Source organism: Sphingomonas antarctica (assembly GCF_965137005.1).
GTDB classification, from domain to species: Bacteria; Pseudomonadota; Alphaproteobacteria; order Sphingomonadales; family Sphingomonadaceae; genus Sphingomonas_O; species Sphingomonas_O antarctica.
Genome location: NZ_CBCRXM010000003.1, coordinates 1 through 57299, shown reverse-complemented (window position 1 = coordinate 57299; position 57299 = coordinate 1). Strand labels below are relative to the sequence as shown.

53 protein-coding genes, 1 tRNA gene and 1 pseudogene (1 of these 55 running past the window's edge) are annotated in these 57299 nt (G+C 64.2%); 30 read left to right on the top strand and 25 right to left on the bottom strand.

Annotated features, from left to right (window positions below; all coding sequences use genetic code 11):
• Nucleotides 1–168, top strand: the 3' end of a protein-coding gene (locus ACM9ME_RS04020; RefSeq protein WP_415642151.1) for an EF-hand domain-containing protein. Its footprint begins 474 nt before the window's first position; 168 of the gene's 642 nt are visible here — the last part of the coding sequence; its start codon lies off the left edge, out of view; the stop codon is at nt 166–168.
• Here the strand turns inward: ACM9ME_RS04020 and ACM9ME_RS04015 are convergent, their stop codons facing one another.
• The 6 genes from ACM9ME_RS04015 to ACM9ME_RS03990 all read right to left on the bottom strand — a co-directional run bounded on the left by ACM9ME_RS04015 (nt 169) and on the right by ACM9ME_RS03990 (nt 5532).
• Nucleotides 169–1221 carry a DUF3667 domain-containing protein gene (locus tag ACM9ME_RS04015; protein WP_415642150.1) on the bottom strand — a complete coding sequence of 351 codons (1053 nt, stop codon included), beginning with the start codon at nt 1219–1221 and terminating at the stop codon, nt 169–171.
• A 108-nt stretch (nt 1222–1329) separates the two neighbouring features.
• Nucleotides 1330–2550: a class I SAM-dependent methyltransferase gene (locus ACM9ME_RS04010; RefSeq protein ID WP_415642149.1), complete on the bottom strand. Its 1221-nt coding sequence runs from the start codon at nt 2548–2550 to the stop codon at nt 1330–1332.
• Nucleotides 2551–2566: 16 nt separating this feature from the next.
• The gene (locus tag ACM9ME_RS04005; RefSeq protein ID WP_415642148.1) at nt 2567–3331 is read right to left on the bottom strand and encodes a molybdopterin-dependent oxidoreductase; all 765 of its coding nucleotides are present in this window, start codon (nt 3329–3331) and stop codon (nt 2567–2569) included.
• Nucleotides 3328–4038, bottom strand: coding sequence for a cytochrome b/b6 domain-containing protein (locus tag ACM9ME_RS04000; protein WP_415642147.1), 711 nt, complete (start codon nt 4036–4038; stop codon nt 3328–3330). The genes ACM9ME_RS04005 and ACM9ME_RS04000 overlap by 4 nt, the downstream gene beginning before the upstream one ends.
• A gap of 11 nt (nt 4039–4049) precedes the next feature.
• Nucleotides 4050–4745 carry a DUF1223 domain-containing protein gene (locus ACM9ME_RS03995; protein WP_415642146.1) on the bottom strand — a complete coding sequence of 232 codons (696 nt, stop codon included), beginning with the start codon at nt 4743–4745 and terminating at the stop codon, nt 4050–4052.
• A gap of 31 nt (nt 4746–4776) precedes the next feature.
• Nucleotides 4777–5532 carry a sulfite exporter TauE/SafE family protein gene (locus ACM9ME_RS03990; RefSeq protein ID WP_415642145.1) on the bottom strand — a complete coding sequence of 252 codons (756 nt, stop codon included), beginning with the start codon at nt 5530–5532 and terminating at the stop codon, nt 4777–4779.
• Nucleotides 5533–5594: 62 nt separating this feature from the next.
• On the opposite strand from ACM9ME_RS03990, the gene zapE reads away from it, so the two are divergent.
• Genes zapE through maiA form a run of 3 tightly spaced genes read left to right on the top strand, consistent with a single transcriptional unit; the run spans nt 5595 to nt 8766 of the window.
• Nucleotides 5595–6701 (top strand): cell division protein ZapE, encoded by a 1107-nt coding sequence (zapE, locus tag ACM9ME_RS03985; RefSeq protein WP_415642144.1) that lies wholly within the window; start codon nt 5595–5597, stop codon nt 6699–6701.
• Nucleotides 6698–8137, top strand: coding sequence for an acetyl-CoA acetyltransferase (locus ACM9ME_RS03980; RefSeq protein WP_415642143.1), 1440 nt, complete (start codon nt 6698–6700; stop codon nt 8135–8137). Before zapE ends, ACM9ME_RS03980 begins: the two co-directional genes overlap by 4 nt.
• Complete coding sequence (gene maiA, locus ACM9ME_RS03975) at nt 8134–8766, top strand: maleylacetoacetate isomerase (protein WP_415642142.1); 633 nt, start codon at nt 8134–8136, stop codon at nt 8764–8766. The genes ACM9ME_RS03980 and maiA overlap by 4 nt, the downstream gene beginning before the upstream one ends.
• Here maiA and murA read toward each other — a convergent pair.
• Nucleotides 8763–10046, bottom strand: a complete 1284-nt coding sequence (gene murA, locus ACM9ME_RS03970; protein ID WP_415642141.1) for a UDP-N-acetylglucosamine 1-carboxyvinyltransferase — start codon at nt 10044–10046, stop codon at nt 8763–8765. The genes maiA and murA overlap by 4 nt on opposite strands.
• 153 nt (nt 10047–10199) lie before the next feature.
• Between murA and ACM9ME_RS03965 the strand changes: the two genes are divergently transcribed.
• Nucleotides 10200–10910 (top strand): Crp/Fnr family transcriptional regulator, encoded by a 711-nt coding sequence (locus ACM9ME_RS03965; RefSeq protein WP_415642140.1) that lies wholly within the window; start codon nt 10200–10202, stop codon nt 10908–10910.
• An 18-nt stretch (nt 10911–10928) separates the two neighbouring features.
• Nucleotides 10929–11114, top strand: coding sequence for a hypothetical protein (locus ACM9ME_RS03960; protein ID WP_415642139.1), 186 nt, complete (start codon nt 10929–10931; stop codon nt 11112–11114).
• 4 nt (nt 11115–11118) lie between these two features.
• Here ACM9ME_RS03960 and clpS read toward each other — a convergent pair whose 3' ends face one another.
• A complete protein-coding gene (gene clpS / locus ACM9ME_RS03955; RefSeq protein WP_415642138.1) occupies nt 11119–11448 on the bottom strand; it encodes an ATP-dependent Clp protease adapter ClpS in 330 nt (109 codons plus the stop codon).
• 155 nt (nt 11449–11603) lie between these two features.
• Between clpS and ACM9ME_RS03950 the strand changes: the two genes are divergently transcribed.
• Entirely contained in the window at nt 11604–13451 is a 1848-nt protein-coding gene (locus tag ACM9ME_RS03950) for a S8 family serine peptidase (protein WP_415642137.1), read from the top strand.
• Nucleotides 13452–13522: 71 nt separating this feature from the next.
• On the opposite strand, the gene ACM9ME_RS03945 is transcribed toward ACM9ME_RS03950, so the two are convergent.
• A complete protein-coding gene (locus tag ACM9ME_RS03945; RefSeq protein ID WP_415642136.1) occupies nt 13523–14236 on the bottom strand; it encodes a phasin family protein in 714 nt (237 codons plus the stop codon).
• 382 nt (nt 14237–14618) lie between these two features.
• Here ACM9ME_RS03945 and ACM9ME_RS03940 point away from each other — a divergent pair, with 382 nt between their 5' ends.
• The 18 genes from ACM9ME_RS03940 to ACM9ME_RS03855 all read left to right on the top strand — a co-directional run bounded on the left by ACM9ME_RS03940 (nt 14619) and on the right by ACM9ME_RS03855 (nt 35780).
• A complete protein-coding gene (locus ACM9ME_RS03940; RefSeq protein WP_415642135.1) occupies nt 14619–15014 on the top strand; it encodes an MraZ C-terminal domain-containing protein in 396 nt (131 codons plus the stop codon).
• On the top strand, nt 15011–15925 hold the full coding sequence (gene rsmH, locus ACM9ME_RS03935) for a 16S rRNA (cytosine(1402)-N(4))-methyltransferase RsmH (protein ID WP_415642134.1): 915 nt from the start codon (nt 15011–15013) through the stop codon (nt 15923–15925). The genes ACM9ME_RS03940 and rsmH overlap by 4 nt, the downstream gene beginning before the upstream one ends.
• Nucleotides 15922–16572: a hypothetical protein gene (locus ACM9ME_RS03930; protein WP_415642133.1), complete on the top strand. Its 651-nt coding sequence runs from the start codon at nt 15922–15924 to the stop codon at nt 16570–16572. Before rsmH ends, ACM9ME_RS03930 begins: the two co-directional genes overlap by 4 nt.
• Complete coding sequence (locus tag ACM9ME_RS03925; protein ID WP_415642132.1) at nt 16569–18272, top strand: peptidoglycan D,D-transpeptidase FtsI family protein; 1704 nt, start codon at nt 16569–16571, stop codon at nt 18270–18272. Before ACM9ME_RS03930 ends, ACM9ME_RS03925 begins: the two co-directional genes overlap by 4 nt.
• The gene (locus ACM9ME_RS03920; protein WP_415642131.1) at nt 18272–19687 is read left to right on the top strand and encodes a UDP-N-acetylmuramoyl-L-alanyl-D-glutamate--2,6-diaminopimelate ligase; all 1416 of its coding nucleotides are present in this window, start codon (nt 18272–18274) and stop codon (nt 19685–19687) included. Before ACM9ME_RS03925 ends, ACM9ME_RS03920 begins: the two co-directional genes overlap by 1 nt.
• On the top strand, nt 19684–21039 hold the full coding sequence (locus ACM9ME_RS03915) for a UDP-N-acetylmuramoyl-tripeptide--D-alanyl-D-alanine ligase (RefSeq protein WP_415642130.1): 1356 nt from the start codon (nt 19684–19686) through the stop codon (nt 21037–21039). The genes ACM9ME_RS03920 and ACM9ME_RS03915 overlap by 4 nt, the downstream gene beginning before the upstream one ends.
• Nucleotides 21027–22097, top strand: coding sequence for a phospho-N-acetylmuramoyl-pentapeptide-transferase (mraY, locus tag ACM9ME_RS03910; RefSeq protein WP_415642129.1), 1071 nt, complete (start codon nt 21027–21029; stop codon nt 22095–22097). The genes ACM9ME_RS03915 and mraY overlap by 13 nt, the downstream gene beginning before the upstream one ends.
• Nucleotides 22094–23536 (top strand): UDP-N-acetylmuramoyl-L-alanine--D-glutamate ligase, encoded by a 1443-nt coding sequence (gene murD, locus ACM9ME_RS03905; RefSeq protein WP_415642128.1) that lies wholly within the window; start codon nt 22094–22096, stop codon nt 23534–23536. The genes mraY and murD overlap by 4 nt, the downstream gene beginning before the upstream one ends.
• Entirely contained in the window at nt 23533–24744 is a 1212-nt protein-coding gene (locus ACM9ME_RS03900) for an FtsW/RodA/SpoVE family cell cycle protein (protein WP_415642127.1), read from the top strand. The genes murD and ACM9ME_RS03900 overlap by 4 nt, the downstream gene beginning before the upstream one ends.
• Nucleotides 24741–25868 (top strand): undecaprenyldiphospho-muramoylpentapeptide beta-N-acetylglucosaminyltransferase, encoded by a 1128-nt coding sequence (murG, locus tag ACM9ME_RS03895; protein WP_415642126.1) that lies wholly within the window; start codon nt 24741–24743, stop codon nt 25866–25868. The genes ACM9ME_RS03900 and murG overlap by 4 nt, the downstream gene beginning before the upstream one ends.
• Nucleotides 25865–27265, top strand: a complete 1401-nt coding sequence (gene murC / locus ACM9ME_RS03890) for a UDP-N-acetylmuramate--L-alanine ligase (protein WP_415642125.1) — start codon at nt 25865–25867, stop codon at nt 27263–27265. The genes murG and murC overlap by 4 nt, the downstream gene beginning before the upstream one ends.
• A complete protein-coding gene (gene murB / locus ACM9ME_RS03885; RefSeq protein ID WP_415642124.1) occupies nt 27262–28221 on the top strand; it encodes a UDP-N-acetylmuramate dehydrogenase in 960 nt (319 codons plus the stop codon). Before murC ends, murB begins: the two co-directional genes overlap by 4 nt.
• A complete protein-coding gene (locus ACM9ME_RS03880) occupies nt 28218–29129 on the top strand; it encodes a D-alanine--D-alanine ligase (RefSeq protein WP_415642123.1) in 912 nt (303 codons plus the stop codon). The genes murB and ACM9ME_RS03880 overlap by 4 nt, the downstream gene beginning before the upstream one ends.
• Nucleotides 29130–29215: 86 nt before the next feature.
• Nucleotides 29216–30091, top strand: coding sequence for a cell division protein FtsQ/DivIB (locus ACM9ME_RS03875; protein WP_415642122.1), 876 nt, complete (start codon nt 29216–29218; stop codon nt 30089–30091).
• Nucleotides 30092–30236: 145 nt separating this feature from the next.
• A complete protein-coding gene (gene ftsA, locus ACM9ME_RS03870) occupies nt 30237–31502 on the top strand; it encodes a cell division protein FtsA (protein ID WP_415642121.1) in 1266 nt (421 codons plus the stop codon).
• A gap of 127 nt (nt 31503–31629) precedes the next feature.
• Nucleotides 31630–33018: a cell division protein FtsZ gene (gene ftsZ, locus ACM9ME_RS03865; RefSeq protein ID WP_415642120.1), complete on the top strand. Its 1389-nt coding sequence runs from the start codon at nt 31630–31632 to the stop codon at nt 33016–33018.
• Between the two features lie 48 nt (nt 33019–33066).
• On the top strand, nt 33067–34623 hold the full coding sequence (locus tag ACM9ME_RS03860; protein ID WP_415642119.1) for a tetratricopeptide repeat protein: 1557 nt from the start codon (nt 33067–33069) through the stop codon (nt 34621–34623).
• On the top strand, nt 34620–35780 hold the full coding sequence (locus ACM9ME_RS03855; RefSeq protein WP_415642118.1) for a deoxyguanosinetriphosphate triphosphohydrolase: 1161 nt from the start codon (nt 34620–34622) through the stop codon (nt 35778–35780). The genes ACM9ME_RS03860 and ACM9ME_RS03855 overlap by 4 nt, the downstream gene beginning before the upstream one ends.
• On the opposite strand, the gene ACM9ME_RS03850 is transcribed toward ACM9ME_RS03855, so the two are convergent.
• The 4 genes from ACM9ME_RS03850 to rpoB all read right to left on the bottom strand — a co-directional run bounded on the left by ACM9ME_RS03850 (nt 35777) and on the right by rpoB (nt 45925).
• Complete coding sequence (locus ACM9ME_RS03850; RefSeq protein WP_415642408.1) at nt 35777–36568, bottom strand: sulfite exporter TauE/SafE family protein; 792 nt, start codon at nt 36566–36568, stop codon at nt 35777–35779. The two genes, ACM9ME_RS03855 and ACM9ME_RS03850, sit on opposite strands and share 4 nt — an antisense overlap.
• Before the next feature lie 128 nt (nt 36569–36696).
• Nucleotides 36697–37266, bottom strand: a complete 570-nt coding sequence (locus tag ACM9ME_RS03845; protein WP_415642117.1) for a PEPxxWA-CTERM sorting domain-containing protein — start codon at nt 37264–37266, stop codon at nt 36697–36699.
• A 148-nt stretch (nt 37267–37414) separates the two neighbouring features.
• Entirely contained in the window at nt 37415–41701 is a 4287-nt protein-coding gene (gene rpoC, locus ACM9ME_RS03840) for a DNA-directed RNA polymerase subunit beta' (protein WP_415642116.1), read from the bottom strand.
• Between the two features lie 69 nt (nt 41702–41770).
• Entirely contained in the window at nt 41771–45925 is a 4155-nt protein-coding gene (rpoB, locus tag ACM9ME_RS03835) for a DNA-directed RNA polymerase subunit beta (RefSeq protein ID WP_415642115.1), read from the bottom strand.
• Nucleotides 45926–46177: 252 nt separating this feature from the next.
• Between rpoB and ACM9ME_RS03830 the strand changes: the two genes are divergently transcribed.
• Nucleotides 46178–47314, top strand: a complete 1137-nt coding sequence (locus tag ACM9ME_RS03830) for a hypothetical protein (RefSeq protein ID WP_415642114.1) — start codon at nt 46178–46180, stop codon at nt 47312–47314.
• Between the two features lie 51 nt (nt 47315–47365).
• Nucleotides 47366–47509, top strand: a complete 144-nt coding sequence (locus tag ACM9ME_RS03825; protein ID WP_415642113.1) for a hypothetical protein — start codon at nt 47366–47368, stop codon at nt 47507–47509.
• 410 nt (nt 47510–47919) lie between these two features.
• Here ACM9ME_RS03825 and rplL read toward each other — a convergent pair whose 3' ends face one another.
• Together rplL and rplJ are read right to left on the bottom strand one after the other, a co-directional pair.
• Nucleotides 47920–48297 (bottom strand): 50S ribosomal protein L7/L12, encoded by a 378-nt coding sequence (gene rplL, locus ACM9ME_RS03820; RefSeq protein WP_415642112.1) that lies wholly within the window; start codon nt 48295–48297, stop codon nt 47920–47922.
• A 39-nt stretch (nt 48298–48336) separates the two neighbouring features.
• A complete protein-coding gene (rplJ, locus tag ACM9ME_RS03815) occupies nt 48337–48852 on the bottom strand; it encodes a 50S ribosomal protein L10 (protein ID WP_415642111.1) in 516 nt (171 codons plus the stop codon).
• A gap of 358 nt (nt 48853–49210) precedes the next feature.
• Between rplJ and ACM9ME_RS03810 the strand changes: the two genes are divergently transcribed.
• The 3 genes from ACM9ME_RS03810 to ACM9ME_RS03800 all read left to right on the top strand — a co-directional run bounded on the left by ACM9ME_RS03810 (nt 49211) and on the right by ACM9ME_RS03800 (nt 53805).
• The gene (locus ACM9ME_RS03810) at nt 49211–49849 is read left to right on the top strand and encodes a TonB-dependent receptor plug domain-containing protein (protein ID WP_415642110.1); all 639 of its coding nucleotides are present in this window, start codon (nt 49211–49213) and stop codon (nt 49847–49849) included.
• Nucleotides 49850–49876: 27 nt separating this feature from the next.
• Nucleotides 49877–52060 carry a TonB-dependent receptor domain-containing protein gene (locus ACM9ME_RS03805; protein WP_415642109.1) on the top strand — a complete coding sequence of 728 codons (2184 nt, stop codon included), beginning with the start codon at nt 49877–49879 and terminating at the stop codon, nt 52058–52060.
• 89 nt (nt 52061–52149) lie between these two features.
• Complete coding sequence (locus tag ACM9ME_RS03800; protein WP_415642108.1) at nt 52150–53805, top strand: thiamine pyrophosphate-binding protein; 1656 nt, start codon at nt 52150–52152, stop codon at nt 53803–53805.
• Here ACM9ME_RS03800 and ACM9ME_RS03795 read toward each other — a convergent pair.
• The 10 genes and pseudogenes from ACM9ME_RS03795 to ACM9ME_RS03750 form a co-directional block, all read right to left on the bottom strand.
• Nucleotides 53802–53996 (bottom strand): CsbD family protein, encoded by a 195-nt coding sequence (locus tag ACM9ME_RS03795; RefSeq protein WP_415642107.1) that lies wholly within the window; start codon nt 53994–53996, stop codon nt 53802–53804. The genes ACM9ME_RS03800 and ACM9ME_RS03795 overlap by 4 nt on opposite strands.
• 272 nt (nt 53997–54268) lie before the next feature.
• A complete protein-coding gene (nusG, locus tag ACM9ME_RS03790) occupies nt 54269–54805 on the bottom strand; it encodes a transcription termination/antitermination protein NusG (RefSeq protein ID WP_415642106.1) in 537 nt (178 codons plus the stop codon).
• A gap of 23 nt (nt 54806–54828) precedes the next feature.
• The gene (secE, locus tag ACM9ME_RS03785; RefSeq protein WP_415642105.1) at nt 54829–55026 is read right to left on the bottom strand and encodes a preprotein translocase subunit SecE; all 198 of its coding nucleotides are present in this window, start codon (nt 55024–55026) and stop codon (nt 54829–54831) included.
• Nucleotides 55027–55210: 184 nt separating this feature from the next.
• A tRNA-Trp gene (locus tag ACM9ME_RS03780) sits at nt 55211–55286 on the bottom strand.
• A gap of 122 nt (nt 55287–55408) precedes the next feature.
• Entirely contained in the window at nt 55409–55930 is a 522-nt protein-coding gene (locus ACM9ME_RS03775) for a hypothetical protein (RefSeq protein WP_415642104.1), read from the bottom strand.
• Complete coding sequence (locus tag ACM9ME_RS03770; protein WP_415642103.1) at nt 55927–56202, bottom strand: hypothetical protein; 276 nt, start codon at nt 56200–56202, stop codon at nt 55927–55929. Before ACM9ME_RS03770 ends, ACM9ME_RS03775 begins: the two co-directional genes overlap by 4 nt.
• A 172-nt stretch (nt 56203–56374) precedes the next feature.
• Entirely contained in the window at nt 56375–56746 is a 372-nt protein-coding gene (locus ACM9ME_RS03765) for a type II toxin-antitoxin system PemK/MazF family toxin (protein WP_415642407.1), read from the bottom strand.
• Nucleotides 56743–57000, bottom strand: a complete 258-nt coding sequence (locus ACM9ME_RS03760; RefSeq protein ID WP_415642102.1) for an AbrB/MazE/SpoVT family DNA-binding domain-containing protein — start codon at nt 56998–57000, stop codon at nt 56743–56745. The genes ACM9ME_RS03765 and ACM9ME_RS03760 overlap by 4 nt, the downstream gene beginning before the upstream one ends.
• A gap of 65 nt (nt 57001–57065) precedes the next feature.
• Nucleotides 57066–57164: an HNH endonuclease gene (locus tag ACM9ME_RS03755; RefSeq protein WP_415642406.1), complete on the bottom strand. Its 99-nt coding sequence runs from the start codon at nt 57162–57164 to the stop codon at nt 57066–57068.
• A 14-nt stretch (nt 57165–57178) separates the two neighbouring features.
• Nucleotides 57179–57299 (bottom strand): annotated as a pseudogene (locus ACM9ME_RS03750) (IS630 family transposase); the annotation flags it as partial.

Sequence of the window (57299 nt, the reverse complement as noted above, 5' to 3'; positions counted from 1 at the left end):
GCGCTGAAGCGGTTCGACCTGCTCGACGCCAACCATGACGGCACGGTCACACCCGAAGAGCGTCGCGCGGCGATGCAGGCATGGGCTGCGAAGATGCGTGAACATGGGGGTCGGATGCACGGCGCGCCGATGGGCGACATGCCGCCGCCGCCACCGCCGGCAGGTTGATCAGGCCATCAGGCCGAGGACCAGAAGCAAGGTAATAAATCCTGTGAGGACGATGAACGCTGCAATGAGCAACGCCATCGTCCGCCACAGCGCGGACCGCTTCCTGAGCTGATAGGCACCGCGCAGCTGGATGAACAAGTGCAGCGGGAACAGCGCCAACAGCCAGCCGGTCTGCACCCCGAGCGGCGCGACCAGTGCCATCAGGATCAGCAACAGCATCACCGACGACAACGAATAGGTGACGAACACCGCGTGATCGTAAAGGTGCACGTCGCGGCGGAACGGAAACATCAGCCACATGAACGGCAATGACAAAACGATCATCGCCCAGGCGTATTTATACGCGCTCGATTGCAGCTTGTAGAGCGTCAGCTTGGGGTTTTTGAGGGCTTCGGTGATGCGCTTGTCCGCCTCGGCCGAACCGGTATTGACGTTGAAATCCTTGGCGGCATCGCTCGCGCTGGCTTCGCCGTTAAGATAGTTCTGGCCCTTTTGCATGCCGTCGATGTCGGCTTTTAAAGCCTTGATATGCGCATCGCGCTTATGGGCAGCCTTGGCGTCGGCCGGGACCGGCGTGGCCAGCGCATTCGCCAGGTCGGTGCGTGCCTTGGCGATGTCCACGGCCATGTCGTAATGCATCAGGTCGGAACCATTGCCGACGCGTATCGGGCCGCCAACGCTTTCGAACACCGCGAACGTCAGGAACACGGCGAACAGGAACAGCGCCATCGGTGAGACGAAGCGCGCCCGCTCGCCATGAATATAGCGGCGCGTCAGCTCCCCCGGCTTCCACGCCAGCAATGGGATGGTGCGCCAGATCTTGCCTTCGAAATGGAACACGCCGTGGGCGATTTCGTGACCAATCCCGCCGATCGTGCGATGGACGTGCGCATTCTGGCCACACGCATGGCAATAGCCGCCGATCAGCGTCGTGCCGCAATTGGCACAATGGCCGTGCCCGTCGCCTGCTGCTTCGCCGTGCGACGGTTCGACCGCGCGGCCGAACACCGCGCCGCTTATCGCATCGCCCGCAGCTTCAAATGCCGATGTCATCGCGTCCCGCCAGCCCCTGCGCCGTGAATTGATCCATTGGGTAGGCCGGACAGGGCCATTCGCACAAGCTGGCGTGTGCTCGACGGCATTCCGTCAGACTGAAACGGATTATTTGAGGCGTACCTCGGCCTCACCCAGATAATCGCGCGTGATTGGCAAGGCGTGCCGGTCACGCGCGAATTGCAGCTGGTAATTGCACAACCCGCCATCCTCGAACGCGGTCGCCGCGCCGGCGAGATAGAAGGTCCACATGCGGTAGAAGCGCGCGTCGTACAGCGCCTCGATCTCCGTCTGATGCGCCAGCGTGCGCGCATACCAGGCGCGCAGCGTGAGCGCGTAATGCAGCCGCAGCGTTTCGATATCGGTAGCAATCAGGCGGAACGGCTCGCTCGCCTCGACGATTTCGGAGAGCGCTGGAATATAGCCGCCCGGGAAAATATACTTTTGCGTGAACGCGTCGGTGGTGCCGGGGCTGCCCATGCGGCCGATCGTGTGGATCAGGGCGACGCCGTCTTCGGTGAGCAGATCGTGCACCTTGCTGAAGAATTGGCGGTAATGCGGCGGGCCGACATGTTCGAACATGCCGACCGAAACGATGCGGTCGAAGCGTCCCTGGACACGGCGATAGTCGATCAGTTCGAATTTGACGTGGTCGGCGACGCCCGCTGCGGTGGCGCGTTCGCGGGCGACCCGAAGTTGTTCTTCGGACAGCGTGACGCCCAACACTTCTGCCCCGGTCTTCTGATGCAAATACAGCGCCATGCCGCCCCAGCCGCAACCGATGTCGAGCACGCGCTGACCGGGTTTGAGCGCCAGCTTGGCGGCGATATGCGCCTTTTTGTCGGCCTGCGCCTGTTCAAGGCTGTTGGCGGGGTCGGTGTAGTAAGCGCAGCTGTACTGCAGGTCGGCATCGAGGAAGAGGCGGTAGAGCCGCTCGTCGAGATCGTAATGATGCGCGACATTGGCCTTTGACTTGCGCTCCCAGTTGAGGCGCGAGAGCCGCCCCTTCAGCGCGCCGAACCCGCGGCTGAGCGCCGACGCGTCCTTGATATCGCCACCCTTGTCCCATCGATTGTTGCGGCGGAGCAGGCTGAGCAGATCCATGATGTCGCCGCGCTCGAGGACCAGTCGGCCGTCGATGAACGCCTCTGCTGCGCCGAGGCGGGGGTGCGTGGCGATGTAGCGGCCGACGCCCGCATCGGTGAAGCGCACCGCGACATCGGGCCAGCCGGGTTCGGCTGTGCCAAAGCTGCGCGTTCCGTTGGTATCGGTGAGGGTCAGGGTGCCGCGCTTAACTCCGCGCGAGAGGAACGTGTCGATCAGGGCCATGATATAGTTTTAGCAGCTAAACCCCGGCATACCATTCGTATCCGGAGTTATCCTCCCACGTCCCGCCCTTGCCGCCGCGGATGTTCTTGAGGCTCGCGACAGCTTCGATGCGCTGAACATATTTGGCGTGCTTATAGCCCAATTGACGCTCGATCCGCATCCGCACCGGCGCGCCATTTTGCACCGGGATCGGGCCATCGTTGATCGCATAGGCAAGGATCGTCTGCGGATGCGCCGCGTCGACGCGGTCGATCGATTCATAATAAGGCGCGCCATTGCCCATCATGTCGGCGCACCAGAACACGATGTAATTGGCTTGGGGCAGGATGCCCGCACGATCGAGCAGGAATTTCAGCGGCACACCTGTCCATTTGGCGATCGCCGACCAGCCCTCGACGCAGTCGTGACGGGTAATCTGGCTGCGGCTGGGCATTTGCCGCAACTGGCCGAGCGCGACCTGCATCGGTCGCGCCACCAGCCCGTCGATGACGACGTTCCAGTCGGCGAAATCGGCCGCGACATGGCTTGCATAGGCGGCCCCGACCGGCATGCGCGTCCCATTCGCGCGGAAAATCGGCGAGCGCTGGTTTGGCGCATATTCGCGGGCCAGCGCGGTGCGATCCTGCAACAGCCGCTGAAACCCGAAATTGGCTTTCTCGCCGGTCGACAGAAGATCGAGAAATTTGGGATTGTTGGACAGCTTGTCGCAGCCGCCGAGCAGGCTGGCACCGCCGGCCACGGCGCCGGTCACCAAGGCACGCCGTGTGATGATCCCGGTCATGCCAATGGCCTATCGTGTGATCGCGTATCGTACCAGCCGGTGACCATCGAGCGGATCTCGTTCCATGGCCCCGCCAGCACGACCAAGGCGAGATGGACGACAATGAACCCGGCAATCCCGGACATGGCCACAAAGTGCAGCGACCGCGCCGTCGACCGCCCGCCGAACAGCGCCGTCAAATGCGTGACGGCATCGAAGCCCGGCGACAGCGCGAGGCCGGTGAGGATGACCAGCGGGAACAATACGAACAACGTGCCGCCATAAGCGATCTTCTGCAGCGGGTTATACGCCACCGCGCCGTCGCCATGCGCGAAGCGTAAGCGGGCGTGATCCTTGATATCCTGCCACAAATGGCGCGGCGCGACGTCGGCGCGGGTCAGTGCCACGTCGCGCTGGATATGCCGGTTGATCAGCCCGACAACGATATAAGCGAGCAGCCCGAACGCAAAGACCCAGGCGAAGAACAAATGCCAGTGCCGCCCGATCGCCAAGCTGTAGCCGGACGGAATGGTGATCCACGCTGGAAATGTCGGCGGGTTGAACCACGGCTGGTCGAGGTTCGCGCCGAACTCACCCCAATATAAATGTGGATGTGCGTTGGAGATCATCAATCCCGACATGACCATGCAGATCACAGCGACGGCATTTACCCAATGCCATACGCGCGTGAACAGGCGGTGGCGGTAAACGAAGTTGCCGTCGCTCATTCGGTCATCCCCTAGATACGCCGCGCCGCGACGATCGGTCCGCCTTTGCCATTCTGTATCAGCACCACCCGCTCTAGGCCAGCGACGCGCGGCGGCAGCGGCGCCTTCAAAACCAGCCCGCGATATTCGCCGACAGGTGTTAGTGCGCGAACGACGTTGCGGTGGATCAAGGTACGGCCACCATTTTCGCCAGCCGCGATGGGGACTGGAATCCGGCGCGGGTCATAGTCCACGATCCATACGGTCCCCGAAAGGCTCGCTTGGGCCGCGATGGCCAATGTTGCGCCTTGGGCTGCGATGGCCGGCTGACTGGCCAGCCGGTTCTGGGCAATCGCCTGATTGACCTGCGCCTCGTTGCTGCCGACGATCGCCCGACCACCGTTGACGATGAGTTGCGGGGTGGAGACATTACCGCGCCGCGCGGCGTGCGAATAATCCCACTGGCGCTGAGTAAAAGCGGGTTTAGCGAAACGGTCTTTCCAGCCGAGCTGATCCCAATAGGTCACTGCGAAATTGAGCGCGATGACGTCCGCCCGGTTGGCCTCGACATCGAGCACCGCGAGAGCGGGCGGGCAGCTGGAGCAACCCTGGCTCTGATACAGTTCGATGACCGTCAGACCCGGCGGGTTGGCCGGGCGAGCCGGCTGGGATTGCGCCTGACAAGCGGCGAGTGTGCCCAGCAGGGCGATGAGAGAGGTGAGGCGCATATGCAGAGATACGCGCGATGACGCGATCCGGTTACGCATAGGCGCGCCAGAAAAACACGCCGGTCGTGACGCCGGTTACCAGCAACGTCCAAACCCGCACCGCGCCGTGCGGCAATCGCTTGCCCAGCCGCGCGCCAACCCAGCCGCCGATGACTGCGCCGAGCAGCATCGGCAGGCACGCCGCCCATCGCACCATGCCGAACGCGATGAACACCATCGCCGCGGCAAGGTTGGCGACGGCCAGCATCAATGTCCGCGGCGCGAATAGCTGTCGTGGATGTGCGCCGGAGAGCAGGCCGTAGACCGCCGTCGTGATCAGCCCGACGCCACCGCCGAAATAGCCGCCATAGATGCCGAGCAAAGCCTGCACGGACTTGAGCGTTCGGGCCCCAATGGTTACCCGCTGGTTGAGCCACGCCGATGCGCTGCGTCCGAACGCCATTACGAAAAACGCGAACAGCAACAGCCACGGAATGATCAGGTCGAATGCGCGGGTAGGCGTGAGGACAAGCAGCACGCTGCCGATGAGCCCGCCAGCAAACGTGATTGCGGCCAATGTGCGGATCGAAATGCCGCCAAGAGGTTCGAGTTCATCGCGATAGGCCCATGCACTGGTCCCCGCACCGGGCAGCAGCGCAACATTGCTCGTCGCATTGGCGATGTTCGCGGGCAGGCCGAGCGCGATCAATGCGGGCAACGTGGCGAACGTGCCGCCGCCTGCTAGTGCATTCATCGCGCCGCCAATGATACCGGCGGAGAAGGCCAAAGCGAGGTCGTCAACGTTCATCAATGCCGCCGATACACAAAATGCCGTTGCGATGCGCGCACGGGTTCGCGAGAGCGGCATTCGTGAATGTGCTCGACCGCTATCGCCAACTCGTCGCTTCGGGTGAATTGCGCCCCGACGTCGCACAGGAACAGGCCGCGGCGCGGCTGGCGAGCGTCCAGACGCAATTGGAGGCCGTGCCCAAGCGCGGCAGCGTGTTGTGGCGGTTGACCGGTCGTCGGGCAGAATCGGTTCGCGGTCTTTATCTCTGGGGCGGTGTTGGCCGGGGCAAGTCCATGCTGATGGATTTGTTCGTTCAATGCCTCGACATCGACCGCAAGCGCCGCGTGCATTTCCACGAATTCATGCTCGAGGTGCACCAGCGCCTGCGGGTCGAGCGCGCAAAGGAGATAGGCGATCCGATCGCGCCCGTCGTCGCGGCGCTGGCAGACGAGGCGCGCTGCCTCGCATTCGACGAAATGGTCGTCAACAACATGGCCGATGCCGCGATCATGTCCCGGCTGTTCACCGGGTTAATCGCAGCGGGTGTGACCATTGTGACAACGTCCAACCGCGCGCCGTCGGGGCTGTATAAAGACGGGCTCAACCGACAGTTGTTCCTGCCGTTCATCGCGCTGATCGAGGCATCTCTCGACGTGATGCCGCTCGACGGGCCGACCGATTACCGCATGGAACGGCTGGCGGGGGTCGAGAGCTGGCATGTCCCCAACGGCCCCGAGGCGACGGCCAAGGTCCGCGAGGCGTTTTTCCGGCTGACCGATTTCGAGCCCGAGGATGCGGCGCATGTTCCCTCCGCCGATCTTGACCTGGGCGGCGGGCGGATGCTGCACGTTCCCAAGAGTTTGAAGGGCGTGGCCGTGTTCAGCTTCAAAAAGCTATGCGGCGAGGCGCGCGGAGCGAGTGATTACCTCACCATCGCGCGGCGGTATCACAGCGTGATCCTGGTCGGCATTCCGCGCCTCGGCCCGGAAAGCCGCAACGAAGCGGCAAGGTTCGTCACGCTGATCGACACGTTGTACGAACATAACGTCAAGCTGATCGCGACGGCGGATGCCGTGCCCGAAGACCTGTATATCGCGGGCGACGGCAAATTCGAGTTCGAGCGGACGACCAGCCGCCTGCACGAGATGGCGTCGGACGAATACCTCGCGCGGGGGCATGGCGCGTGAGCCTCGATCCCGAACGCATCCCCGTCCTCGCGGGCGTCGGACAGATCAACGACCGCGAGGATCGGCTCGATCCCGGCGAAATGATGATCGAGGCGTTGCGGCGCGCGGAGTACGATGCGGGCGCGCGGGTGCTAGCCGATGCGGACAGCCTGTCGGTCGTGACGCAGATTGCCTGGCCCGATCTGGGCGATCTGTCGCCGCGCATTGCGGACGCCGTCGGTATGACCGGCAGTGCGCGGCAATCGAAATTGCCGCATGGCGATACCCCGATCCGCTACCTCAACGACGCCGCCGATGCGATCCAGCGCGGCGAAAGCCGTATCGCGCTGGTAACGGGCGGCGAGGCGCTGCGCACGGCGCGCAAGCGCGTCAATGTCGACCCGGTGCGGGCGCGGCGGCGCGAAGGGCATCCGACTTATGCCCAGCAATATGGCTTGGTCGCGCCGGTCGATGTTTATCCGCTTTACGAAAATGCCTGTCGCGCAGCATGGGGCCAGACGCTCGCCGAAGCGCAGGGGGAGTCTGGCGCGATCTGGGCGGGGATGTCCGAAGTCGCGGCGGCGAACGAGGCGGCTTGGCTGCGAACGGCGGTCAGCGCGGCTGAGGTCATCATGCCATCGCTCGCCAACCGACCGATCGCCTTTCCCTACACCAAGCTGCAGGTCGCCAATTCGAGCGTGAACCAAGGCGCGGGATTCATCGTCACGAGCCTCGCCGAAGCGCGGCGGCGCGGGGTCGCGGAGCAATTGCTGGTGTTCGTTGGCGACGGCGCAGCGGCGAAGGAGCCGTCGGACATTTTGGCACGCGATCGCTACGATTTCAGCGTCAGTATGGCGTCGTCGATCGGCGCAACGCTGGCGGCGAATACGCTCGATGCGTTCGACCATGTCGAGCTGTACAGCTGTTTTCCCTGCGTTCCAAAAATGGCGCGGCGGATCGTCCATTGGCCGCTCGAAAAGCCCGCCAGTGTCGTCGGTGGGCTGACCTTTGGCGGCGGGCCGATCGGCAACTATATGAGTCACGCGGTCGCCGCGATGACGCTCAAGCTGCGCGGCGGGGGCACGGGATTTCTGTTCGCCAATGGCGGCTTTGCGACCGAAAACCATTGTATCGCGCTCGCCGGCCGCCCGTTCGAGCGACGGCGCGGCGGCTATGATGTCCAGGCCGAAGCGGATGGCGCGCGCGGCGCGATACCCTTGCTTGACGAGGACTACCGTGGCCCGGCGAGTATCGAAACCTGCACCGTTTTCTACGATCGCGATGGCGAACCACGTGGCGGCGTCGTTGTGGCACGAACCGGTGCGGGTGCGCGGACCTTGGCGCGCATCGATCGCGCCGATGGCGATCTGATCGCCTGGTTGACCAGCGGTACGGGTGAGCCGGTCGGCCAATTCGGCACAATCACCGGCGAAGACCGCCATTGGAGAATGACATGACGCTCTACGGCTATTGGCGTTCGACCGCGTCGTGGCGCGTGCGGCTGGGTCTGACGATCAAAGGCGTGCCGTTCGATACGGTCCCGATTCATCTGGGTCAGGGCGCGCAGCTCGAAGGTGGGTTCCAGGCAGTCAATCCTCAGGGTTTTGTTCCGGCCCTCACACTCGATGACGGGACGACATTGACGCAAAGTCTGGCGATTCTCGAATGGTTGGAAGAAACACATCCCGAACCCGCCTTGCTTCCCGCCGATCCGATCGCCCGCGCGCAGGTCCGTGCCGTTGCCGAGGTGATCGCCTGCGACGTGCACCCGGTGCAGAACCTGAAAGTCCTCAAAATGCTTCGCGCACTGGGACAGGATCAGGACGGGATCGACGCCTGGGCGGCGCGGATCATCGAGGACGGGCTCGAAGCGTGTGACGCGCTGATCGCCGGGCAAGAGGGGCCGTTCTGCTTCGGCGACAAAGTAACGATGGCCGATGTGTTGCTGGTCCCGCAATTGTCGAATGCGCGGCGTTTCGGGGCGGAATTGCGCTGGCCGCGGATCCTGGAGATTGAGGCGGCGTGCGCCGAACTACCAGCGTTCAAAGCGGCGGCGCCAGAAGCCCAGCCGGATTTTGTACCCTAACCGTCGCTGACTCGCTCGATATCCGCGCCGACGGCGGACAGCTTCTCCTCAAGCCGTTCGTAACCCCGATCGAGGTGATAGACGCGGCTGACTTTCGTTTCTCCCTCTGCGGCGAGGCCAGCGATGATCAGGCTCATCGAGGCGCGCAGGTCGGTCGCCATGACTTGTGCACCGGTCAGACCATCGACGCCATGGACGGTCGCGCTGCGTCCGTTGACGGTGATGTCCGCGCCCATTCGCGCCAATTCGGGGACGTGCATGTAGCGATTTTCGAAGATGGTTTCGGTCAAATGACTTTCACCCGATGCCAGCGTCAGCATCGCCATAAATTGCGCCTGCATATCGGTGGCAAACCCCGGGTAGGGCAGGGTTTCGAGGTCGATCGGGCTTAGCTGGCCATCCGACGAGACATGGATTGAACTGCCTTCGACGCGGACGTCGGCACCGGCCAATTTGAGCGCGTCGAGCGTCGCGCCCATTTCGCTGGCGTCGGCGTTGGTCAGCTCGATCGCTCCGCCGGTCAGCGCGACGGCGCAGGCATAGCTGCCCGCCTCGATCCGGTCGGGCATGACGGCATAGGTCGCCCCATGCAGCCGGTCGACGCCTTCAATAGTCAGAGTCGATGTGCCGATCCCGTCGATTTTCGCGCCCATGCGGACGAGGCAGTTGCACAGATCGACAATCTCGGGCTCGCGCGCTGCGTTTTCGATGACGCAGGTGCCCTTGGCGCGGACGGCAACCATCAAAGCGTTCTCGGTTGCGCCAACGCTGACCACCGGGAACACCATCGTTCCGCCCGGCACGCGTCCACCGGGGGCCGAGACCTTCACATAGCCCGCGGCCATTTCGACATTCGCGCCGAACGCTTCGAGCGCCTTCAAATGCAGGTCGATCGGGCGGTTGCCGATCGCGCAGCCGCCGGGGAGTGACACGGTCGCTTCACCCATCCGCGCGACCAGCGGTCCAAGCACGAGGATCGACGCGCGCATCTTGCGAACGATGTCATAGGGCGCGGTCGTGGCGGTGACCCGCCCGGCGCGCGCGGTCATCACCCGCCCGAAATCCTCGGGCCGGGCACCCTCAATCATCGTCGAGACACCAAGCTGATTGAGCAAATGCCCAAAACTGTCGACATCGGCGAGGCGCGGCAGATTGCGCAGCGTCAGTGGTTCGTCGGTCAGCAGCGCGCAGGGCAGCAAGGTCAGCGCACTGTTCTTGGCCCCCGAAATCGGAATGCGGCCATTGAGGCGGTTGCCGCCGCGGATGTGGATACGGTCCATCGTCCAGCGTTGTAGCGGGCGCGAACGACTGGTCCAGTCTGCCCGTTACTCCTCAAATGATTTGCATCAATTTACGGATTATGGGCGTAGGGTATGGCGCTGCAAACTCAAACGTCGCCGATGCCGCGACGTTTGCGGGAAGGGGCGCGTCGCATGTTGGAGAAGTTCCTCGCCGGTCGCCGTCGCGGCGAATTAAGCGACGGCGAACTCGCCGCGCTGGAAGCGTCGGTCGATGCCATCGTCGAGTTTCCGGCCCGCCAGATCATCGTGCCGCATGGCAAGCGGGTCGAGACTTGCATGTTGCTGCTTGAGGGGTTCATGACGCGCTATATGGATGGCGCGGATGGGGAGCGGCAATTGGTTGCGCTGCACGTTCCTGGTGACTTCGTCGATCTGCATTCGTTTCCGTTGCGCGTGCTCGATCACGATGTCGGGTCGATGACGCCGGTCAAGGTTGCCAGGTTTACGCATGAAGCGATCGAGCGTCTGATCGTCGAATTTCCCAATCTCGCGCGTCAAATGTGGTTCTCGACATTGCTCGACGCCGCGATGCACCGCGAATGGATTTTCCGGCTGGGCCGTCTCGGCGCATCAGGCCGCGTGGCCCATTTGTTCGCGGAAACCGAGCGGCGGCTGCGCATGGTCGGGCTGAGCGAAGGACGCAGCTTTGCGCTGCCCCTCCAGCAAAGCGACATTGCCTCGGCGTGCGGCATCACCCCGGTGCATACCAACCGTGTGTTGCGCGACCTGCGCGAGCGCAATGTGGTAACCTTTTCGCGCGGCACGGTGCGGATTCTCGATTTGGCGCAATTGCACCGCGAAGCCGAGTTCGATGATGGATACCTCTACCCTTCGGATCGTTAAAAGCGTCGGAGGTTGGTAATGGAAACGACGATCGATGAACCCTTCCACGTCCATGGCGCGGGCGGTTTTGTCACTTTGAATGGCCCGGACGGGCTGGTTGCAACCATGTCGGCGGAAATCGCGCAGCAAAGCGCCGAACTACTGCTGCAGGCCGCAGAACAGGCGCGCATATCCGACGAACACGCCAGCGAGGAATCGCGTTAGGCGGTTACGCTTTTTCCAGCGTGCATTGCAGTGGGTGTTGATTTTCGCGCGCGAAATCCATCACTTGCGTCACCTTGGTTTCCGCCACTTCGTATGTGAATGTGCCGCACACCCCGACGCCGCGTTGGTGAACATGCAGCATGACACGCGTCGCATCCTCCATGCTCAGGCGGAAAAACTGCTGCAGGCACAACACGACGAACTCCATCGGCGTGTAATCGTCGTTGAGCATCAGCACTTTATATTGCGCCGGTTCCTTGGTCTTGGCACGCGTGCGCGTGGCCAGCCCCACGCCGGTGCCGTCCTTGTCGTCGCTGCGGCGTCTGTCGTTCATCGTGATCATCACGCCGGAAGATAAGGCGTCACCACGGGTGCGGGCAAGGTCCGATGGCAAAGATTGTGACACGGCGCCCCGGCGATCAGCATAGCGGCGCTTGCAACCAATTGTGCGTCACATTTAATAAGGCTCGCAACCGGGGGAGATTTTTTGTGAAGACCATCGTCGCCGCGACTGCTTTGATGTTTAGCGTGCCCAGCCTGGCTGCCGACCGCCCGGCTATCCGCTCCTCATCCGATCTGCCCCCCGTGCGTTTTGCGTTCAGCCAGCCGCCCAGCGAGGTTATGGCGACGCCGGCGTTTCTCGCCATGCTGCCTGCGTTGCGCAAGGAAGGCGAGCGCGTGCTGCGCGATTACGACGTGCAGGACACGCAGCTGCGTGGTCAGATCGTCATCGGCCTCGCCGCTGTGGCGATCCTGGATGAGCGCAAAGACGACGCGGTGCGCCTGATCGCCGAATACCGCGCGATGCAGACCAAACCGCAAACCAAGCGGCTGGGTGCGCTCAGCACCGACCTGGCGACCGTGCAGATTGGCGTGCCTGACAATAGGCGCTGCGATGTGGCTGCGACGCATATGACCGATATTCTCGCGGGGGCCGATCCGGCGGTTGTTCGCGACCAGTTTCTCAGCACATTCGGCGCGCTGCAGGTCGCCAGCGTTCCCTATTTCGCGGGTACGGCCGTTGGCCGGCTCGATCCGCCTGCCCGCCAGCGCGGCTCGCTCAACGTGGCGCAGGGTCTTACTCTCGCATTATGGCGCGTCGGGGCGACGGCTTTGCCGCCCTGTCGCGCGCAATTCGTGGCTGCGGGGCGCGCGTGGCTTGATGCGCCGGCCAACAGGCCGATCGATATCTGGCCGCAGCGTCAGCCCGAGGCGTCGGCGTTCGTCACCGCCAAGCCGGTTGTCGTTGCAGTATGGGATTCGGGATATGACGGCACGCTGTTCCCCGGGCAGTTGGCGCACGATCCGGCAGAGCCGCTCGACGGGCGCGACAATGACGGCAATGGCGTCGCGGACGATTGGAACGGCCCGACCTACGACATTGCGCTTCGACCGCGCACCAGTTCGATCATGCTGCCGAGTAAGTTCCTTCGATCCCGCATGGCGGCGCAGATGGCGTTCGACAAAGGCGAACTCGATTTGCGCTTCGGTTTCGACACACCAGAGGCTGTTTTGTTTGCGGAGCGCGGGCGCAACGCCAACACGTCGGACCAAGGCGACGATGTCAACGCCGGGCAGGAAAATGGTGGCCGCAATCATGGCACCGCCTGCGCCAGCGAGATCGCCGACGAGGCGCCGTATGTCCGACTATACAATCTGGCCGCGCTGCCTTGGGGCTTTGGCGAGAACAAGCTGCCGTTGGCCTATGACGAGGCGGTGGTTGCGCGCTGGGCCGATGCGATCAAGCGTTCGGGGCCGCGGATGCGCGGGACCGACGTCCGCGTGGTCAGCATGAGCTGGGGCCTGACCGCCGACGAAATCACGCAGCAATTGCTCGATCTCGGGGTGGAAACCGATCAGGCAAAGGCCAAGATGCGCGGCATTGCGATGCAGAAGACCATTGCCGATGCATTAGGCGATCTCATGCGATCGTCGCCGAACATACTGTTCGTCGTTGCTGCCGGTAACAGCAATCAGGCCGACGATATTCAGGCCGATGCGACCGAGAAGTTCCAGCTGCCCAACCTGATGCATATCGGGGCGACGGGCACGAATGGGCGTCCCACGTCGTTCACGGTGTTCGGCAAGAGCGTGGATCTTTATGCGCAAGGCGAGGCGGTCAAACTGCGTTGGCCCGGCGATATCGTGGTGCACGAATCGGGTACCTCGATGGCCGCGCCTTTGGTCGCGCGTGCCGCCGCCCAGATGTTGGCGGTCAAACCAACCCTGACCGCGGCGCAGGTGAAGGACGGGCTGCTGGGGAGTGCTTCGGAGGGGGATCAAGGGCTCAAGCTGTTATACCCCAAGGCTGCAGTGGCCTGGGCTTCGAACCATTAGGCTGCGAGGCAAAGAAAAAGGGCCGCGCGGATTGCTCCGCACGGCCCTTCGATCTTGTAAGCTGCGAAGGTTTAGGCAGCGACGGCCGTCTTTACCTTTTCGGCGGCCAGCGCGTAGCGGTTCGACAGCGGCTGAACCATTTCGCCGACCAGCTTCAGATAGCTTTCGGTGAACTTCGAAACCTGGGCGACGGCTTCATCGACCGCACCCTTGGTGATTTCGGTCTGCAGCGAGAAGAACTCGGCCGGCGACTTCACCGAATACAGGCGCTTGGTGTCGGCGACGGCCTTTTCCACGGCGCCCTTGCCATATTCGACAGTGTAGCTGGCAATGTCCTGCGCGCCCTTGGCGGCAACCTTGGCCGACGCGACCATTGCTTCCATGTTTCCCTTGCTGAATTCCATCGCTTCGCCCAGGCCGGCCTGGCCCTTTTCGACCGCAGCCTTGGCGCGGGTCTGGAAGTCGCCGATGGCGGCTTCGGTGCGAATCTTGGCGTCTTCGGCGAACTTGGTGACGGTGTCGTTCATGGTAGTTTCCTTCTGGATGACGGCCGCAGGCGCAGCCGGGGTCTTGATGACGGGTGCGGCGACGGGCGCCACGGAAACGGGTTGAGCGACCGGCGCAGTCTTGATCGCCACCGGCGCGACAACCGGTGCGGGTGCGACCGTCTTTGCAACGGCCGGCGCGATCACCTTGGCGGCCGGAGCAACCTTCTTGATTGCTGGCTTAACCGCCTTTGGAGCGGGTTGTTTGGCAACGGGTTTTGTTGACTTCGAATCGGCCATGTGATTCAACCTCACTCACTAATGCTGCATTGCACAATAAGTGCCTTCTGAACTGATTTCAAGCAAAATGTTGCAGTGCAACAAAATAGACTAAGGCAGACCTGATCAAGATCATAAGGCCAACATCAACCAGTAATCCTTGCCAAGGGCATTAATCCCGTAATTTCCCGCGAAATCCCGTTGTGACCCGCTGTATCCCCTGATATGTCCCCCGGCTGGGGAGAGGCTCCCCGGCCACGCCACGCATGTCGAGACGGGCCGAGAGCCCGACCCCGCAGGGATTGAGGCGGGGTAAGTGGCAATTCGCGGACGGTTCAGGGGTCAGGGACTGCAGGGGATCGACGCGAAGGGTCGCGTCGCCATTCCCGCATCGCTGCGCGCCATGATCGAACGCAACAGCACCGAAAAGATCGTCCTGCTCGGGATCAATGAAGCGGACGGCTGCGTGACCGGCTCTGACATCGGCCAGTCGGAAGTGGACTATGAAAAGATGGAGCGCGAACGCGAACGCGCTCTGGAGCAGAATCGCGAGCCGAACCTGCCGGTGTCGGCCGATGTGATGTTCGGCATCACCGAAGAATTGCCGTTCGATTCTTCCGGGCGATTCATCATTCCGCCATTCTTTCGTGAAGAAGCGGGACTGACCGATCTCGCCTTCTTCCTTGGTCGAGGCGATCATTTCGCGATCTGGAACCCGCAGCGGGTGCTGGACAGCGGCAAGGACGCCATCGTCCAGCGCGCCGTCCGCTCGCTTCTGGCGCAGCGGGGGATCGCATGACCGCGCGGCACAATCCGGTCCTGCTCGACGAAGTCGTCAGCGCGGTCGATCCGAAGCCGGGTGAGTTGGTCATCGACGGGACGTATGGCGCGGGCGGTTATGCCCGTGCGGTGCTCGATCGTGGCGCGGACGTTATCGGCTTCGACCGCGATCCCGACGCAATCCGCGATGCCGAGACCCATCCGCGCCTCCGCATGGTCCATGACGATTTCTCCAACCTCGACGAGGCTGGTCCCGCCGATGCGGTAATGCTCGATATCGGCGTGTCGTCGATGCAGCTCGACCAGGCGGCACGCGGCTTTTCGTTCCAGTCGGACGGCCCGCTCGACATGCGCATGGCGCAGGCGGGCGAGAGCGCGGCGGATTTCGTCAACACCGCCGAGGAAGCGGCCATTGCCGACGTCATCTATCGTTATGGCGAGGAACCGCAGTCGCGCCGGATCGCCCGTGCGATCGTCGCCGGACGCCCGGTCGAAACCACGCTGCAGCTCGCAACCATCGTCCGGAAAGCAATCGGCCAGAAGCCGGGTGCGAAAAAAGATGCTGCGACCAAGACGTTTCAGGGCCTGCGCATCCACATCAACCGCGAGCTGGACGAGCTCGAACAGGGGCTGGAGGCCGCCGAGCGCGCCTTGAAACCCGGCGGTCGCCTTGCCGTCGTGACCTTTCATAGTTTGGAGGACCGGATCGTGAAGACGTTCCTCCGTCGTCGTTCGGGAGGCACGCCCGCTGCTTCCCGACATCTTCCCGAGCGGAGTGATGGGCCCCCACCATCCTTCGAAGCGGTCGGCAAAGCCGTCCGTGCGGGCGTGGCCGAGTGTTTGCGCAACCCCCGCGCGCGCTCGGCCACGTTGCGCTCCGCCCGGCGCACCGCCGCCCCCGCCTGGGGCTCTGCAGGAGATTTGCGATGATGCGTTTTCGTGCTGTCGCCTGGTCGCTGGGCATCTCCGCCGCCGCGACCGGCCTGTACTTGATTTCCGGACAGGTCGCCGCCGAGCGCGGACGGCTTGAGGCCACAGAAATGCGGATCGCGCTGGTCCATGCAGATATGCGGCGGTTGAAGACCGAACTCGGCACACGCGGGTCGCAGCGCCAGCTCGAGCAATGGAATGGCGAAGTGCTTGCTTTGTCGGCGCCCAAGGCCAACCAGTTCCTGCAGGGCAGTGTCCAGCTCGCCTCGCTGGACGCCTCGACGCTCGATCGCGTCGCGGGTCCGACGCAACTGATCGCCGTCAACGCAACGGTGCAAAAGCCAGCGCCGCGCTTGACGCCTGCGGTTCCGACTGCGCCCGCACGCCCGGTGCCCGAAATTGCGGCCAATCTGCATTACGCGACCTATTCGCCTGAGCTTGTCCCCGCAGGTCGCGCGCCCGCGCCGACAGTTCGCAAAGTCGCCTTCACCACCGTTGCCCCGGCAATCGACACGGCTCGCCCGCTGGCGATTGCGAAGACCAAGACGGTTGTCCCGGCGGCCTCGTCTGCCGGCAAAAAATCCGTGCTCCAGACGGGCACGCTCGCCTCGCTGGCCAAGGCGGCGCGTGCCGAAGGCGGTCGGTGACAAGCCTAGCCGTCGCCCCGGCACGTCCACGCGAGGGCGCCGAGCGCCATCAAACCCTGCTCGTCGCGCATCAGCGGCTTATGATGCTGTTGCTGCTGTTTATTTTTGGCAGCCTGGTGATCGTGGCGCGGATCATCGGTTTCGGGCTGTTCGCCGATGATCCGGGCATCATCGCCGCTCGTATTGCGGCGCGCGGCGATATCGTCGATCGCAACGGTCAGGTGCTGGCCCAGACGATCGATGCCTGGTCGATCGGCATCCACGCCAACGTGCTGCTGACGCGTCCGGAGGATCTCGCGCCGAAGCTGGCGGCGCTGATGCCCGAACGAAGCGAGGCCGAATATCTCGCAATCCTCAAATCGAAGACGCGTTTCACCTATCTCCGCCGCCGGGCGCTCCCGGAATTGGTGGCCCAGGTCAACGCGCTCGGCGAACCCGCAATCGAATTCGCGCGAGAGCCGCAGCGGCTCTATCCGCAGGGCAGCCTCGCCACGCACGTCCTCGGCTATGCCGACTTCGAAGGACGCGGCGCGACGGGGCTGGAGCGCGTGTTCGACGAACGGCTGCGCGATCCGGCGATGAAGGGCCACCCGTTGCAACTCGCGCTCGACGTGCGCGTGCAGGGGGTGCTCGAGGCGGAGCTGGCAGACGCGATGACCAAGCAGCAAGCGGTCGGCGCCACGGGCCTGGTCATGGATGTGCACACTGGCGAGATCATCGCGATGGTCTCGCTGCCGACGTATAACCCCAACCTGCCGAGCAGCGCGGGCGGCGCCAATGACGACCGCCGGCGCAACAATCTGACGCAATCGGTTTATGAGCTGGGCTCGACCTTCAAGCCGCTGACCGTCGCCAATGCGATCGATTCGGGGACGATCATGTCGATGGCGACGCGTTACAATGCCAGCGCCAATCTGCATGTCGGCGGCTTTACCATTCACGACGACGAACCCGGCCGCTGGTACACCGTGCCCGAAGTCCTGATCCACTCATCGAACATCGCCACCGCGCAGATTGCCGACCAATTGGGCAAGGACCGCATGGAGGGCATGTTCCGCCGCCTGCATTTCGACGGCCCGCCCGATATCGAGCTGAAGGAACGTGGCCATCCGATCTGGCCGACCTTCTGGGCGCGGACGACGGTGATGACGACCGGTTATGGCCACGGCATTGCGATCACCCCGCTGCAATTGGCGACTGCCTATGCGGCTTTGGTCAATGGCGGCGTGTGGCGTCCCGCGACGTTGATGAAACTCTCGCCCGACAAGGTGCCGCAGGGCTCGCGCGTGTTCAGTCAGGCGGCGAGCGACCGGATGCGCCAGCTGCTGCGCATGGTCGTCCAATACGGCACGGGTAAATTCGCCAATGCCGATGGGTTGCGCGTCGGTGGCAAGACGGGAACAGCGGAACGGCCGACCCATGGCGGCTATTCGAAGACGCTGCAGGTCACGACCTTTGCTGCGGCCTTTCCGATGGATGCGCCCAAATATGTCGTGCTGACCATGCTCGACAGCCCCAAGGGCAGTGCCGAAAGCTATGGTGTGCGCACCGCCGCTTACACCTCAGCGCCGGTTGCCGGAAAAGTCATTGCGCGGATCGGGCCGATGCTCGGCATCCGGCCGGACAATGGCCGCGACATCGACACCTCCGACCTCTTGCCGCTGGTCGCCAAGGCGCAGGCGGCGCTGGCGGCACAATAATGCGGCTGGGCGAGCTCCTCGGCACGACCGACGCCGCGGACGTCACCGGCTTCGCGATCGATCATCGCAAAGTCGCGCCGGGCAATGTATTCGGCGCGTTCCAAGGGTTGCGCGTCAATGGCGAGGATTTCATACCTGCTGCGATAGCCGCCGGCGCGGTTGCGATTGTCGCGCGACGCGAGGCCAAAGTCGACGGCGCGGTGCACATTCCCGCCGACGAGCCGCGCCGCGCCTTTGCCCTGCTCGCCGCCCAATTCTTTGCACCGTTTCCCGCCGTCACGGTCGCGGTCACCGGCACCAACGGCAAGACCTCGACCGTCGAACTGACCCGGCAATTGTGGCGCATCGCCGGGCATCGCGCGGCGTCGATCGGCACGCTGGGCGTGACGACGGGCGACGAACAGGTGCGCACAGGGCTGACCACGCCCGATGTCGTCACGTTCCTCGCCAATATGGCGGGGCTGGCGCGCGAAGGCGTGACGCATGCAGCATTCGAGGCATCGAGCCACGGGTTGGATCAATATCGCACCGAAGGGCTGCCGGTCGCCGCGGCGGCGTTCACCAACCTCAGCCGCGACCACCTCGATTATCATTATGACATGGCAGCTTATCTCACCGCGAAGCTGCGCCTGTTCGCCGAAGTCGTCGGCGACGATGGCACGGTGGTCGTCTGGCAGGACGACGAGGCATCGGATCGTGTGATCGACCTGGCCCGCGCGCGGGGGCTGCGGCTGGTCGGCGTGGGCGCGCGTGGAGGAACTCTCCGTCTCCTCCGGCGTGCGCCCACGCAACTCGGCCAGGAACTGACGATCGAGCATGACGGGATCGAGTATCAGATCCGCTTGCCGCTGATCGGGGCGTATCAGGCGGCGAACGCGCTAACAGCCGCCGGGCTGGTGATCGCCACCGGCGGCGATGTGCGCGAAACCCTGAAGGCGCTCGAGCGCGTCCAGCCGGTGCGCGGTCGCCTCGAACGCGCCGTCATCAGCCGTTCGGGGACGCCGGTCTATGTCGATTACGCCCACACGCCCGATGCGCTGGCGGCGGCGATTTCGGCGCTGAAGCCTCATGCGCTCGGCCGCCTGATCCTCGTCTTCGGCGCAGGCGGCGACCGCGATCAGGGCAAGCGCGCCGAAATGGGTCTGATCGCGGAGGCGATGGCCGATCGCGTCATCGTCACCGACGACAATCCGCGTTCGGAAGATCCAGCGCAAATCCGCGCCGCGATTCTCGCCAAGGCGCCTGAAGCCACGGAGATCGGCGATCGTCGCGACGCCATCGCCGCGGCGATCAACGAGGCGGGCATGCAGGACATCGTCCTGATCGCCGGCAAGGGTCACGAAACCGGCCAGACCGTCGGTGATCGCGTGCTGCCGTTCGACGATGTTCAGGTCGCGCGCGAGTGTGCCGCATGAGCCTGTGGACTGCCGCCGACATCGCCGCCGCGACGGGGGGCACGGCGTCCGCTGATTTCGCCGTCGATGGTGTGACCTTCGACAGCCGTGATGTGACGCATGGCGACTTTTTTGTGGCGATGCCGGGAAGCGCGACCGATGGCCATCGCTTCGTGGCGGGTGCGTTCGAAAGCGGCGCATCCGGCGCTTTGGTGTCGCAACCCGTCAATGGCCCGCACATCCTCGTTCCCGATGTCGCGCGCGGTCTCGAAGCCCTCGGCATTGCCGCGCGCACCCGCACCGAAGCGCGCATCGCCGGGGTTACCGGATCGGTCGGCAAGACCTCGACCAAAGAAGCCCTCGCCGCGGCGCTCGCGCGACAGCCGGGCGTAAAGGTCCACCGCTCGGTCAAAAGCTACAACAACCACACCGGCGTGCCGCTCAGTCTGTCGCGCATGCCCGCCAACAGCGATTACGGCGTGTTCGAAATGGGCATGAACCATGCCCGAGAAATCGCCTCACTGACTTGCATGGTCCGCCCGCATATTGCCCTGATCACCGCCATCGCGCCGGCGCATATCGAACACCTCGGCAGCCTCGAAGCCATCGCCGATGCCAAGGCCGAAATCTTCGAAGCGCTTGAACCCGGCGGCACCGCGATTATCCCCGCCGACGCCGCGCATGCCGACCGCATTATCGCCAAGGCGCAGGACGCTGGTGCGGCAATCGTTACGTTCGGCGAGGGCGGACTGGTCCGCGCCGAAGATGTGTTTGCGGACGCCAGCGGTACGCAACTCACCGCGCACCTTCTGTCGGGCCAAGTCTCGTTTCGCCTCAATCAGCCCGGCGCGCATTGGGTGTCGAACGCGCTCGGCGTGCTGGCCACGGTCGAGGCGCTGGGTGGCGACATTGGCATCGCCGCGCTGGCGCTGGGCGAACTCGAAGGACTCGCCGGGCGCGGCGCGCGGTTCAATGCGCGCGGCGCGACGATCATCGACGAGAGCTACAACGCCAACGCCGCGTCGATGGCCGCGACGTTGAAGGTCCTCGGCCACGAGCCCGGGCGACGCATCGCGGTGCTCGGCGAAATGTTCGAACTGGGTGACGATAGTGCCGAACTTCACCGTCTGATTGCTGGGCCGGTGATCGAGGCTGGCGTCACCCATGCGATTCTCGTCGGCGATGGCATGAAACCGCTGGCCGACGCGCTCGCCGGGCAGACGGGCGTCGAAACTGTGGATAGTGCGGAAACCGCGCTCGACGCCCTCAAGGCCGTGCTGCAAGGCGGTGACGCAGTGCTGGTCAAGGGTTCGAACGGGGTCGGTCTCGGCCGCCTGATCGCGGCACTGAAGGAGGACCGATGCTCTATCTGATCGCCGACTGGATGGGCTTTCCCAGCGTCCTCAACCTGTTGCGCTACCTTTCGTTTCGCACCGGCGGGGCGGTGGCGACGTCCCTCATTATCGGCCTGTTGATCGGCCCCAAATTCATCGGCTGGCTGCGTATCCGTCAGGGCAAGGGTCAGCCGATCCGCGAAGACGGTCCGCAAACCCACCTCGCCAAGGTCGGCACGCCGACCATGGGTGGGCTGATGATCCTGACCTCGCTGTTCATTTCCGCCTTGTTGTGGATGGATTTGAACAATCCCTATGTCTGGGCCTGCCTCGCGGTCACCGCCGGCTTTGGGACCATCGGGTTTCTCGACGACCTCGATAAGGTGCGCAAGAACAGTCATGCCGGGGTGTCGGGCCGGATGCGCCTCGTCGCCGAATTCGTCATTGCGCTGATCGCCACCTGGATCATCGCGCATCACAACGGAACCGAGCTGTACGTCCCGTTCTTCAGCAATTTTCACCCCGATCTGGGGCCATTCTACTTCTTGTTCGCAGCCTTCGTGATCGTTTCATTCGGCAATGCGGTGAACCTGACCGACGGGCTCGATGGCCTGGCGACGATGCCCGTCATCATCGCCAGCGTGACCTTCATGATCATCGTTTACCTGGCAGGCAATGCGAAGTTCGCAACGTATCTCGGCATCCCGCATGTGCCGGGTGCGGGCGACCTGGCGATCTTTTGTGGCGGGATCGTCGGAGCGGGGCTCGCCTTCCTGTGGTTCAACGCGCCCCCTGCGGCGGTGTTTATGGGTGATACCGGCAGCTTGGCCCTCGGCGGCGCGCTTGGGACGCTCGCGGTGACGTCGCATCACGAACTGGTGCTGGGCATCGTCGGCGGGCTATTCGTGGTCGAGGCGCTGAGCGTCATCATCCAGGTGTTCTTTTTCAAACGCACCGGCAAACGCGTGTTCAAGATGGCGCCGATCCACCATCATTTCGAACAATTGGGGTGGAGCGAGCCGACCGTGGTGATCCGCTTCTGGATCATCAGCTTGGTCCTGGCGCTCGCCGGCCTGTCGACGCTCAAGCTCCGGTGATCACCAGCAGCACCTGGCGCGGTAAACGCTTTGCGGTGCTCGGGCTGGCACGCTCGGGCCGCGCGACGGTCGACGCCTTGCTGGCGAGCGGGGCGGAAGTTCTCGCATGGGATTCCGATGAAAAGGCCCGCCTAGACCTTACTCGTCATCCCGGACTTGATCCGGGATCCACCCCTCCACGCGAGGTGTCACCGCAAGTTGAGAAGTGGACCCCGGATCAAGTCCGGGGTGACGGCAGTCTTGTGGTTGAGGACATCCTCGGCACCGACCTCACCGGTTTCGCTGCCGTCATCGTTTCCCCCGGCGTCCCGCTCAATCGCCACCCGATCGCCGCCCATGCCGCGAAATACGGCGTGCCCGTCATCGGCGACATCGAACTGTTCGCGCAGGCCCGCGCCGAATTGCCGCCACACAAGGTCGTCGGCATCACCGGCACCAACGGCAAATCGACGACCACCGCCCTCGTCCACCACATCCTCAAGACCGCGGGCGTCCCGACGATGATGGGCGGCAATATCGGCCTGCCGATCCTGGGGCAGGAGCCGTTGCCCGACGGTGGGGTCTATGTCCTCGAACTGTCGAGCTATCAGATCGACCTGACTTTCACCCTCGATTGCAATGTCGCGGTGCTGCTCAATGTGACGCCGGATCATTTGGATCGCTACGATGGCTTCGAGGGATATGTCGCCTCAAAGGCGCGATTGTTTAAAATGCAACTAACCGGGATGGCAGTCATCACAGACGTTGAGGGTCCAACTCGGCAGCTTCTTATGTCCTTGCGAGACCGACCGATTGGAGCGCCGACGTTCCCCGCCAACGATGTTCACAGCCTTGGCCATGCTCGGCCGGAAGGCGGGCGGACTTGGAGGCCGATGGTAATTCCAGGTGAGATGCCTGTCGGTCAAAAGGATTGGCCTAGTCTGCAAGGTCCGCACAATCTTCAGAACGCGGCGGCCGCAATCGCGACATGTGGCATATTGGGCTTGCATGCCGATCAAATCCGCACGGGCCTCGACACCTACCCCGGCTTGCCGCATCGTATGGAGCGTGTCCGCACACTCCACGACGTCCTCTACGTCAACGACAGCAAGGCGACCAACGCGGACTCCACCGCGCCCGCGCTCGCGGCCTATCCGGCCGTGCGCTGGATCCTGGGCGGGCAGGCCAAGACGCACGATCTCGACGCCTGCGCGCCGCATTTTGCCCATGTCCGTTCGGCGCACACCATTGGCGAGGCGGGCGCGATGTTTGCCGACATCCTCCGCCCGCACATGCCGGTCGAGGAATGCGGGACGCTCGACGTTGCAGTGAAAAGCGCGGCTTCAGTGGCGGAGGCGGGGGATACCGTCCTGCTCTCGCCCGCCTGCGCGTCGTTCGATCAGTTTCGCGATTTCGAGGACAGGGGCGACACGTTTCGCCGCCTGGTGGAGGCACTATGAAATTGGGCGGAGCACTCGCCGCACCGGCGCGGGTCACAGCGCGTCTGTCGAGCGGCGTCGGACGGTCAAACCAGTCGCCTTTGGGCCGCTGGTTCTGGGAGATCGACCGCGTTTTGCTGATGCTCGCCTTCATCCTCATCGCGGTAGGACTGATCGCCGTGGCGGCGGCCTCGCCAGCTGCGGCGGATCGCTATTCGGGCGGCAATGTCGTCGTCGCGCCGCTGCACTATTTCTGGCGGCAACTCGCCTGGGTCGTGGTCGGGATCCCCGCCATGATCGCCGTATCGATGCTGCCGGTGCATGCGGCGCGCCGCCTGAGCCTCGCGGGTGCGGCGTTTTTCAGTGTGATGCTCGCCGCAGTGCCGCTGATCGGCGCCGAACATAATGGCGCCCAAAGATGGATCGAGCTGGGCATTGGCGAGCTTCAGCCATCCGAATTTTTGAAGCCGTTCTTCGTCGTCAGCCTGGCGTGGCTGCTCAGCCTCAAGCAACATGACAAAAACTTGCCCGTCGCGCCGCTGAGCTTCGTGCTCACCGCGATCATCTGCGGTTTGCTGATGAAGCAGCCTGATTTCGGGCAGACAGTGGTGTTTTGCACCCTGTGGCTGGCACTGATGTTGCTCTCAGGCCTCAGCTTCCGCCTCCTCGCCATGCTTGGTGCCAGCGGGATCGTCGGGATCGTGATGGCCTACCTGTTCTACCCGGTGGCGACGTTGCGCATCGACAATTTCCTGTTCCAGCAGGGCGATACTTATCAGGTCGACAGTGCGCATGCGACGTTGGTCGCCGGCGGTTTCTTCGGCGTCGGCCCCGGCGGCGGCGAGAAGAAGTTTCACCTGCCCGAGGCGCAGACCGATTACATTTTCAGCGTAATCGGTGAAGAATTCGGCTTGATCGCCTGCATCGCGCTGGCCCTCCTGTTCACCGCGATAGTCGTGCGCGTGTTCGTCAAGTTGCTCGACGAAGATGAGCCGTTCGTCGTGCTGGCGGCGGCGGGCCTGACAACCCAATTCGCGGTCCAGGCGATGATTAACATCGCGGTTAACGTCCATCTCGCCCCGTCAAAGGGCATGACGCTGCCGTTCATTTCCTATGGCGGTTCGTCGATGCTGGCCTTGTGCATGGGCTTTGGGCTGTTGCTGGCGTTCACCCGGCGCAACCCGTATCTGACGCGGTCTCCTTATGTGGTCAGGTGGAATACGCGTTGACGGCGAAGCTATTCGTATTGGCGGCAGGTGGCACCGGCGGGCACATGGTCCCGGCGCATGCCCTTGCGCGCGAGCTGAAGGACCGTGGGCACAAAGTGGCGTTGGTCACTGATGCGCGGGGGAGCAAGATTCCGGGCTTGTTCGATGGCGTGGCGACGCATGTGCTGCCGGCGGGGCGGCTGACGGGAAGGCCGACCAGCTGGCTGCCCGGCGTGCGTGCGATCATGCAGGGCCGGGCGCAGGCGAGGGCGCTGTACAAGCAACGCAAGCCCGCGGCCGTGATCGGCTTTGGCGGCTATCCCGCTTATCCCGCACTGGCGGCGGCATTCGGCATGGGTGTGAAAACTGCGGTGCATGAACAAAACGCCGTGCTCGGTCGCGTCAACCGGCTGGTCGCTGCGCGGGTCGATGCGATTGCCACGAGCTATCCCGACACAGCGCGGGTGCGAGCAAGCTGCGAGGACAAGGTGCGCTTGGTCGGCAATCCGGTACGCGCGGAAGTGATCGCCATCGGTACGCGGCCTTATCCGGCGGTGGGCGGAACGTTTCACCTCCTCGTCACCGGCGGCAGCCAGGGCGCGACCGTCATGAGCCGCGTCGTGCCCGAAGCGTTCGCTCTGTTGCCCGACAATCTTCGCTCGCGCCTCAGCGTGGTGCAGCAAGCCCGCGCCGAAGACATGGATGCCGTCCGCGCGCGATACGAGAAACTCGCCATCAAGGCGGAGATTGCGACCTATCTCACCGATCTGCCCGAACGCCTCGCGGTGGCGCATTTGGTAATCGGGCGCGCGGGGGCTTCGACAATTTCCGAACTGACCGCGGCTGGGCGCCCGGCGATCCTCATTCCCTTGCCCAGCGCCATGGACGATCATCAGACCGCCAATGCCCGCGAAATGGCCGACGCGGGCGGCGCGATCGTGCTGACCGAGGCGCATATCACGCCGCAACGCCTCGCCGACGCGATCGCGGATTTGGCCGCGCGCCTGCCCGAAGCTGCCGCCGCCGCACTGTCGGTCGGGCGGCCCGAGGCGGTGCGTCTGCTTGCCGATCTGGTCGAAAGCCTCGACAATACTACCGCGCCACAATTGGTCGGGGCCGCCAAACTTCAACCGGTGCCGGCATGAGGGGCGTGCCGACCGATATCGGCATCGTCCATTTCGTCGGCATCGGCGGGATCGGCATGTCGGGCATCGCCGAGGTGATGCACAATCTCGGCTACCGTGTGCAGGGCAGCGACATGGCCGAGGGCTATGTGGTCGAAGGTCTGCGCGCCAAGGGCATCCCGGTGGCGATCGGGCATGATGCGAACAATCTGGGCGAAGCGGCGGTGGTCGTCACCTCGACCGCGGTCAGCCGCAAGACGAACCCAGAGGTCGAGGCGGCTTATGCCCGCCGCATTCCGGTGGTCCGCCGCGCCGAAATGCTCGCCGAGCTGATGCGGCTCAAGTCGACCGTCGCGGTGGCGGGGACTCATGGGAAGACGACGACGACCAGCCTTGTGGCCAAGCTGCTCGACGCCGGCGGGATCGATGCCACGGTAATTAATGGCGGGATTATAAACAGTTACGGGTCGAACGCACGAATCGGCCAGTCGGACTGGATGGTCGTCGAGGCGGATGAGAGCGACGGCAGTTTTCTGCGCCTCGACGGCACCATCGCGGTGGTGACCAACATCGATCCCGAACATCTCGACCATTATGGCGGGTTCGACGCGGCGAAGGACGCCTATGTCGAATTCATCGAGAATGTGCCGTTCTACGGCGCGGCGGTGCTGTGCCTCGACCATCCCGAAGTGCAGGCGCTGCTCCCGCGCATCCGCGACCGGCGCGTGGTGACTTATGGTTTTTCAGCACAGGCCGACGTGCGCGGACTCAACATTCGCACCAGCCCGGCCGGCAACGTCTTCGACGTGGCCGTGCGCGGCCGTGACGAGAGCGTGCGCACAATCCATGACGTGACGCTCCCGATGGCCGGACGTCACAATGTCCAGAACGCGTTGGCGGCAGTGGCGGTGGCGCTGGAAATGGGCGTCGAAGATGCCAGTATTGCTCAGGGCTTTGCCGGGTTCGGCGGGGTCAAGCGGCGCTTCACCCGCGTCGGCGAGGCCAATGGCGTGACGGTGATCGACGATTACGCGCACCATCCGGTCGAGATCAAAGCGGTGCTGTCGGCGGCGCGGGAGTCTGCGACGGGGCGTGTGATCGCGGTGGTCCAGCCGCATCGCTATTCGCGCTTGGGCGAGTTGATGGACGATTTTGCCGGTGCGTTCAACGATGCCGACGCGGTTTATGTGACGCCGGTCTATGCGGCGGGCGAGTTGCCAGTGCCGGGCGTGGATGCCGAGACGCTGGCGCAGAAACTGCGCGAACGCGGACATCGCGCGGTGGCGACCGTGACCGATGAAGACGGCTTGGCGGCGGCGCTAAGGGCCGAGGCGCTGGAAGGCGACATGGTCGTGTGCCTCGGCGCGGGCGACATTACGAAATGGGCGGCCGGATTGCCCAAGGCGCTGGCGGCATGAGCGGAATGACAGCCGTCGCCCCGGCGGATGCCGGGGCCGTTACGAACGGTCGCGCGTCCTCGCCAGCGGCCCCGGCCTTCGCCGGGGCGACGCGCGGCCGAGTGACACCAAACGCCCCGCTCGCGCCGCTGACCTGGTTCAAGACCGGCGGGCCGGCGGATACGCTGTTCGAGCCGGCCGACGTCGCCGATTTGCAGGATTTCCTGCGCGCACTCGATTCGGAGACGCCGGTGATGGCGCTGGGCCTCGGATCGAACATGATCGTGCGCGATGGCGGCATCCCGGGTGTTGTCGTGCGGCTGGGCAAGGCATTTGCCAAGACATCGACCGATGGGCTGACCTTGACCGCCGGTGGCGGCACCAGTGGCATTCTCGTCTCGTCCACCGCGCGCGATGCGGGGATTGCGGGTCTGGAATTCCTGCGCTCGATCCCCGGCACGGTCGGCGGCTTCGTGCGGATGAATGGCGGCGCTTATGGCAGCGAGACTTCGGACGTGCTGGTCGACTGCGATGTCGTGCTGCGCTCGGGTGAGCTGGTGACGCTGGCGGGCAGCGATCTTGGCTATACCTATCGCCATTCAGATTTGCCCGAAGGCGCAATCGTGGTGTCCGCCACGTTCAAGGGCCGCGCCGGGGAACCGGCGGCAATCCAGGCCGAGATGGACCGCATCGCCGCGAGCCGCGAGGCATCGCAGCCGTTGCGATCCAAAACCGGAGGCTCGACGTTCAAGAACCCCGAGGGCGACAAGGCGTGGCAAGTGATCGATGCCGCAGGCTGTCGCGGTCTCACGCGCGGCGGGGCGCAGGTCAGCGAGAAGCACACCAATTTCCTGCTCAACACCGGCGGCGCGACGAGCGCCGATATCGAGGATTTGGGTGAGGATGTGCGGGCGCGGGTCAAGGCGCATTCTGGGGTTGAACTGGAGTGGGAAATTCAGCGGGTGGGCCGCAAATGAAGGTCGCGATCCTGATGGGCGGCTGGAGTGCCGAGCGCGAGGTGTCACTGGTCACCGGCAAGGGTGTGGCGGAGGCGGTTGCGCGGCTGGGGCATGAGGCGGTCGCCATCGACATGGGCCGCGACGTGGCGCAGCGGCTCGCCGAGGTGAAGCCGGATGTCGTGTTCAACGCGTTGCACGGCACGCCGGGCGAGGACGGGTCGGTGCAGGGGCTGCTCGACCTGATGGGGCTAAAATACACCCATTCGGGCCTCGCCACGTCGGTGGTCGCCATCGACAAGCAACTCACCAAACAGGCGCTGCTGCCGCATGGCATCCGCATGCCCGGCGGGCACGTCGTGCGCACCGAGAGCCTGTACCTTGGCGATCCGCTGCCGCGACCGTACGTGCTCAAGCCGGTCAACGAAGGCTCGTCGGTCGGCGTCGCCATCGTCACCGCCGAGAGCAATTATGGCGACCCGATTGCGCGCGAGAGCAAGGGGCCGTGGCAGGAATTCGACGAACTGCTGGCGGAACCGTTTATTCGCGGGCGCGAACTGACCACCGCGATCCTCGGCGACCGGGCGCTGGGCGTCACCGAACTCCGCCCCAAGAGCGGCTTCTACGATTACGACGCCAAATATACCGAAGGCATGACCGAACATATCTGTCCCGCGAATGTGCCCCGGGCGATTGCCGATGCCTGTCTCGATCTCGCACTCCGGTCGCACCGCGTGCTCGGCTGCAAGGGCACGTCGCGCTCCGATTTCCGCTGGGACGATGAAAAGGGTGTCGAGGGATTGTATCTGCTCGAGGTCAACACGCAGCCCGGGATGACCCCGCTGAGCCTGGTTCCCGAACAGGCCAAGGCGGTCGGCATCGGCTATGACGAATTGGTGCAGATGATTTTGGATGAGGCGCTAGCGTGACGGCCATGGCGATCGGGCGCAAACCTCCAGCGCGAAAGGCTTCGGCACGCAAGGCGCCAAGTCGCGCGCGAAAAAAACCGGGGATGATGTCGCGCGCGTTCAACCTCGTCCCGATTTCGAGCCGCGCGTGGGAGCGCCTGGCGACCTGGGCGATCCTGCTGATCATCGCGGGCGGGATCGTCGGCGTGGCGTTCGTCGCCGGTGTGCCCGCCATGATCCGCGGCGGGATCAGCGAAAGCGTCGCCAATCTCGGCTTCGCGGTGAAGCGGGTGCAGGTCACCGGCGTGAAGCATATGGACCGCCTTGCGGTGTATAACATCGCGCTCGATCAACAGCGCGCGGCGATGACCGATGTCGATCTGGCGGCGGTGCGGCACCGGCTGCTCGGCTTTGGCTGGATTGCCGACGCGCGGGTGTCGCGACGGCTGCCCGATACGCTGGTCGTCGATATTATCGAGCGCGAACCTGCGGCGATCTGGCAGCATGCCGGGCAGCTGACTCTGATCGATGCGACGGGCGTGCCGCTGGCGCGTGTGTCGCCCGACAATGCGCCGAACCTGCCGCTGCTGATCGGTCCCGATGCCAATGGGCAGGCCAAGGCGCTCGACGCGCTGTTGGCCAGAGCGACGCGGTTGAAGCCGCTGATCGCCGCGGCGACATGGATCGGCGACCGGCGGTGGGATATCCAGTTTCAGACGGGCGAGACGCTGTCATTGCCCGAAGGGGAGGGCGCCGCCGCGACCGCGCTGACCAAATTCGAGGGGCTTGATGCGAGCGACCGGTTGCTCGGGCGCGGGCTGGTGCGGTTCGACATGCGCGATCCGACGCGGATGTTCGTGCGCGTGAAACGCCAGGCGGCGCCGACGATCTCGCAACCCAAACCGGTGCCCGAAGCTGTGGCTCCCGTGGCGGCTCCGGCGGTTGCGGTGCCTGCTGCTGACAAGCCGGGGGTGACGACGTGAGGTATTCAGCCTCCTCCAATATTCATGTCGCCCCTGCGAAGGCAGGGGTCCAGATGATCTCTCAAATCGAGATGCAGCTGCAGCTGGGGGGGTTATCTAGGCCCCTGCCTGCGCAGGGGCGACAGATACAAGAGGGGGCCTGGTAATGGCCCAGCCGCGCAAGGAAGACCTGGTCACCGCGCTCGACATCGGATCGTCGAAGGTGTCGGCGCTGATCGCCGAACGCAATGAGGAGGGCGAGCCGCTGACCGTGCTCGGCACCGGCCAGCGCGAAAGCCGTGGCGTCCGGCGCGGCTATATCGCCGACATGGACGCGACCGAACGCGCGGTGCGCGAGGCGGTGGAGCAGGCCGAAAAGATCGCTGGCCTGACCGTCGAGGATGTCTGGGTGAGTTTTTCCGCAGGCGGGCTGGTCTCCAAACTCGCGAGCGTCGAGACCAATTTGGGCGGGCATCGCATCGAGCAGACCGATATCGACGATTTGCTGGCGCATGGGCGCAGCTCGATCGATCCGGAAGGGCGGATGGTGCTTCACGCGCAGCCAACGCTGTACACGCTCGACGGACTGCGCGGGGTGAAGAAGCCTCTCGGCCTCCATGCCGACAGCCTTGGCGTCGACATCCATGTCGTCGCCGCCGAGCCTTCGCCAATCCGCAATTTGGATTTGTGCGTGCGGTCGGCGCATCTCGAAGTGAAAGCCATCGTCGCGGCGCCGGTGGCCGCCGGGATGGCGGTGTTGGGCGAGGAAGAGCGTGAGCTGGGCGTGGCGTTGGTCGAACTGGGCGCAGGCGTGACCAATGTGTCGTTGTGGGCGGGCGGCTTGCTCGTCGGGCTGAAGTCGATCCCGTTCGGCGCGTCGGATATTACCGACGATATCGCCTCGGCGTTTGCCACAAGACGTGCGCAGGCCGAACGCCTCAAATGCCGTTACGGCTCGGCGACGCCCAGTCCCAAGGACAATCACGAGATGATCGAGGTGAGTCCGCGCGAGGCCGACGGGCAGGGCGCCGATACCGCGCGCATCACCCGTGCCGCGCTGATCGCCGTCATCCGCAGCCGCCTCGAACAGATTATGGGCGAGGTCGGCGCGGCGCTGACCGAACTCGGATTCACCGGGCCGATCGGGCGGCAAGTGGTGCTGACCGGCGGCGGCGCGGAGCTGAAGGGGATTGCCGATTATGCGCAGGCGGCGCTGGGCCGCGTGGTACGCGTCGGAAAGCCCAAGGGCGTCAACGGCCTGCCCGAACCGCATAGCGGACCGGCATTCGCGGCGTTGGTCGGGCTGGCGACCTATGCCGCATCCGATCCCGTGGATGTGCGCGCCATCTCGGTCGGCGAGGCTCAGGGCAAGCGCGCCAAGGCCGACGGAATGTTCGGGCGGCTGATCTCCGCGTTCAAGAGCGGATATTGATGCCGCCGAACCGTCCACAGAAATTTGCGGGTGGTTGCGATTTTCGCATGTATGGTGAATCGCTTTGTGTCATAGATACTGCGATGTTGGGGGTCCGCGCCCACAAGATGTTGAAGGAACTGCGCCGATGAGCATCGAATTTCTGCCGCCCGAGGTGGACGAACTAAAGCCCATGATCACCGTCATTGGGGTCGGGGGCGCGGGTGGCAACGCCGTCGCGAACATGATCGCCAGCAAGATCCAGGGCGTCGATTTCATCGTCGCCAACACCGATGCGCAGGCGCTGAAGCAATCGACCGCCGAACGGCGCATCCAGCTGGGTCACAAGATCACCCAGGGACTGGGTGCCGGCGCACGGCCCGAAATCGGGCGCGCGGCGGCGGAGGAGACGCTCGAGACGCTCGAGACCGCGCTCGAAGGTGCGCATATGTGCTTCATCGCCGCGGGCATGGGCGGCGGCACCGGGACGGGTGCGGCCCCGGTCATCGCCAAGGCGGCGCGCGACAAGGGCATCCTGACCGTCGGCGTGGTGACCAAACCGTTCGCGTTCGAAGGCCAGCGGCGGATGAAGTCGGCCGAAGCCGGCATTGCCGAGCTGCAAAAGCATGTCGACACACTGATCGTCATTCCCAACCAGAATCTGTTCCTGATCGCGTCGCCGTCGACGACGTTCAAGGAAGCGTTCCAGATGGCCGACGAAGTCCTGCAACAGGGCGTGCGCGGCATCACCGATCTGATGATCATGCCGGGCCTGATCAACCTCGACTTTGCCGACGTCCGTTCGGTGATGGGCGAAATGGGCAAGGCGATGATGGGCACCGGCGAAGCGACCGGCGAAAATCGCGCGATCGAAGCGGCGGAAAAGGCGATCGCCAACCCGTTGCTCGACGGCGTGTCGCTGAAAGGCGCCAAGGGCGTCATCGTGTCGATCGTCGGCGGCGAGGACATGCGCCTGATGGAAGTCGACGAGGCCGCCAGCCACATCAAGGAACTGGTCGACCCCGACGCCAATATCATCTGGGGTTCGGCGTTCAACGACGCACTGGAAGGTAGAATCCGCGTCTCGGTCGTCGCCACCGGCATCGAGGCCGAGCAGAATAATCAGGCCGAACCCGCGCGCGTGTTCGCGTTCCCGGGTTTCAAGGGCAAGGTCGAAGCGCCCACGCTCTCGATGGCGGCACCCGTTGCGGCCGAAGAGCCGCAGGCTGCCGCGGCGGACGACGTCACGACCGGCGACGAGGGCAATGCCGGTGACGAGCTGCTGCTCGACGATATGGCGATGCTCGACGACGAACCCGAAGCCGCCGCCGCAGCGGCGGATTATGGCACCGACGAAGGCGGGCAGACGATCGACCGCCCGGGCAGCGCGTGGTTGACGCCCGAACCGGCCAATCCGGCCAAGGCGGTCGGTGGATCGCTGTTCGAACGGATGTCGAATCTCGCGCGGTCGTCGAGCGGGGAAAAGCCGGCGGCGAGCGAGGACGATCTCGACTTGCCGCGCTTCCTCAACCGTTAAGCGCGCGGCCACCTTGCGTGGGGCCGCGTCGCGACTATGCCCGCTGACATGATCCGCGCACCGCTTCACGCATGTATTTTCGCGCTGGCGCTCGTGGCGGCGCCGGTTCTGGCCCAGTCTGGTTCGATCGACACGCTCGCCGGGTATCTGCGCACGCTGTCGAGCAATCCGCGCGACATGACCGCGCTGCTCGGGGCGGGTCGTGCCGCGCTCGACGCGGGCGATCCCAATGCGGCGCTGGGGTTTTTCAGCCGCGCCAGCGGAATCGATCCGCGCAACGGCCGCGCCAAGGCGGGTCTGGCGGCGAGCCTGGTGATGCTCGAACGGCCCGACGAGGCGCTCAAATATTTCGCCGAAGCACAGGGGCTGGGCATCGACGAATTGTCGATCGCCAAGGATCGCGGGCTGGCTTACGATCTGCGCGGCGACAACCGGCTGGCGCAGCGCGATTATTCGCTGGCGCTGCGCAACGGCCCGGATGCCGAAGTCACGCGGCGGCTGGCGCTGAGCTATGGCATTGCCGGTGACCGGCAGTCGGCAATGGCCTTGCTCGACCCGCTGATGAGGCGAAACGACCAGGCGGCGTGGCGCGCGCGGGCGTTCGTTATGGCGATGACCGGCAATCTGGATGACGCCAACGCCGTAGCGCGCGGCGTCATGCCGGGCAGTCTGGCGGCATCGATGGCGCCATTTCTGTCCAATCTCGAACGGCTCAACGCCGCCGAACGCGCCCATGCTGTCAATTTCGGGACGATGCCGGTGGGCGGACGGCATACGCAGGTTGCATTGGGCGATCCCTATCGCGGCGTCAGCAGCCCGCCGCCGGTCCAGCTTGCGTCGAATGACTTCACGTTGGGCGCAGCGGGTAGCGGTCGCCGCAAAGCCGAACCGACCTCGCGCGCATCGCGTCGCCGTCCGGGGAGCAGCGATCCCGCGCCTGCGACGACGACACTCGCGGCAAATCCGCCGGCAGTGGATATCCCGCCGCCGCCGGTCCGGCGCGAACCGGTCTTCGCGCCTTCGGTCACGGTCGCGCAAGCCGTTCCAGAACAGCGTTTCACGCCGTCGCCGCCGCCGTCGCCGCCCCCCGTCCGTATTCAGCCGCAGCCGCCGCGGCGTCAGGCCTTGCCGCTGGCCCCCGGCGGGCGCTTGTCGGGCCTGCTCGCCGATGTCAGGCCCGAGGTCGAGACCGCGCCGATGCTGCCCGATCCGGCCAAGCTCCGCGCGCAAAAGCTGGCTGCCAAGAAAAAGGCCGATGCCGAAGCCAAGGCCAAGGCCGAAGCAATCGCCGCGGCAAAAGAGGAAGCTGAAGCCCGCGCGCTCGCCAAACGCAATCCGTCGCGCATCTGGGTTCAGGTCGCCAGCGGGCCGAACGAAAGCGCGTTGCCCTTTACCTGGAACAAGATGAAGAATGCGCATGACGATCTCGACGGCAAGAGCGCCTGGGCGATGCCGTATGGCCGCACCAACCGCCTGCTCGTCGGGCCGATGAAGTCGCAAGCGGATGCCAAGGCGCTGGTCGCGAAGCTCGACAAGGATGGCCTGCGCACCAACGTGTTCCTGAGCGAGGCGGGGCAGGAGATTGCGAAGCTCGCCGCCAAGTGAGGCCGCGCGCACCCTATGCCAGCGACCCGGCGCTGTCGCGCGGGCGCCAGCATCTCGAAGTTTCGGGGGAAACGCGCGGCCCCCGCACCGCATTCCAGCGTGATCGCGACCGCATCATCCACTCGACGGGCTTTCGTCGCCTGCGCCACAAGACGCAGGTGTTCATCGCCCCCGATGGCGATCATTACCGCGTCCGCCTGACGCACAGTCTCGAAGTCGCGCAGATCGGACGCACTATTGCGCGGGCGCTGGGGCTGGACGAGGATTTGACCGAGGCCTTGTGCCTCGCGCACGACATCGGCCATCCGCCGTTCGGCCATGCGGGGGAGGACGCGTTGCGCGACGCGTTGGCGCCTTATGGCGGGTTCGATCACAATGCGCAGACGCTGCGGCAGGTTACCGCGTTGGAGACACCCTATCCGCGCTGGGCCGGGCTCAATCTGAGCTGGGAAACGCTCGAGGGGCTGGCCAAGCATAACGGGCCGGAGACGCAGCCCGGCTGGGCATTGCGTGAAGCCGATGCGGCGTTTGCGCTCGACCTTGATCGCTGGCCCAGTCTGGAGGCGCAGGTCGCGGCGGTGGCGGACGATATCGCGTACGACAATCACGATATCGACGATGGCTTGCGCGCCGGTTTGCTCGACCGGGACGAGGTTCTGGCGCAACCGTTCCTCGCCGACAATTGGGCGGAGGTGCGGCGGCGTTTCAGCGATATTCCAGATACGCGGCTGATGCCCGAACTGGTGCGGCATCAGATCGGCTGGATGGTCAACGACGTGATTCAGGCGACGCGTGAGCGCTGTCGCGACATGCGCAGCGCGGACGATGTGCGCGGCGCGGGGCGGCTGCTCGGCGGGTTTTCGGAAGGAACTGCGGCGGCCGAGCGCGACTTCAAGGCATTCATGTACGCGCGGTTGTATCACCACCCCCAGCAACGGGTCGTCGCGGAGTCGGCGCGCCAGGTGATTGCCGGATTGGCGGCGGCGTATCTCGACGATCCGGCGCGCTTGCCCGATGATTGGCGGACCCGCTTGCCCGAAGAAACCACCGCGCGCGCGCGGCATATCGGGGATTTCATCGCCGGGATGACCGATCGCTATGCCTTGGCGCGCTATGCCGAGCTGGTCGGCCCGCCGCCGCCGATGGACGGCGTTTAGCTCAGCAGCAGTTTGACCCCGACCAGGGTCAGCACCGCCGCGAGCAACGGTTGCAACACGCCGTCGGGCGCGCGGCTGCCGATCAAACTGCCGAGGATGATCCCCGGCACCGACCCGATCAGCAAGGCAGCGAGCAGCCCGAAATCGACGGTGCCGATCAGCCAGTGGCCGATCCCAGCCACCAGCGTCAGCGGCACGGCATGGGCAATGTCCGACCCGACGATCCGCGAGACGGGCAATCTGGGGTAGAGCACCAGCAGGGCGGTGACACCGATGGCGCCCGCGCCGACGCTGGAAATCGATACCAGCACGCCGAGCAACGCGCCCAGCACCACGGTCTCCAGCACCCGGTGCTGCGGACCGGACGGTCCGAAGCGGCGATACGCTGCGGCAACAATGCGTTTGCGCAGCAACATTGCAATGGCCGTGCAGATCAGCGTCAGCCCGAGCGTCAGCGTGATCCCGCGTTCGAACGCCGGGGATGGCTGTCCCGCGCGGCCCATCACGATGAGGGTGACGAGCGCCGCAGGCACGCTGCCCATCGCCAACCGCCGCACGATCCGCCAGTCGACGCTGCCGCGCCAGCCATGCACGCCGCTGCCCACCGTCTTGGTCGCGCTGGCGAACAGCAGGTCGGTGCCGACCGCGGTCGATGGGTGAAACCCGAACAACAGCACGAGCAGCGGCGTCATCAACGACCCGCCGCCGACCCCGGTCAGCCCGACGAGCACGCCGACGAGCAACCCCGCGACCGAGTAAAACGGATTGATATGCGCGAGGAAATCCAGCGAAATGCGCCCCTGTGTGCGCGCCTAGCTACCGCGTCCGCGCGCCAACGCACAACAAGGGTTTATTGGGCACGCGCAACGAAAAGGGCGCCGGGCCGCCCCGACGCGACGGATCGTCTCTTCGGCGATCAGCTGTAGACGACCGAGACCCGGCGGCGGCGCGCCGCGGCGCCCATCAGACCCAGACCGCCGATCATCATCGCCCAGGCCGCCGGTTCGGGCACCGCGGCCGCGATGATATTGTCACCCGAGGGCGTGGAGAATTGCGCCGACGGATCGGCAAAGCCTTGCGGGACCAGGCTGGCCCCCTGATAGCACGGCGTGCTCGGATAAGGTGTGCTGGCGGCACAGACATAGCTGGTTCCGCTCGAAAAGCTGGTCTGGAACAGCAGGTAGCTGGGCAAGGAATTGTCGAAATCGAACAGGATGTGCGCGGCGGTAGCGGTGGTGCTCGTCCCGCTGACGAACACATTGCTGTTCAAATTGGTCAGGACGTTGCTGGCGCCATCGCCCTGCACATTGAGCGACCACGACACGAAATTGCCCGCGCTCAACACGCCGATCGCGCCGTCGGTCACGACGGTGCCGGTCAGATGCCCAAAGGCACCGACATAATCGTCGAGCGCATAAGTGATGTTGGCCGCCGTGGCGGTTCCGGCCAGCAACGATGTGGCCAGTGCAGCAGCAAGCAATTTCACGCGACGCCCCTTTTTTTCCCATTCGTTACGAAATTGTTACCATCGGTCGGCAGGGCATATTTGGTTAAAATCCGGCGTGCTGTGCCGGAATGAAACGGCCCGCCGGATCGCTCCGACGGGCCGCTGTCATCGTCGAGGAAAGCGGCGCTTACGCGTCGCTCGCCTCGGCATTCAGATAGTCACCCGCATCGGCATCGGTGCCGTGGCCCGAGGACACGACCTCGGCCAACGCATCGTTGCCGGTATCGGCTTCGATCGGCTGACGCAGTTCGGCGGCATGTTCTTCCGCCGCCGAGTTCGGCGCGATCAGGCTGGCCTGCCAGTCGCGCTGCTGCGCCCGAAGTGCCGCGTCGCGGCTGGTCGCGGTGACGCGGAGACGGTTCATGCCCGCACCCGTACCCGCCGGGATCAGACGGCCGACGATGACGTTTTCCTTCAGGCCCGTCAGCGTGTCCTTCTTGCCCTGCACCGACGCTTCGGTCAGCACGCGGGTCGTTTCCTGGAACGACGCCGCTGAGATGAAGCTGCGCGTTTGCAGCGACGCCTTGGTGATGCCCAACAGGACCGGCTTGCCCTCGGCCTTGGCCTGCTTCGCCGTCAGCTTGGCATTGGCTTCGTCCATTTCGTCGCGATCGACCTGTTCGCCCGCCAGCAGCACGGTGTCGCCGCCATTGGTGATCTCGACCTTTTGCAGCATCTGACGAACGATCGTTTCGATGTGCTTGTCGTTGATCTTCACGCCCTGCAGTCGATAGACTTCCTGGATTTCGGCGACGAGATATTCGGCCAGCGGCTCGACCCCCATGACTTCGAGGATGTCGTGCGGGTTCGGCGAACCACCGATAAGGTTGTCGCCGCGCTTGACGTAATCGCCTTCCTGCACGTCGATATGCTTCGACTTGGGGATCAGATATTCCGCCAGTTCGCCGCCATCCTCGGGCTGGATGCCGATCTTGCGCTTCGCCTTATAGTCCTTGCCGAACACCACGCGGCCCGAAACGCGCGCGATGATCGCGTTTTCCTTCGGGATGCGCGCTTCGAACAGTTCGGCGACGCGCGGCAGACCACCGGTGATGTCACGCGTACGGGCGGCTTCACGCGGGTTACGCGCCAGCACCTCACCCGCCTGAACCGTAGCACCATCCTCGACCGCGACCACCGCACCGGCGATCAGGCGATAGATGCCGGCTTCGCCCGACGCTTCGTCGAGCAGGGTCAGGCGCGGACGCAAATCTTCCTTCTTGGAAGACCGGCCCATGTCCTCGGTCACGACGCGCTGGCTGATGCCGGTCGTTTCGTCGGTCTGTTCGGTCACCGTGCGGTTCTCGATCAGGTCCTGGTAACGCACGACACCGGCCTTTTCGGTGATCACCGGCATGAAGCTCGGGTCCCATTCGGCCAGACGGTCACCCGCCGACACGATGTGCCCGTCCGCATGGAGCAGCGTGGCACCGTAAGGCAGGCGATGGCTGGCACGCTCGCGGCCATCCATGTCGAGCACCGCGACTTCACCGTTGCGCGCGAGGCTGATGCGACGGCCACGCGGGTCTTCGATGATCATCAGGTCGCGATATTCCAGCTTGCCGTCGACCACCGATTCCAGGCTCGATTGCTCGTTGAGCTGCGCCGCGCCGCCGATGTGGAACGTCCGCATCGTCAGCTGGGTGCCGGGCTCACCGATCGACTGGGCGGCAATGACGCCGACCGCTTCACCGATATTGACCGGCGTACCGCGGGCAAGGTCACGACCATAGCATTTGCCACAGACGCCTTGCTTCGATTCACAGATCAGCGGGCTGCGGATCTTGAGGGCCTGCAGGCTGATCGCCTCGAGCTGCGCGACCATGGCTTCGTCGAGCAGCGTGCCCGACGGGATGATCGATTCACCCGTCTTGCTGTCGATGATGTCTTCCATCGTCGTGCGGCCGAGGACGCGCTCGCCGAGCGACGCGATGACCGAACCGCCCTGAACGATCGCACGCATTTCCAGCGCACGTTCGGTCCCGCAATCCTCCTCGACAACGACGCAATCCTGCGACACGTCGACCAGGCGGCGGGTCAGGTAACCCGAGTTCGCGGTCTTCAACGCGGTATCCGCGAGGCCCTTGCGAGCGCCGTGGGTCGAATTGAAGTACTCAAGGACGGTCAGGCCTTCCTTGAAGTTCGAGATGATCGGCGTTTCGATGATCTCGCCCGACGGCTTGGCCATCAGCCCGCGCATACCGGCAAGCTGCTTGATCTGCGCCGCCGAACCACGGGCACCGGAGTGCGCCATCATGTAGATCGAGTTGATCGACTTTTCGCGACCGGTTTCCGGATCGACCTTCACCGCGCGGATTTCGTCCATCATGGCGTTCGCCACCTGGTCGCCGCAACGGCTCCACGCGTCGATCACCTTGTTGTACTTTTCCTGCTGCGTGATCAGGCCGTCCTGATATTGCTGCTCGAAATCCTTAACCAGCAGCTTGGTCTCGGCGACCATCGGGGCCTTGGCGTCCGGGATGATCATATCGTCCTTGCCGAACGAAATGCCCGCCTTGAACGCGTGCTTAAAGCCCAATGCCATAATCGCGTCGGCGAACAGCACGGTCTCCTTCTGGCCGGTGTGGCGATAGACGGTGTCGATGACGTCGCCGATTTCCTTCTTGGTCAGCAGGCGATTAACGGTTTCGAACGGCACCTTGTGCGACTTGGGCAAGGTTTCGCCCAGCAGCATGCGGCCCGGGGTCGTTTCGTAGCGCTTCATATGCTCGACACCGGCCTCGTCCGTTTGCGGAACGCGGCTGATGATCTTGCTGTGCAGCGTGACCGCCTTGGCTTCCAGCGCCTGATGGACTTCCGACATGTCGGAAATCATCATGCCCTGGCCCGGTTCGTTCTGCTTCTCCATCGAGAGGTAATAGAGACCCAGCACCATATCCTGCGACGGGACGATGATCGGCTTGCCGTTGGCGGGGCTGAGGATGTTGTTGGTCGACATCATCAACACGCGCGCTTCCAGCTGCGCCTCGAGGCTCAGCGGGACGTGCACGGCCATCTGATCGCCGTCGAAATCGGCGTTGAACGCCGAACAGACCAGCGGGTGAAGCTGGATCGCCTTGCCTTCGATCAGGACGGGTTCGAACGCCTGGATGCCCAGACGGTGAAGCGTCGGCGCGCGGTTCAGCAGGACGGGGTGTTCGCGGATGACTTCATCCAGGATGTCCCAGACTTCCTTGCGCTCCTTTTCGACCCACTTCTTCGCCTGTTTGAGGGTCATCGACAGACCCTTGGCGTCGAGGCGCGAATAGATGAACGGCTTGAACAGCTCGAGCGCCATCTTCTTTGGCAGACCGCATTGATGGAGCTTGAGCTCAGGTCCCGTAACGATAACGGAGCGCCCCGAATAATCGACGCGCTTGCCGAGCAGGTTCTGGCGGAAGCGGCCCTGCTTGCCCTTGAGCATGTCGCTGAGCGACTTCAGCGGACGCTTGTTGGCGCCCGTGATCGTGCGACCGCGGCGGCCGTTGTCGAACAAGGCGTCGACGGCTTCCTGCAACATGCGCTTTTCGTTGCGGACGATGATGTCCGGCGCGCGCAATTCCATCAGCCGCTTCAGGCGATTGTTGCGGTTGATCACGCGGCGATACAGGTCGTTCAGGTCCGACGTCGCGAAGCGACCGCCGTCGAGCGGCACCAGCGGGCGCAGTTCGGGCGGGATAACCGGCACGACTTCGAGGATCATCCACTCCGGGCGGTTGCCCGAATCGATGAAGCTCTCGACGACCTTCAAACGCTTGATGATCTTCTTGGGCTTCAGCTCCGACTTGGTCGTCGCCAGTTCCTCGAGCAGGTCCTTGCGCTCGCCTTCGAGGTCGAGGTCCTGCAGCATATGACGCACCGCTTCGGCACCGATGCCGGCGGTGAAGGCGTCCTCGCCATATTCGTCCTGCGCCTCGAGGAGCTCGTCCTCGGTCATCAGCTGGAACTTCTCCAGCGGGGTCAGGCCGGGTTCGGTGACGATATAGGCTTCGAAATACAGCACGCGCTCAAGCTGCTTCAGCTGCATGTCGAGCAACAGGCCGATGCGCGACGGCAGCGACTTCAGGAACCAGATGTGCGCGACCGGCGCGGCCAGTTCGATATGGCCCATGCGCTCGCGACGGACCTTCGAAACGGTGACCTCGACGCCACACTTTTCGCAGACGATGCCCTTATACTTCATGCGCTTGTACTTGCCGCACAGGCATTCGTAATCCTTGATCGGACCGAAGATGCGCGCGCAGAACAGGCCGTCACGCTCGGGCTTGAACGTGCGGTAGTTGATGGTCTCGGGCTTCTTGATCTCGCCGAACGACCAGCTGCGGATGCGCTCGGGCGAGGCGATGCCGATCTGGATCTGATCGAACGTCTCGGGCTTCGCCATCGGGGTCGAGAAGGGGGTCATGTCGTTCATAATTTTGCCTTCCTGTGCCCCTCCCGGTTCAGGGGAGGGGCGGGAACAATCAATCGGATGGGCTGAGGTCTACTCGGCAGCGATCGCAATCGGCTGACCGTCCTCGTCGATGGTGTCATCGGACGTCAGCTCGACGTTGAGGCCCAGCGAGCGCATTTCCTTGACGAGCACGTTGAAGCTCTCGGGAATGCCTGCCTCGAAGGTGTCGTCACCTTTGACGATCGCTTCATAGACCTTGGTGCGGCCGACCACGTCGTCGGACTTCACCGTCAGCATTTCCTGCAAGGTGTAGGCCGCGCCATAAGCCTGCAGCGCCCACACTTCCATTTCGCCGAAACGCTGTCCGCCGAACTGCGCCTTGCCGCCCAGCGGCTGCTGGGTGACGAGCGAGTACGGTCCGATCGACCGCGCATGGATCTTGTCGTCGACCAAGTGGTGGAGCTTGAGCATGTAGATATACCCGACCGTCACCTTGCGATCGAACGAGTCGCCCGTGCGCCCGTCGAACAATTCAACCTGACCCGAAGTGTCGAGCCCGGCCAGTTCGAGCATCGCCGACACATCGGCTTCGCGCGCCCCGTCGAACACCGGCGTCGCCATCGGCACGCCGCCGGTCAACAGATCGGCCATCGCCACCAGTTCGACGTCGTTCCGCTGATCGATTTCGGCATGGTAACCCGCACCGTAGACCGTCTTCAGCCGCTCACGCACCGCTTCGGGCGGCTTGCCGGCCTTGGCGTCCGGATTGGCATCGCGCCAGTTTTCCAGCGCTTCGCCGATCTGCTTGCCCAGGCCGCGCGCGGCCCAGCCGAGATGCGTTTCGAAGATCTGCCCGACGTTCATGCGGCTCGGCACACCCAACGGGTTGAGCACGATGTCGACCGGCGTTCCGTCGGCCAGGAACGGCATGTCCTCGGCGGGCAGGATGCGCGAAATGACACCCTTGTTGCCGTGACGGCCGGCCATCTTGTCGCCCGGCTGCAGCTTGCGCTTCACCGCGACGAACACCTTGACCATCTTGAGCACGCCGGGGGGCAGCTCGTCGCCGCGCTCCAGCTTGGCGACACGGTCGTCGTAACGCGCCACGATCACCTTGACCGCGTCGTCATACTGGACCTTGACCGCTTCCAGATCGCTCTGGCGCGCATCGTCGGCCACCGCGAACTTCCACCATTCGTGATTGTCGACGCTTTCCAGGAGGTCGGCGTCGATCGTCGCACCCTTTTTAATGCCCTTGGGCGCCGCGGTCGCGACTTGACCCATCATCATCTCGCGCAGACGCGACCAGGTGGCACGGTTGAGGATCGAGCGTTCGTCGTCGCGGTCCTTGCCCAGGCGTTCCTTTTCTTCACCGAGGATCGCCTTGGTGCGATCGTCGATGTCGATGCCGTGACGGTTGAACACGCGCACTTCGACGACGGTGCCCGACACGCCCGGCGGCAGGCGCAGCGACGTGTCACGCACGTCCGATGCCTTTTCACCGAAGATCGCGCGGAGCAGCTTTTCTTCCGGCGTCATCGGGCTTTCGCCCTTCGGCGTGATCTTGCCGGCGAGGATATCGCCCGGTTCGACCTCGGCCCCGATGTAGACGATGCCCGCTTCGTCGAGGTTGCGCAGCGCTTCCTCGCCGACGTTCGGGATGTCGCGGGTAATGTCTTCCGGCCCCAGCTTGGTGTCGCGAGCCATCACTTCGAACTCTTCGATGTGGATCGACGTGAACACGTCGTCCTTCACGATGCGCTCGGAGATCAGGATCGAGTCTTCATAGTTGTAGCCATTCCACGGCATGAACGCGACGAGGCTGTTACGGCCCAGGGCCAGTTCACCGAACTCGGTCGACGGACCGTCGGCGATGACCTGACCCGGCACCACGCTGTCGCCCGCCTTCACCAACGGACGCTGGTTGATGCAGGTCGACTGGTTCGACCGCTGGAACTTCATCAGCGTGTAGATGTCCACACCCGACGATCCGGCATCGACTTCGCCGGTCGCGCGGACGACGATACGCGCCGCATCGACCTGATCGACGATGCCGCCGCGCTTGGCGACGATCGCCGCGCCCGAGTCACGCGCCACGGTTTCTTCCATGCCGGTGCCGACGAACGGCGCTTCGGCGCGGACCAACGGCACCGCCTGACGCTGCATGTTCGACCCCATCAGCGCGCGGTTGGCGTCATCGTTTTCGAGGAACGGGATCAGCGACGCCGCGACCGACACCAGCTGCTTGGGCGAAACGTCCATCAGCGTGATGTTTTCGGGCGGGGACATCAGGAATTCACCCGCCTGACGCGACGAAATCAATTCTTCGGTAAAACCGCCGGTCTTGTCGAGATCGGCATTGGCCTGCGCAATGGTGTGCCTGGCCTCTTCCATCGCCGACAGATAGACGACGTCGGTCGTCACCTTGCCGTCGATGATCTTGCGATACGGCGTTTCGATAAAGCCGTATTTGTTGACGCGCGAGAAGCTCGCGAGGCTGTTGATCAGACCGATGTTCGGGCCTTCCGGCGTTTCGATCGGGCAGATGCGGCCATAATGCGTCGGGTGAACGTCGCGGACTTCGAAGCCCGCACGTTCGCGCGTCAGACCGCCCGGCCCGAGCGCCGAGACGCGGCGCTTGTGCGTCACTTCGGACAGCGGGTTGGTCTGATCCATGAACTGCGACAGCTGTGACGAACCGAAGAATTCGCGCACCGCGGCAACCGCAGGCTTCGCGTTGATCAGGTCGTTGGGCATGACGGTCGAGACGTCGACCGACGACATGCGCTCCTTCACCGCGCGCTCCATGCGGAGAAGGCCAACGCGATACTGGTTCTCGAGCAATTCGCCGACCGAACGCACGCGGCGGTTGCCGAGATTGTCGATGTCGTCGATTTCGCCCTTGCCATCCTTCAGATTCACCAGCGTCTTGACGACCGCGAGGATATCCTCGGTCCGCAAGGTGGTAAAATCGTCCGGCGCGTCGAGTTCGAGGCGCATGTTGAGCTTCACCCGGCCGACCGCCGACAGATCGTAGCGGTCGGGATCGAAGAACAAACCGGCGAACAGCGATTCCGCGGTTTCGCGCGTCGGCGGCTCGCCGGGGCGCATAACGCGATAGATTTCGGCCAGCGCATGGTCGCGGTCTTCGGCCTTGTCGGCCTTCAACGTGTTGCGGATCCACGGCCCGGTATTCTGATCGATGTCGAGCAGCTCGATCCGGTCGATGCCGGCACCGTCAAGCTTTTCGAGATTTTCGGCCGACACTTCGTCGCCCGCCTCGATATAGATTTCGCCGGTCGCTTCGTTGATCAGATCGTAGGCCGAATAACGGCCATAGATTTCCTCGGTGGGGATCAGCAGGGTCTTGAGGCCGTCCTTCTGCGCCTTGTTGGCGGCACGCGGCGTGACCTTGGTGCCGGCGGCGAAGATCACTTCGCCGGTTTCGGCGTTGGTCACGTCATAGCTCGGCTTGATGTTGCGCCACGCGTCGGTCGTGAACGGCAGCTTCCAGCCACCGGTACCGCGCTCCCACACCACCTTGTTGTAAAACTCGCCCAGGATTTCCTCGGCGCTCAGGCCCAGCGAATAGAGCAATGCCGATACCGGAAGCTTGCGCTTGCGGTCGATGCGGACGTTGACGATGTCCTTGGCGTCGAATTCGAAATCGAGCCACGACCCGCGATACGGGATGACCCGCGCGGCGAACAGGAACTTGCCCGACGCATGCGTCTTGCCATGGTCGTGCTGGAACAGCACGCCCGGCGACCGGTGCATCTGCGACACGATGACGCGCTCGGTGCCGTTGATGATGAAAGTGCCGTTGCCCGTCATCAAGGGCATGTCGCCCATGTAAACGTCCTGCTCCTTGATATCGAGGACCGAGCGGGTTTCCGTCTCCGAATCCACTTCGAACACGATCAGGCGCAGCGTGACGCGCATCGGCGCGGCATAGGTGATCCCGCGCTGGCGGCATTCCTCGGTGTCGAACTTCGGCGGCTCCAGCTCGTAATGGACGAAATCGAGCTCGGCGGTGCCGGCGAAATCGCGGATCGGGAACACGCTGCGCAGCGTCTTTTCAAGGCCCGAGACGTAATTCGTCGACGGGTCGGAACGCAGGAACTGCTCATAGCTTTCGCGCTGGACCTGGATCAGGTTCGGCATCTTGATGACTTCGTGGATGTTGCCGAAGACACGGCGGATGCGGGGCTTCTGGGCCGGGGCCGGAGCGAGCTGGGTAGCCATGAGTGTCAAATCGCCTCAAATAAATATGCCGGGCGCAAAGAACGCGACGGCGAAAGGCGGCACAGCTTGACAGCTGGCCGGGGCCTGATCGTCGTCGCGTGGACCTCCCCAAAGGTCATCCGTAGAACCACGCTGCGCGACGGCGTGCCCTGTCTCGATCCGATTGGGAGATGGTCGATATAGGAGCCCGCCCGCCCTCTGTAAAGACGTGGATCGCAACCAATTGGCGCACCGAACCGTTTGACCTCCGTTATGAAAAAGATCGCACCCCGCTCGCTAGCGCCGCTGCTTGCCGCCGCCGCGCTCCCCTTCACCCCCGCTGTGGCGCAGGAGGTTTCGCTGCCGACGGTCAGCGCACCGCCCGCCGCCGCGCCTGCTCCGGCACCGGCCCCACAGGCCGCGCCGGCCATGGTCTTCGCGCCGCAAAAGGCCGTAGTACAGGCCGCGCCGCCTCCGGGTCCGCAGGCCGATGATCTGGCGCGTCAGGCTCAGGCGGATGCCGCTGCGCGTCGCACCGCCCGCCGCGCCCCTGCGCCGGTTCGCGCCGCTGCGCCTGTGCGTCCGGCAACGGTCACCCCGGCGCAGGCCGGGGCCGCCACGAACGTGAACGCGCCAACCCCGGTGGCCCCGGTCGCCACCGCGGCAACGCCTGCCGCGACGCCGCCGGTGAATGAAACGCCATTGGTCGCGGCGCCCGCGCCGACCACGCCGGTCGCGACTCAACAGACCACGACCACCACGCAAAGCAGCTTCAACTGGCTGTGGGCGGCGCTCGGCGTCGGCGTTCTCGCGGTGCTCGGTGCGCTGGTGTTTTTCCGCCGCCGCCGCGACGAAGAACTGGTCTATGACGAGCCGGTCTATGTCGAAGAGCCGGTTTATGCCGAGCCTGTCGCCGTCGCCGAGCCCCTGATTGCCGAACCTGTGGTCGCCGAACCGCTGACCACCGATCGTCCGCAAATCGAAATCGGCATCCGTCCGATCCGTGCGGGCAGCGACAATGGTCAGGCGCGCGTCGATTATGAAGTGATCGTCGAAAACGCCGGTGCGCTCGATGCGCGCGACGTCACCGTGACCAGCTGGTTGCTCAATGGCGAATCGTCGGACGCCGAACGCGACATTATCGAAAGCCATGTCGACGTCGCCGCCGGTGAAGCGACGACGGTCGTCGGAACAGCCTCGGTCGATACCGATCGAGCGACCTTCCGTCCGGTCGTCGCCGCCGACGCCCGCTACACCCTGCCCGACGGCAGCCAGGGCCACATCGCCGCGCGCTTTGCGGTCGGGGTCGATGGCGGCGAGCCGGGCCGGATCACGCCGATCGTCCTTGATCGCGACGAGATGCGCAACGATCTGGGTGCGCGTCTCGAAGGCGAAGTCGAACGGGCCTGAATCAATGGCGGGCGGCTGGGAACAGCCGCCCGCCTTGATCGTTATCAAGTCATGAAAAAGATCACCGTCGCCATCATTCCCCAGCCGGTCACCAGGTCGGTGCCGGCGCGCCAGGAAACCCTCGCTCAGTCGCTTCGCCGCACATGGCGAACGTGGATGACCCCCGGCTACAAGGGCGGTTATTCCGAGGCGTAACCTTTAGGAATGATCAACAAAAAAGGGCGGCGCTCCGGATTGGAGCGCCGCCCTTTTTTTAGTCACCTAGAAAACTTTAGCTGCTCGTAGCGCCGACGAGATTGCCATCAGCGAAAAGATTCCGACGATAAACCAGAACGCCGACGGTCGCTCGCTTCGCCTTGGGCTCATGTTGAGGTTGCCGAATGGCATACCCGTCCTCACGCTGCGCCAAACCTGCCAAGAATAAAACGCCGTGCTCAGCAAATCTAATAAAATGCGTAAGTGAGGCGTCACTCCGGAATCCCCCTTCGGCCGCTCTCGTTTGGTCCAATCCGCGCAACTTTGCACACATCAATTGACAGCCGCGTCACAAAAAAAGGGCGGCCCAACGGGACCGCCCTCTCTTATCACAAACGTGAACTGCGAGCTTACTTCAGCTCGACGGTCGCGCCGGCGGCTTCCAGCTGAGCCTTGACCTTCTCGGCCTCGTCCTTGTTCACGCCTTCCTTGACGGCCTTGGGAGCCGACTCGACCAGCGTCTTGGCTTCGGTCAGGCCGAGACCCGTGATCGCGCGGACTTCCTTGATGACATTGATCTTCTTGCCACCGTCGCCGGTCAGGATCACGTCGAATTCGGTCTTTTCTTCGGCAGCCGGAGCTGCGGCACCGGCACCACCGCCAGCGGCCGGCGCGGCGACGGCAGCAGCCGAAACGCCCCATTTTTCTTCGAGCAGCTTCGACAGCTCGGCGGCTTCGAGAACGGTCAGAACCGAGAGGTCTTCGACCAGCTTGTTGAGATCAGCCATTATAATATCCTTCAGATAATTTGGTGTGAAACGAAAAGCTTAAGCCGCGTCCTTGGCCGCATAGGCCCCGAACACGCGTGCCAGCTGCCCGGCGGGTGCCTGCAAAATGCCGGCGATCTTGGTTGCCGGTGCCTGCACCAGCCCGATGATCTTGGCGCGCAGTTCGTCGAGCGAGGGGAGTGTGGCCAAAGCCTTCACGCCATTCGCATCGAGCGTCTGCCCGGCCATCGCGCCGCCTACGATTTCCAGCTTGTCGTTCGTTTTGGCGAATTCCACCGCGACCTTGGCGGCAGCAACCGCATCGGCAGAGGTAGAGAACGCGGTCGGACCGGTCAGCAAATCGGAGAGCGATTCGTAGGCAGTGCCTTTGATCGCGAGCTTGGCGAGGTTGTTCTTGGTGACCTTGTACGCCGCGCCGGCATCACGCATCTTGTTCCGGAGATCGGTGGACTGCGCGACCGTCATCCCGAGATTCCTCGTGACGACAACCACACCGACCGAACCCAGTTCAGCGTTCAGCTTGGCGACGACATCGGCCTTTTCAGCACGATCCATGCCTTACTCCATAATTGACCACGCCGCGGAATTGCCGCGCGGCCACGAAAGTTCGAAGGGGCTTGGAAGCACGCGCGAGACCGGCTCGACGCGAAAATCTAGGTCCCCGTCTCGGTTGGAAATTAAGCCCCGAAAGGCACCAACTGTCTCGAACGGTGACACAGGGCGAACCCTGCAGTCGGGGGCGCTAGTAACGGATTCCGGTAAAAACGCAACCGGGCCATCAAGTCGGTCTGCGTTACGGAATTGTTGCATGTGGGCAACGATGGCCGACGAATCGCGTGGCTCGCTGCGAAACTTGGCTGACAGCCGAGTCCGACCGGTTCAGACTCCCCCGATCAAACCAAGGGGAAGCACGATGCACAGACTGAACGTCACCACCGGCATGACGGCGATCGCGATCGCGATGCTGAACGCCGCGCCCGTGCAGGCGCAAAGCACCGCGCCCGTCGCCGTGGCTGTCGATCCGGGTGAGATCGTCGTCACCGGCTCGCGCATCCGCCGTGATCCCCTGGCCAATGAATCGCCCGTCGTCGTGCTCGACCAGAACGCGCTGGCGCAGACCGGCCTGTCCTCGGTCGCTGACATTCTTCAGCGCCTGCCGAGTGCATCGGGCGGCCTGAATTCCAAGGTCAACAATTCGGGCAATCTCGGCAATCCGCCGGACGGGGGCGGCGTCGGTGCCGGTTCGGCTGAAATCGACCTGCGTTACCTGAGCGCCAAGCGGACGCTGGTGCTGGTCGACGGCATGCGCTTCGTGAACGGCACGAGCGGCAGCGGCATCCCCGCCACCGTCGATCTCAACACCATTCCCGGCAACATGATCGAACGCGTCGAAGTGCTGCAGAACGGCGCGTCGCCGCTTTACGGTTCGGACGCGATCGCCGGCGTGGTCAACGTCATCACCGTCGCCCAACAGGAAGGGCTGCGCGCCTCCGCCCAATTCGGCACGTTCCGCCAGGGCGACGGCCATACCTACGACGCCAGTGCGAGCTAAGGCATCAAGACCGACCGCACGAACTTCGTGTTCGGCGGCAGCTATGTGAAACAGGGTTCGGTCCGCTCGGGCAACCGCGCGATCTCGCTGTTCCCCAATCCCGGCCAGACATCGTGCACCCAACCCGTGGGTGGCTGTTCGAGCGCCGCGGTCAACGGGCGCTTTCTGACGTCGTTCGGCAACCAGACGATTTCGACCGCGCCGGATTCGACGCCAACCTTTGCCGAACTGCGCCCGTTCACGTCGGCGGATCGCTTCAACTTCGCGCCGTTCAACTACATCCTGACCCCGTCGGAGCGTTACGGCGGGTGGATCAGCTTCAAGCAGGAGGTCAACGACAACATCAACCTGCGCGTGAAGGCGTCGTACCAGCATCGCAAGTCGCAGAACCAGGCGGCGTTCGAACCCCTGTTCATCGGTCCCGACGCGGGCAATGGCGCGGGCAGCCTGTTCGACACCCTGTCGATCGACGCGACCAACCCGTTCAACCCGTTCGGCGTGACGCTGCAATCGGGCGTCAACGCCAACGGCACGCCCAACGGCCAAGTGGCGAATTACTCGTTCATCGCGCGCCGTCTGGTCGAAGCCGGACAACGCACGTTCGACCAGAACGTCAACACCTTTTCCACCACCGCGACGCTCGACGGATCGTTCATGGTGGGCGAGCATAAATGGTATTGGGACGTGAACGCGGCGGTCGGCATCAACGACGCGCACCAGAGCTTCACCGGCAACGTCCGCGCCGACCGCGTGGCACAGGCGCTCGGCCCGGTCGCCAATTGCACCGGCGCGTGCGTCCCGCTCAACCTGTTCGGCGGCGCGGGCTCGATCACGCCGGCGATGCTCGCGTTCATCGGCTTTACCGAGCACGACAAGAGCGAACAGCATCTGTACGATTACACCGCGAACCTCAGCGGTGATTTGTTCGACCTGCCCGCGGGTCCGGTCGGCTTCGCGGTCGGTTACGAACACCGCCTGCAAAGCGCGAGCTTCACGCCCGATCCGATCGTGGCGGCGGGCCTGGGCGCGGACATCCCGGCGCAGCCCGCCGCCGGCAAATATAATGCCGACGAAGTCTATGCCGAAGTTCGCGTCCCGCTGTTGAAGGACACACCGTTCTTCCAGTCGCTCGAAGTCAACGGCGCGGTCCGCCATTCGAACTATTCGATCAGCGGCAGCAGCACGACCTACACCGGCACCGGCCTGTGGAAGCCGGTCAACGACCTGTTGTTGCGGGGTTCCTATGCCACCGGCTTCCGGGCGCCGAGCCTGGGTGAATTGTTCGGCGGCCGGTCGCGCTTCGACCTTCCCGTCACCGATCCGTGCAGCAGCGCGGCGACGGGTCAGTTCGCCACCAATGCGACGGTCCGCGCCAATTGCATCGCCGACGGCGTCCCCGCCAATGGCAGCTATGCCGAGGATCCGGGCCAGTTGCCGGTGATCACGCAGGGCAACCGCAACCTGCGCCCGGAAAAGTCGCGCAACCTCCTCGCCGGCGCGGTTTATGCGCCGAGCTGGGCGCGCGGCGGCTTCGTCAGCAATTTGAGCTTCGAGGCGAACTACTATGATATCCGCGTCAAGAACGCGATCGGCGCGGTCGATCCGAACCTGACCCTCAACAATTGCGCCTTGCGCGGCGTCGCCGCGAGCTGCGCGCTGACCGTCCGCACCGCCAACGGCTTCATCAACGAAATCGACGGCACGTTGCAGAACCTCGACAGCATCCGCACCAAGGGGATCGACGCGACGTTCAACTTCCGCTCCACGCGGACGGGCGCCGGCACGTTCGGCCTGTCGCTCAACGCGAACCTGCTCACCCATTACGTCCTGTCGGCGTCGAACGGCTTCATCGTCATCGACCGCAAGGGCACCGAGCGTGGCAGCCCCGATCAGGCCTTCCCCAAATTCAAGGGCAACGGCACGATCGACTGGTCGCTCGACTGGATCGGAGCATCGTTCACCGGCCGCTATATCAGCGCAGTCACCGAATCGGGTGCGGCCAACCGGCTGGCCAGCCGGTTCTACGGCGACGTCCAGTTGAAGCTGATGCCGGGCATGTTCGATCACCGCTTCGAAATCACGGCGGGCGTGAACAACGTGTTCAACCAGGATCCGCCGGCCTGCATCACCTGCAGCCTGAACAATTTCGACCCGACGACTTACGACGTCCCGGGACAATTCGGATACCTTCGCCTGTCCTTCAAAATGTAGTCGATGACCGTCCGGGATCGCGGCACGGCGCCGTGATCCCGGACATTTCAGCGCTTGCGAACATCGGGGCGTGCCGTCATCGCCCGCACATGACCAATCCACGCACCGGCGGCCGCATCCTCGTCGATCAACTGGTTCTTCAGGGCTGCGACCGCATCTTCACCGTCCCGGGCGAAAGTTTTCTCGCCGTCCTCGACGCGCTCCACGACACGCCGCAAATCCAGACCGTGGTCTGCCGCCAGGAAGGCGGCGTGACCTTCATGGCCTGTGCCGACGGGACGATGACCGGACGGCCGGGCGTCGCTTTCGTCACGCGCGGCCCCGGGGCGACCAATGCTTCGATCGGCGTCCATGTCGCAATGCAGGATTCGCAGCCGATGATCCTGTTTATCGGCGATGTCGCGCGCGGCGACCGCGACCGCGAAGGGTTTCAGGAGGTCGATTTCGCGGCGATGTTCGCGCCGCTGTGCAAATGGGCGGCGCGGATCGATGATGCGCGGCGCATCCCCGAATATATTGCCCGCGCCTACGCGACGGCCATGTCCGGGCGACCCGGTCCCGTGGTGCTGGCGTTGCCCGAAGACATGTTGCGCGACACCGTCGAAGCGCTCGACCGCCCGCTCGTCCAGCCGCCCGAACAGGATCCCGACGGCGCGGCGATGGAACAGGTCATGGCGCTGCTCAAGGACGCCTGCGCACCCGTCGCTATTGTCGGCGGCGCGGGCTGGAATGCGGGCGCGGCGCATTATTTCGCGCAATTCGCCACGCGCATCGGCCTGCCCGTCGCCACTGCCTTCCGGCGGCAGGACGCGATCGACAATGCCTGCCCGGTCTATGCCGGCAATTTGGGCTACGGCCCCAACCCGAAGCTGCTCGATCGCATCCGGGGTGCCGACCTGATCCTGTGCGTCGGCGCGCGGCTGGGGGAGGCGACGACCGACGGCTATACGCTGATCACGCCCGATCACCCGGATCAGGTGCTGATCCACGTCCATCCCGATCCGGTCGAACTCAACCGCGTCTATCGCGCCGATCTGCCGATTTGCGCATACCCGCATGAATTCGCGGAGATGGCGGCGTTGTGGGACTACGACATCATCCGCTTCAAGGATGGCGACGACGCCAATGAGGAGTGGCGCGCCTGGTCGACGCCGCAGCCGTTCGAGACCAAACTCGACCTCGGCCAATGCGTCGCGGCCATGCGCAAAGTGCTGCCGAGCGAGACGTTCATCTGCAACGGCGCGGGCAATTTCTCGGGTTGGTGGCATCGCTATTGGCGTTACGCCGGGCCGTCATGCCAGCTTGCCCCGACCGCGGGCGCGATGGGTTATGGCGTCCCCGCCGCCGTCGCCGCCTCGCTGCGCCATCCCGACCGCAAAGTCGTGGCGCTCGCCGGCGATGGCGACTTCCTGATGAACGGGCAGGAACTGGCGACCGCCGCGCAATATGGCTGCGACATGCTCGTCATACTGGTCGATAACGGCGCTTACGGCACGATCCGCATGCATCAGGAACGCGAATATCCGGCGCGCGTCAGCGGCACCGCTCTAAGCAATCCCGATTTCGCCGCACTCGCGCGGGCTTATGGCGCGCATGCGGAAACGGTCGAGGCGACCGGGGATTTCGCCCCGGCGCTCGACCGTGCCCTCGCCCATAAGGGGCTCAAACTGCTTCACTTGAAAACCGACGTGGAGCGCATCAGCGCCGCCACGACGATTTCGGCGCTTAGGGCACGCGCGACCTAAAGGTCGTTGATCGCGCCCTTCACCTTACCTTTGACCTCTTGGAACTTGCCCTTGAGCTCCTGGCCCGCGCCTTCGGCGGCCAGCTTGTCGTCGGCTTCGGTGCGATAGCCGCCGGTATCCGCGGCGTCCTGCTTGGCCTGACCGACCGTCTGGTTGATCGCGCCTTTGACCTTGTCGATGAATTCACCCACGTCGTGTCTCCTCATGAGCGGCACGCCGATAGCCATGCTATCGTCGAGACCGCGAATGACGGACGGCCTCGCATCGCGAGGACCGACGACGTGGCTTTGCCACGGCGCTTTTCCGCCGGTTTGTAACGTTGATCAAACGAGCGATCGACGAATTCGCTCCATGCAGACCTCGGCAAAGCCGAGGTTTCGTCGGCCCTCGCGTCGCGAGGCCGGCCGGCGCGTACCGTCTCGACGATAGCGACGCTATCGGCGTGCGGACGTAAGGCAAGGCCTTACTTACTCCGCTCGACCTGCTCGAATTCCAGCTCGACCGGCGTCGCGCGACCAAAGATCGACACGCTCACCTTCACGCGGCTGCGGTCGAAATCGAGTTCCTCGACGATGCCGTTAAAGCTCGCGAACGGACCTTCCAGCACCTTGACCGAATCGCCGATTTCGTAATCGACCTTGATCCGCGTCTTGGGCGCGGCGGCGGCTTCTTCCTTGGTGTTGAGGATGCGCGCGGCTTCGGCCTCGCTGATCGCCTGCGGCTTGCCGGAGGACCCGAGAAACCCCGTCACCTTCGGCGTATTCTTGATCAGGTGATAGACGTCGTCGTTCATCGCCAGCTTGGCGAGGACATAGCCGGGGAAGAATTTCCGCTCCGACTGGACCTTCTTGCCGCGGCGGACTTCGGTCACCGTTTCGGTCGGCACTTCGACGGCTTCGACGCCGGCTTCCAGCCCCAGGCGACCGGCCTCGGCGATGATCGAATCGCGGACCTTGTTCTCGAACCCCGAATAGGCGTGGATGATGTACCAGCGCGCCATGTCTTCACTTACCCCTTAGATTCTTAACCGAGCAGCGCGAGCAATTGCTTCACGATCCCGCTGAACAGGCTGTCGAGCCCGAAAAAGAACAGCCCCAGCACGGTGGTCATCAGCACCACCATCAACGCGGTCATCATCGTTTCACGCCCGGTCGGCCACACGACCTTCTTGGTCTCGGCCTGAACCTGGCGGATGAACTCGGTCGGACTGGTGCGTGCCACGCTGTAATTCCTGTCTTTCGGCCATGTCTTTCGGCCAACTCCATCGGACAGCCGCCCGGCCCCGCCGATGCGGTTGGGGAAGCTCGCCGATGTCGCGAAGGAGGGGAGATAGCGGGGGGTCCGCCATGTTGCAAGACTGACCCGAAACAAGTTCCGGCGCGGGCGCGGTCTCGCGGCGACGGATTGGCAGGAGCGGAGGGGCTCGAACCCACGACCCTCGGTTTTGGAGACCGATGCTCTACCAGCTGAGCTACGCTCCTGCAGCCGGATGGAGGCGCGTAGCGAAGCAGCGCGCCGTCCGCAAGGCGGGCATCCGGCGTGGCCGGCGGGCAAAGCCCGACCGACAGGTCGCGGATTCACTCCGCGACTGCCCAACCGCCCCCTAAAACAACATCCCCATGCTCTTCGCCAGTTCGAGCAGCCCGATCCGCACCCGCTGCCGCGCCTCCGCCTCGCGTACCGCCGCATCACAGGTGCAATTGCCCCATTCGTCCAGCCCGTGCGCCTTGGCCTTGTCGCCGCGTTCGACAATCCACATCATCGACCGGTGGTTGAACCGCCGCCGCTCGCCGACACATTTGCCCGCGTGATAGACCGGCTCGGGAATGCCGTTGAGGCTGTGATCGATCAGCTTTTCACGGATCGCCCTGGTCCCCCGCACCAGCGCCGCATCCCACGCCGCGGTAAAGCTCTCCGCCCCCGCCATCCGCCGCAAATCGTAAAGCGACCGCTGCGACATGCCCAGCGCTTCGCACGCCGTCGTCACATTGCCCGTCGCCGCGATCGTCGCGATGAACTCGCGCTGCCGCTGCGGCGTCCACCCGTCGCTGCGCGCCTTGCGCCGGGGGACGGGGGTAAAGGCGATCGGATCGCGCGGCTGATGCGGCACCATGGGCAGCGTCATCGTGCCGCCTTCGCCGCCGCCGCCGCCCGCGCCGCGCGCCGCTCCGCCGCCTCGACCGCCATGCCGGCGAACGCCGCCCGCGCATTGTGCCGCACCAGCTTTTCGAACATCCGCAGCCCCCATTCGGGCTCGCCGAAATAGCGCACGCGATACGCGATCAGCCGCCGCCGCGAGAGCACCGCCGCACGCTCCTTCCTGGTCAGCCCATCCGTCTCCAACCGCCCCAGCGGCACCGCGCGCTTGCGCGCCATCAAATCCATCGGCTCCACCATCGTCACCCTCCATTCCGAATCACGGAACATAGAAAGAACATAAATCAGGGGGTGTAGGACAGGAAAAAATGCAGGGCGCCAAAACCCCCGTCCTCAAGGCAAGGATTTACCTTCAATTTAGTCCCCTCCCTCAGGGAGGGTCGACTCAGGCGAAGCCTGAGCGGGGGCGGGCCTAATCCCCGAACATCTCGCGCAACATCGCCAGCGTCGTCGCCACAGTCGGCCCATCCGTCCGGCCCATCCGTTTAATCAGCCGCGCTTGGTCGAGCGTCCGCATCTGGTCGCCCAGCGCCAGCCCGTCTCTACTCTGAAAGCGGATGGAGATGCGCCACGGCGCGGCACGGCTGCCCGTGGTCATCGGCAGCACGGTGGCGGTGGACAGCCGCGCGTTCATCTCGTCTGGGGACACGATCAGGCACGGTCGCGTCTTCTGTATTTCGCGCCCGACGGTCGGGTCGAGCGCGGCCAACCAAACTTCGCCGCGCCTTACCTCCCCGGCACGGGGAGGGGGACCATCGCGAAGCGATGGTGGAGGGGCACTCACCACGACAGCTTATCATCACCCTCATTGGCAAAGCCCAGCCAGTCATGGGTGGCCGGACCGCGCTCATCGGCCAGCGCCGCCGCCGCCTCGGCCCACCCCGCGCGCACCGGACGCACCACGGGCGTCCCGATCAACCGCCCATCCTCGACCGTCAGGTCGAGCGTCGCCCCCGACGCCAACCCGATCTGCGCGAGCACAGGCTTGGGCAGGACGATCCCGGTGGAGTTTCCGATTTTGCGAAGGGCGGAGAGCATTGGCGTCCATAACGTATGCACGTCGTATATACAACTCAACGGCATTCTACACCAACGGCGATGGGCTAACCTTTTACGCTGTTACAGTATGGATGTGTTGGCTGACAGTTATCGACATGACCATCTCCGCCATCAGCCTTTCGCGTAATGTGATCATAAGACAGAGACTTCGCGGGATCTAGTGGATCGAATCTAACACTTGGTGCCCGCGCCTGACGGCGGCGATGATTTTATCGGGATCGGCTGTCCAGACGAAGGGCTTTGGGGTTTCATTGTGCTCGGCGAGGAAGCGGTTGATA

Excerpts from the sequence above, each read along its gene's own strand:
- ACM9ME_RS03915 (WP_415642130.1), top strand. The coding sequence starts at position 19,684 with ATGAGCCTGTGGACTGCCGCCGACATCGCCGCCGCGACGGGGGGCACG.
- ACM9ME_RS03775 (WP_415642104.1), bottom strand. The coding sequence starts at position 55,930 with ATGACGCTGCCCATGGTGCCGCATCAGCCGCGCGATCCGATCGCCTTT.
- ACM9ME_RS04005 (WP_415642148.1), bottom strand. The coding sequence starts at position 3,331 with ATGACCGGGATCATCACACGGCGTGCCTTGGTGACCGGCGCCGTGGCC.
- murA (WP_415642141.1), bottom strand. The coding sequence starts at position 10,046 with ATGGACCGTATCCACATCCGCGGCGGCAACCGCCTCAATGGCCGCATT.
- ACM9ME_RS03880 (WP_415642123.1), top strand. The coding sequence starts at position 28,218 with ATGAAGGTCGCGATCCTGATGGGCGGCTGGAGTGCCGAGCGCGAGGTG.
- ACM9ME_RS03990 (WP_415642145.1), bottom strand. The coding sequence starts at position 5,532 with ATGAACGTTGACGACCTCGCTTTGGCCTTCTCCGCCGGTATCATTGGC.
- murC (WP_415642125.1), top strand. The coding sequence starts at position 25,865 with ATGAGGGGCGTGCCGACCGATATCGGCATCGTCCATTTCGTCGGCATC.
- ACM9ME_RS03995 (WP_415642146.1), bottom strand. The coding sequence starts at position 4,745 with ATGCGCCTCACCTCTCTCATCGCCCTGCTGGGCACACTCGCCGCTTGT.
- rplL (WP_415642112.1), bottom strand. The coding sequence starts at position 48,297 with ATGGCTGATCTCAACAAGCTGGTCGAAGACCTCTCGGTTCTGACCGTT.
- ACM9ME_RS04000 (WP_415642147.1), bottom strand. The coding sequence starts at position 4,038 with ATGAGCGACGGCAACTTCGTTTACCGCCACCGCCTGTTCACGCGCGTA.
- rpoB (WP_415642115.1), bottom strand. The coding sequence starts at position 45,925 with ATGGCTACCCAGCTCGCTCCGGCCCCGGCCCAGAAGCCCCGCATCCGC.
- ACM9ME_RS03930 (WP_415642133.1), top strand. The coding sequence starts at position 15,922 with ATGATGCGTTTTCGTGCTGTCGCCTGGTCGCTGGGCATCTCCGCCGCC.
- ACM9ME_RS03825 (WP_415642113.1), top strand. The coding sequence starts at position 47,366 with ATGAAAAAGATCACCGTCGCCATCATTCCCCAGCCGGTCACCAGGTCG.
- ACM9ME_RS03965 (WP_415642140.1), top strand. The coding sequence starts at position 10,200 with ATGTTGGAGAAGTTCCTCGCCGGTCGCCGTCGCGGCGAATTAAGCGAC.
- ACM9ME_RS04010 (WP_415642149.1), bottom strand. The coding sequence starts at position 2,550 with ATGGCCCTGATCGACACGTTCCTCTCGCGCGGAGTTAAGCGCGGCACC.
- ACM9ME_RS03960 (WP_415642139.1), top strand. The coding sequence starts at position 10,929 with ATGGAAACGACGATCGATGAACCCTTCCACGTCCATGGCGCGGGCGGT.
- clpS (WP_415642138.1), bottom strand. The coding sequence starts at position 11,448 with ATGAACGACAGACGCCGCAGCGACGACAAGGACGGCACCGGCGTGGGG.
- rplJ (WP_415642111.1), bottom strand. The coding sequence starts at position 48,852 with ATGGATCGTGCTGAAAAGGCCGATGTCGTCGCCAAGCTGAACGCTGAA.
- ACM9ME_RS03860 (WP_415642119.1), top strand. The coding sequence starts at position 33,067 with ATGATCCGCGCACCGCTTCACGCATGTATTTTCGCGCTGGCGCTCGTG.
- ACM9ME_RS03800 (WP_415642108.1), top strand. The coding sequence starts at position 52,150 with ATGACCAATCCACGCACCGGCGGCCGCATCCTCGTCGATCAACTGGTT.
- rpoC (WP_415642116.1), bottom strand. The coding sequence starts at position 41,701 with ATGAACGACATGACCCCCTTCTCGACCCCGATGGCGAAGCCCGAGACG.
- ACM9ME_RS04015 (WP_415642150.1), bottom strand. The coding sequence starts at position 1,221 with ATGACATCGGCATTTGAAGCTGCGGGCGATGCGATAAGCGGCGCGGTG.
- nusG (WP_415642106.1), bottom strand. The coding sequence starts at position 54,805 with ATGGCGCGCTGGTACATCATCCACGCCTATTCGGGGTTCGAGAACAAG.
- mraY (WP_415642129.1), top strand. The coding sequence starts at position 21,027 with ATGCTCTATCTGATCGCCGACTGGATGGGCTTTCCCAGCGTCCTCAAC.
- ACM9ME_RS03875 (WP_415642122.1), top strand. The coding sequence starts at position 29,216 with ATGTCGCGCGCGTTCAACCTCGTCCCGATTTCGAGCCGCGCGTGGGAG.
- ACM9ME_RS03920 (WP_415642131.1), top strand. The coding sequence starts at position 18,272 with ATGCGGCTGGGCGAGCTCCTCGGCACGACCGACGCCGCGGACGTCACC.
- maiA (WP_415642142.1), top strand. The coding sequence starts at position 8,134 with ATGACGCTCTACGGCTATTGGCGTTCGACCGCGTCGTGGCGCGTGCGG.
- ACM9ME_RS03810 (WP_415642110.1), top strand. The coding sequence starts at position 49,211 with ATGCACAGACTGAACGTCACCACCGGCATGACGGCGATCGCGATCGCG.
- rsmH (WP_415642134.1), top strand. The coding sequence starts at position 15,011 with ATGACCGCGCGGCACAATCCGGTCCTGCTCGACGAAGTCGTCAGCGCG.
- ftsZ (WP_415642120.1), top strand. The coding sequence starts at position 31,630 with ATGAGCATCGAATTTCTGCCGCCCGAGGTGGACGAACTAAAGCCCATG.
- ACM9ME_RS03830 (WP_415642114.1), top strand. The coding sequence starts at position 46,178 with ATGAAAAAGATCGCACCCCGCTCGCTAGCGCCGCTGCTTGCCGCCGCC.
- ACM9ME_RS03945 (WP_415642136.1), bottom strand. The coding sequence starts at position 14,236 with ATGGCCGATTCGAAGTCAACAAAACCCGTTGCCAAACAACCCGCTCCA.
- ACM9ME_RS03900 (WP_415642127.1), top strand. The coding sequence starts at position 23,533 with ATGAAATTGGGCGGAGCACTCGCCGCACCGGCGCGGGTCACAGCGCGT.
- ACM9ME_RS03940 (WP_415642135.1), top strand. The coding sequence starts at position 14,619 with ATGATCGAACGCAACAGCACCGAAAAGATCGTCCTGCTCGGGATCAAT.
- murB (WP_415642124.1), top strand. The coding sequence starts at position 27,262 with ATGAGCGGAATGACAGCCGTCGCCCCGGCGGATGCCGGGGCCGTTACG.
- ACM9ME_RS03760 (WP_415642102.1), bottom strand. The coding sequence starts at position 57,000 with ATGCTCTCCGCCCTTCGCAAAATCGGAAACTCCACCGGGATCGTCCTG.
- ftsA (WP_415642121.1), top strand. The coding sequence starts at position 30,237 with ATGGCCCAGCCGCGCAAGGAAGACCTGGTCACCGCGCTCGACATCGGA.
- ACM9ME_RS03770 (WP_415642103.1), bottom strand. The coding sequence starts at position 56,202 with ATGGTGGAGCCGATGGATTTGATGGCGCGCAAGCGCGCGGTGCCGCTG.